The organism is Magnetococcales bacterium (assembly GCA_015228935.1).
In the GTDB taxonomy this organism is placed as follows: Bacteria; Pseudomonadota; Magnetococcia; order Magnetococcales; family DC0425bin3; genus HA3dbin3.
Genome location: JADGCO010000012.1, coordinates 1 through 44,659, shown reverse-complemented (window position 1 = coordinate 44,659; position 44,659 = coordinate 1). Strand labels below are relative to the sequence as shown.

The window sequence follows — 44,659 nt, the reverse complement described above, 5'->3', positions numbered from 1 at the left end:
GCGGCTCGCACGCCGATCATGCCAGCCACGATGCCGGCGGACAAAAAACCGATCATGCCGGGCATGATGCCGGTGGCTCGCACGCCGATCATGCCAGCCACGATGCCGGCGGACAAAAAACCGATCATGCCGGACACGGTGGCAGCCATGGCATGGGACACAACCACCCCGGGATGCCATTCTCCTATATTTTGCCGATCCTGTTGTTCATCCCCATCGTGCTGATCTGGGCCATCTGGTCGCGGCTTCCCGCCGAACCCCATCCGTTCAGCATCCCTTTGACCCGTTTTCCGATCATCCGTCAGGTCGTTCAATTCCTGAATGCCTCTCCCCAGCCCCTGGCCATGATCAAACTGGTCACATTGGCTCTCTATCTGTTGGCCATCTTTGCCGGCATCTGGGGTACGGCCACGGCAGAACACAACTTTGCCACGGTCCTGGTCTGGGGTTTATGGTGGCCACTCGTGATCATTTCCGTCTTTTTTGTCGGGTCTGCCTGGTGCGCAATCTGTCCCTGGGAGACCCTGGCCAAGCTCGTTGTTTTCCGGCGTCTATGGCGTCGCCCGGCCAATGAACAAACCGTGCAACGCAAAGTGCCCATGCGTTATCGCAATGTCTATCCGGCCATGGTGTTGTTCATGGGTCTGACCTGGCTGGAGTTGGGCATTGGTGTCACCACGATTCCCTGGGCCACCGCCGGCATGGCCACCATCATGTTCATCCTGGCCACCCTGAGCCTGATCTTTTTCGAACGGAAGGCCTTTTGCCGCTATTTTTGCCCGGTTGGGCGGACCATTGGCTATTACAGCCGGTTGGCTCCCATCGAAATCCGTCCGGTCGATGATACGGTTTGTGGCAGTTGTACCACCCTGGAGTGTTACAACGGTACCAAGGAGATCGAACCCTGTCCGACTCACTTGACCCTGGGCCGGTTTGGGCAAAACACCTTCTGTATCTCCTGTGGGTCCTGTGTCATCTCCTGTCCGCACGACAACGTCACCTGGCGGCTGCGCAGCATGGCCAGTGAAGCCAAAACCGTGGCCCGCGCCCATTGGGATGGTTCCTGGTTCATGCTCGGCCTGCTGGCGATCACCATTTTCCATGGCCTCACCATGATGTCGTTCTGGGGTGGTTGGGTCGATGCGGTCAAGGGCCTCCTGGGGGAAAGCGATCCACCCTATATCACCTTTACCATTCTCATGCTGCTCAGTTTTTCCCTGCCTGCCCTGGCTTTTGCCCTGGCCATTTGGGGGGTGCGCATCCTGGCTCCCAATGCGGCCCCGTATCGGCAACTTTTTTCCCAACTTGCCTTCAGTTCGCTGCCATTATCCTTCGCCTATCATCTGGCCCACAATCTGGACCATTTTTCCCGCGAAGCTCCTGATCTTTGGCGGGTCTTGAAAAACCCCCTGGGCAGCGGCACCATACCCTTCACCGCTGCGGAACGACATGCCATGATGCAAAATCCGCTGATTGCGGATTCTCTCCTGTTCAGCACCCAGATGTTATTGATGGCATTTGGTTTTTGGCTTGGGGTCGAGATTGTCCGGCATCGCGCCCGGGGTGCCCTCAGGGATGGCGGCAATCTGGAAGGCTGGAAACTGCTCCCCGTCTACCTCTTCGTGGCTGGCATCACGCTTTTCAATCTCTGGCTCATGGGTCAGGATATGGTCATGCGCATGTAGTCGATCAACCGTGCTAATTCGACGTGCCAAAATTTTTCGATGTACCGGCGAGTGACCAAGCCAGAAAAAATGGACGTTTCAAATCAGGTCGGTTGGTCCAGTAGCCTGTTTCAGATCGATCCAATACAAATCTGGGGGAGGAGTTAACTCCCCCAGACCGGGCCCCCGCTTTGATCACGCCACTTGAGTCTCGTGTTGGATCTAGAACATTATGCCCTTCGGGCAAAAAAGTCAAAAACACTTGGACTCCGCCCCAAACCCCGCTGGGAAGGGTGAACCCCTTCCCAGACCCGTCCCATTGACTAAAAAACCGCAAACACCACGACCGAGACCTTGTTTTTCCGATACGTGGACCACATGACCCGCCGCCAGGGTACCTGAGATGTTACGATTCGGATTGCTTGAGGGAAAACCTATTTGTTGTAAAACTATTGAGTATCAACAGGCCATAGCAATCCCGCGAGAGCGTCAATGGGCCTTAGAAAAACGGTGCCAGATTATCGAATTTAGTCTCCTCCACCCAGACCGAGGTGTTCTGACTGGGGCATTGAAACTCAGCCCAGCCGTACTCATTGGTCACGATAGTATGCTGGAGACTCTGGGTCAAGTCGCGATAGCGAACGTGGGGCCTGTAAGTGGGAAGCCATTTCTGGCCGTAATCCCCGTTGGAGAGTACGACGGCCATGCTGTTGTCGTATCCCTGGTCACCGGTAAAGGCCCAGCCGATAGTCGCGGGATGGTCAAACCGGTCGTACCGACTGCCGAAGGTACAATGCCGACGTGCGAGCATATAGCGTTGAATCATGGCCCCATGACGCAACATATCCACGTCAGCGACCATGGGGTAGCCTTCGTCCCGCAGAAGAATCAGGGCATAGGCCTGGGAAATGAACCAATCCCCCACATAGCCACCACGTTGTTCCTTACCGTGTACCGGGGGCTGATCGTCGTGACTGTGTACGAAGGGGACGGACAGTACCGGATTACTTCTGGTTAATGTGTTATCGAAAATCGATCCCATGTCGAAGCGGTGGGGAAGCTCCTTCTTCTGTGAAGCCTCGACCAGTTTCCATTGCAACGGAAAATCGAAAAGGGAAATCTGACCCTGGGTCTGTTCAATGTACCACTTCAACCCCCCCAAGTCACCCTTGAACTCTCCGACCGCAAACAGGTTTCTCCGTGCGGACCGGCGCATGCTGGTCAGAAAATTCAGGATCCCATGCGTACTGATGTGCTTGACAGCATCGAAACGGTACCCATCGCTGTGGATTTCATATTTGAACCACTGTCCGAAATGATCAAGCTTGATGATGAGGTCACCGCACTGAAAGTCAAGATCGCATCCCATCAGCGAATCCTGGCTGGTATCCGTATCAAACTTCTTGCCCCTCAGGATCCAGCAATCATGGTCGTTGGGATGATAGGCATCGAAATGCTCATGGTTTAGTTGCAACCAGGGAAAATCGGTGGGAACATCAGCCTTAAACCATGTGCTATCGGAATTCAGGGGTTCGCTTCTGTTGTCACACTTGACGTGCATGCACGCGATGTCCTTCTCATAATCACCCCCCATCAGATGGTTGAATACCTGATCATGATAAACGGAGATGCCCCGGTCCCTCAGAGTCAGGGCGGCGCTCTGCAACTCCTGCTTGGGGCCGTACTTAGTGCAATCCAAGCTGTACCAGTTCTTGATGCCGTATCCTACATCCTGCTCCCCCCCCGACCCTTCGCTGGCAGGCGGCAACCAGACTGCGGTAAACCCCTGTTCCCAGATCCGATTGGCATCCCTTTGCAGACGTTGATAGAGGCACTTCCCTTCCCTATCCAGCTTGGGGGTATGCCAGTTCCATGGCTGCAAGATCGTTCCGCGAATAACCATACCAGTCTCCTTATTTGAACCCTTCCCAGACCCATCCCATTGACCAAAAAATCGCAAACGCCACGACCAAAACTTTGTTTTTCCGATACGCTCAAAAGACGACAACGCTCTCTATACGGGATAAAACGATGCGCTGACCTGGCATTATTAAAGAAAATTTACCACAATCAGTCAACATATTTTTCACTTGTCATGATAACAAGCAATCGACCGCGCTTCTTGCAAAATAGATAAAAATACTATAAATTATCGTGCAATATTAAAATATATCCAGTTTCACATTACAACTTTCCCCTTGGTACCCGTTCACAAATGGCGAATTTCTGAATACAGTCCCTTCCGAAGATGCGGTTTCATCCGGTGTGTGGAATCATCGAGTACTGGAGAAAGTCAATGATGACCCTGAGATGAGCCAACTGCTGATCGACAGCACGATCATCAGAGCGCACCAAAAATCTGCCGGGTATAAAAAATTGGGCAAACAGGCAATTGGCAGGTCAAGAAGGAAACAACTGACGACCAAGATTCACGCTACAGCAGATGCACTGGGCAAACCGTTGGCAGGTTTAAGTGGTTCTCTCGGAGGGGACACTCTGCAAGGGACGAAACAGACCAAAAGAGCTGGTATAGCCGTGCAGGAAGGTCATCCCGGCCACCGGGCCAATCTCGCCGTTGCCAAAAAAACCGCCCAGGGGAATGTCAGCGTAATATTGGCGAAACAGATCCGTGTCATGATTGGGGCGACCAAACATGGTGCTGCCGCGTCCCAGGCAGGAAAAAATCACCCCTCCCGCAGGTGGTGTGGGTTGTGCCTGGTGATATTCCTTCAGCAGCCGGATCAATTCATCGCGTGAACTGCGGGCGTCGCGTACATGAAACTGGACCACCTGGTACGGTTCCAGAATGCTGCCAACCGTCAAAGCACCGGTATCCGGATTCAACCCCATCAGATTGCGAATCAAAAAATCACCCGGACGATAGGTTACTTTTGTTGGGGGCATGGCCAGACCGAGAAAAAGGGCACCATGTGCCAAATGCTGGTCTTTTTCGGCGGCTTCCTTGATCAATTCCGACAATATTTCATCCGGTCGGCGGCCATCCAGTTCCAGCAGAACATTGTCGCGCTGGCGGGTGACAAACATGGGATTGCCGATGGGGCGGCACCCCTGGGCCACGATGGTATCCAGTTGAATATTGCCCTGCATGGCAATTCCGATCAGTCCGGTATGATCCAGAACCCCGTTTGACCAGAGCAGATTGCCCCCCGGGCCTGAACCGCCCGAGACAATGCCGCCGATTTTGGCGGCACCGGGATAGATGATGTCCATCTGACGCAGGCAGTGGTCGGCACCGAAGGAGAACGGATCGGCGAGCAGGATGAATTGCACGGGTTGATCGGCATGGGCACCGGTCAACTGTTGCCAGTTTTGTTCATCCCAACCAAGGGCACCCAGATCCGGGTATTCCATGTGGAACACCTGCAACTGCACATCCGGCAACAAGGCAGCGGTGATCGAGACCGCCGGACGATACTCCACTTCCTGCCCATCCCCGATGACGCCGTTGGCTGAACAACCCAACCAGTGGCGGGGATTCAAGCCGCTTTGCAACAACTCCGGAACACTTCTGGCAGCGGACTGATAAAGGGAAGAGACAAAAACCAGGGCCAGGTCCGGGGTTTCCTGACCCAACTGTTCCTGAATATCCAGCGTCGCCAGACGAAAGGCCTCTGTCAGGGAGGAACCCTCTCTGACACTTGATCCCCATTTCATGTGCTTGCCTTTATCGTGTCATCGGCTGGCAGAATCAGCAGAGTCATCAAAAGTGAACCTCAGGATTTGCTGCCGGGCCATTCGTTGGCCACCGCAGCCTTGCGAATGATCACTTCGCCAACGGCTTCATCCAGATCCGATACCGGATAAAGGGTTGCCGCAGAAGAAAAAGAGGGCTCCATGCTTCTGGGAAAGCCTTTATTGTCGGAGCGGCTGTTGGTGGCGCGATATTGAGAGGCACGTCCCGGGCGTTTGCGGACGGATATGTCACCCGCCAGATCCTGGCCATTCCGATACCCCTTCCAGAGCAGTATCAGAAGGGAGACGATACCCAGGGTCCACCAGGGGGTGTTGCCATAGCCGTGCAGCCGTTCCATCCAGGCCTGGAAACGGGTGTTCCTCTCCGTTGCATCTGCATCGGCAACAATTTCTGGCCGTGAAGAAGATTCCGACAAAACAGCTTTCTGGGAAATCAGTGGCAGCGACTCTCCAGACCGCCTGGTTGTGGTCGATGCCGCCGTTGTTGCTGTTGCCGTATTGCCTGCCGTCCGACGGACAGAGAGTGCTTGTTCGAGATTTTTGATCCGCTGTTCCATCTCCTCCAAACGTTGCTGTTGGAGGGTATTGGAGGCGATTTCTTCTACCGGCGTGACAGGGCGACCAACGGTATCTTCCAGTTGGGCGATACGTTTTTCCAGAGTTTTCATCTCTTCGAGGTTTGGTTGCCCTTTTTCCGAGGTATCCCCTCGCATCTGGCGCAGTGGGACCGGGTCACCGGTTGCAACAGGGACGTTTGTCACAATGGCCGGGACGGGAGCAACCGGCACACTGTTTTTGAGAACAGAAGTCGCGTTGATTCCCTTGACGCCCTCGACGGAATTGCCCACCCGGGGTCGGGACACGGAGGTATTTTCGACAACTTCTATGACGGGCACCGGGGCATGCAAGGCGGGTTTCTGCGTCTCTGCCGCTCTCTGGGTGTGAAGTGCAGAAGCCAGCGTTTCGCCTGGTCCCAGGGTACGTGCCAAAGCTTTTGGCGTTTCAACTGGCAACGGAGCCGGTTTTGCGGCCATCGGCATTTCGTTGGGCACCGGAGCCGGTTTTGCAGCCATCGGCATTTCGTTGGGCACCGGAGCCGGTTTTGCAGCCTTCGGCATTTCGTTGGGCACCGGAGCCGGTTTTGCAGTCTTCGGTATTTCGTTGGGCACCGGAGCCGGTTTTGCGGCCATCGGCGTTTCGTTGGGCACCGGGACAGATTTTGCAACCTTTGGCATTTCGTTGGGTGCCGGAACAGGTTTTGCGGCCATCAGCGTTTCGTTGGGCACCTGGGAGGTGCGCGGGAGAGGTTTCAACTTTTCCGTAGGCACCGGAGATGGAAGGTGTAGAGAAGGTTTCGGTGTCTCGGCTGGCACCGGGGCACGCGCCGTGGTATTGCCTGTTACGGCTGGGACAATCGGTGCGGTTGCAGGCGCGGGTGCGGTTGAGGGTGCGGTTGATTTGGCCTGGGTCAGCCAATCGACGGAAAATTGTGGAAAACGGGTCTGTTGATCAGAGGCGACCGTCAATACCAGATCAAAATTTTCCCGGGGCGTGGGAGCTGCACTGGTCACCACGGCCCGATACTCTTTTCCTGATCCCTTCAAGGTAACCTTGAAGCCGGTCGAAGCCTCAAGATAACGCAAACCAAGCAGGCGATAATCCGATCTGGATCCCATGTGCAGATCGGTCATCTTTTCTCCAGGTTCGGGAAAGACGGCAAACTGCGCCATGAAGGGTTTGCCGGGTTCACTTTGGACATCCAGGGTTCCCACCCGGAAAGCCCAGGCCATTCCCGGCGAGAGAAGCAACAGGCCACAAGCCCAGCAGAGCATTGTTTGCCAGCGAAGCGAAAAGGGACGATGGTTGCGTTTGATGGTCTTGGTATCCATGAGAGTCGTCCATGCCGTTAAGGAAATCCTGACCTCGTCTGTGTCCGGGCTTGGCCCCTGTTCAGGTGGCTGCCATATCGGGTCCAGGGTTGCCGGACGGACAAGGGTGCATAGAGTAGCTCTTATCTCTTTCTGGATCCATGGTTCGTTTGCGCACCGAAATTTTTCCTGAAAACCTCTCCCGGAGAGAGCTTTTATGAAAAATCCGGGGTAAAACGTCCATGAAAATTCCGTGTGATCGCCCATGAAAAAACCCGGGACCAGAAGTCCCGGGTTTTGGGTGCAAGGTACGAATCTTCAGGTCAGAACCTGAAGAAAATCGTCAGGCAAACCTTTTCAAGACATCGGCGGGGATGACTTGTTGATGCAAGGCAGCATCCTGCCAACTGCCACCCCATGCCAGAACGAACAACTGCGAATAGTACAGCACCGGTATGTTGAAATGGGTGCCGAACATTTTGTTGACCTTGCCCTGGTAGACTTCCACATTCAACTGACAGACCGGGCAGGGGGTGATGATGACCTCGGCACCGTTGTCCACGGCGGATTGCAGAATGTCCTTGATCAGGGCACAGGCTTTTTCATTTTCCGAAAAAGCCAGGGCACCACCGCAGCAGGCCACTTTTTTGGGGAAGGGTACTGCCGTGGCCCCGGTGAGATCGATCATCTTGTCGAGATACTGGGGATTTTCGAAATTGTCGCCGGCGATGCCGAAGGGCCGATTGGTCTGGCAACCGACATATCCGGCCACCTTCAAACCCTTGAGAGGTTTTTTCACTTTTGATTTCAACGTATCCCAGCCAATGTCCTCAATGAGGACCTCGACGATATGCCGACTTTTGATATGACCATCGTAGGTCAGACCGGCTTCGGCAAGAACGGTATCGAGATCGGCCTTGACTTGGGGTTCTTCTTCGATGCGTTCCTGGGTCTCCCGGAGGGCCAGCCAGCAGGCTGCGCAGGTGGCCACCAATTCCTTGCCGGGTTGTTGCTTCTGGGCGAGGGCAAAGTTGCGGGCGGTCAGGGCCATACGCGGCAGTTGTCCACCCCCGGCATAGCCGATGGAGGCACTGCAACAGTTCCAGTCATCGATCTCCTTGAGATGGATGTCCAGAATTTTGCACATGTTATGGACCGAGTTTTCCATATTGGCCGCCGAGGCCATTTTTTCCGAGCTGCATCCCGGGTAAAAGGCATATTCCTTCATTTTGCAGCCTCCCTCTTGCTCTCCAGTTCAAAGGCCTTGTCCAGCATTTTCTTGAGGCCGTCGTAGCCTTTGATTTTCCCCCGGAACGGAACCGGATTGAGTCGCTTTGATTTCAGCATGCCCAGGGCCACGGCCTGCATTTCCATGACGTTTTTGATGCCCTGACCGATGCCATCGATGAAGTAGAGATGCATGGAGAGGCCGGCCTCGCCGACCCGTCCGGTTTTGACGACGTTGTTCCAGAATACCCTGGTGGCAAACCGATGGGTGGTCTGGTTGGGATCGGCCTGTTGTTTCTCCACGGCATAACGGGCCAGACCATGGACGACATGGGTGATGGGAAGACCCCGGGGGCAACGGGCGATACAGTTGTAACAGGAGGTACACATCCACATGGAACTGCTTTTCAGGACTTCTGCCTCCTTGCCGGCCCGGACCATCTGAAAGATTTGTCTTGGGCCGAACTCCCAGTGGGGTCCCAGGGGACAGGAACCGGAGCAGACGCCACACTGCATGCACATCTTGATCCAGTGCCCCATCTCGGCGTTTTTGTACACCTCCCGGGCAAACGACAGGTTATAAGCCATATTTTCGATCTCCTGCCAGAATATTACGCAACCTTGTGGTCCGGGACTGGAATCAGAATTCCTTGAAGGGGTTGGGTCCCAGTTTCACCAGGTTATCGACGAAATTGTTGATCAGTCCCGGCAGCGTGCCTGCATCCATGATGTTGACCTCCAGCATGCGCACCCGTTCCGATTCCAGTTTGAGTTTTTGCAGGGTTTCGGAAACCTTGCTCAGGCGGATTTCTGCCAGGGCCGAGCCGCGGACGTTGTGGCATTGATAGTCGTCGCCATGGCGGCAACCCATCAACAGCACCCCATCCCAACCACTGGACATGGCATCTGCAATCCAGACCAGGTTCATGGATCCCATGCAGCGCAGGGGAATGATGCGCACATAGGAACTCCAGGAAGAGCGATTGCGGGCGGCCATATCCAGAGCCGGATAGGCGTCGTTTTCGCAGCAGAACACCAGGATCCGGGGTTTTTCTTCGTCCTCTTCGGGAATATCGCAGGCCTTGAGCATGGAGCCGATCATGTCCACCGAATAGTTGGCGAAGGAGATGATTTTTTGCGGGCAGGCTCCCATGCAGGTGCTGCAACGCCGGCAACGGGTCGGATTGAACAGGGGATTGCCTTTTTCATCCTCGTTGATGGCACCGAACGGACACTCTTCCGTGCAGCGTTTGCACTGGGTACACCCCTCGATGCGGAACGACGGGTAGGAGAGGTCGCCTGCCCGGGGATGGACTGCGGCACCTCGTGCCACGGATTCGACGGCCTGGATGGCTTTCAGGGCGGCACCGGTGGCATCGGTGACGCTGGCGGCAATCCCCATGGGACGCCGGACCGGACCGGCAGCATAGATACCGGTACGCCGGGTTTCATAGGGGAAGCAGATGAAATGCGAATCCGGGTATCCCCATTTCAGGCCGGGCAGGCTGGGTCCCTGGCGATATTGCAGATTCAGGACAAAGCCGCTTGTATCCTGATCCTTGCCCATCGGGGAGGGGACATTGGGATCCTGGGTGTCGATGTTGGGGACCATGCCGTTGGCCAGGACCAGGAGATCCACTTCCAGGTTTTCCTGGCTGCGCAGGAGTTTGTCTTTCAGGTCGAGGGAGAGGCCGTTGCTTCCCTTGGAGATTTTTTGAATGTCGCCCTTGATGAAGACGGTGCCGGCATCCTGGGCACCGCGATAAAAATCTTCCATTTGTCCGGGGGTCCGGATTTCCTGATAGACGACGTAGGCGGAGCCGTCCGGATATTGTTCCTGGACGTAACGGGCCTGTTTCATGGAGTAGACACAGCAGGCCCCGGAGCAATACTCGAGGTGGTCCTTGTCGCGTTGTCCGGCGCAGAGGGAGAAGGCGACCCGTTTGGCGGGTTGGCCGTCCGACTTGCGGACGATTTTTCCGGCCTTGGCCATGGCCTCGAATTCCAGGCTGGTGATGACATCGGGCGAGGTACCGTAGCCAAGGTGGCCGAGCTTGCCGGGATCGTAGAGGTTGTAACCGGTGGTGACGACGATGGCACCGACGCGGATGGTCTCATCCTTGCCATTGCTGCCCAGGGTGACATCGAAGAGGCCTGGGGCACCGGCGGTCATTTTGACGGTGGTGTTGTTGTGAATTTTGATCCGGGAGTTGCCTTGCACGGTCCCGATCAAATCCTGGATGGGATTGGGTTGGGGATCGCGGTAGGGGGGTTTGCTGGCGGAGACCTTGTGCATGTCGGCCACCTTGCCGCCCAGTTGGGCAGTTTTTTCCACCAGGATCACCTGGTAGCCGGCGGTGGCGATTTCCCGGGCGGCGGTCAGGCCGGAGATGCCGCCTCCCACCACAAGAATATCCTTGGAAAATCCAGGATCCTGGAACGGAACCGGGACGTTCATTTTCTTGATTTTGACGCACCCCATGCGGAGATTGTCTTCGGCCAGCATTTGCCGGTCTTCTTCGGCGGTTTCGTCGCCTTCGGCGACCGATGTGGCCCACACCACGAGTTCACGGAGGCTGACCCGATCCATGAGTGGGGCACCCAGGCGGAAGGCTTCCACCTGTTCTCTGGGGGAGCAGGCGGCGATGACCAGGGCATTGACCCCTTCACCGGCCATATCCTTGCGGATGGTTTCCAGACCCTCGGCACCGCACAGGAATTCATGATTTTTGACAACGGGTATCTTCTGTTCCTTCTGGACGACTTTTTTCAGGGCATCGATGTCGAGGGCCTCACCAATCCCGCAGCCGGTGCAGATGTAACAGCCGATCTTTGTATCTTCCATCGTCACTTATCCTTTCGCTTGGGCCAGACTCTGGATCGCTTTCATGGCGGCCGCCGTGGCGGACTGAACCGATCCGGCCACGTCCAACGGACCAGAGGCGCAACCGACCGAAATGATTCCACCCCCGGCGTTGACCACGAACCCATAATCATCCACGGGAACATTTTCTGCCGGAACCGGTTGTCCGGCGCTGTTGGGTTCCATGCCCGTGGCGAGTACCACCATGTCGAAGCTTTCCCGGTAGCGTACCCCGGTCAGGGTGTCTTCGCCGATGACGATGGGATTGCCGGTGGCGGCATCTTCTTCGATACGGGCTGGTTTGGATTTGACCCAGCGTATGTTCTGGTCGGCTTCGACCTTCTTCAGGAAGGCTTCATAACGATCCATGGCCCGCAGATCGATATAGAATATGGTCACCTTGGCGTCGGGATATTGGCTCCGGACATAGGTGGCCTGTTTCATGGAGGCGAGACAGCAGATGCGGGAGCAGAAAGGGAGATAGTTGTGATCCCGGGAACCCGCACATTGAATGAAGGCAATATTGGTGGGTTCTTTGCCATCGGATGGTCGCTGGATTTTTCCCTGGGTGGGTCCAAACGGGGCGGCCATGCGTTCGAGACGCATGTTGGTGGTGACGTTGGCGTATTGGCCAAACCCATAGGGGCGGATTTTTTCTGCGGCATAGGGGGTCCAGCCGGTGGCCCAGATGATGGAACCCACGTTGACATCCACATTCTTGGCGGCCATGTCCGGTTCGATGGCTCCTGTCTTGCAGACCTCGACCAGCTTGCGGGCGGCATCGGTTTTGGCAAACTCCGCATCCATGACGTAGCGATTGGGGAAGGCCATTTCATGGCCGCCATGGATGGCCTTGGTGGTACCCAGGCCAAAGTTGAAGGGATTGGGAATTTCGGTGGTACAGGCCTTGGCGCAGTCGCCGCACCCTGTACATTTATGGTTGACGAAGCGGGGATTCTGCCGGAGGCGAACGGTATACTTACCGGTCGTTCCCTCGATTTTTTCCACCTCCGTCATGGTATGAAAGGTGATCCGGGGATTGTTCCGGAGCCTTTGATAGTTGATTTCCAAACCGCAGTTGGGACTGCACAATTTTGGAAAATACTTGCTGTGCTGCGCCACGCGGCCACCGAGGTAGGGACTTTTTTCCACGAGAATGACATCGTGTCCCACTTCGGCAGCCTCCAGGGCGGCGGTCAGACCGCTCATGCCGCCGCCGACGACCAGAATTGTTTGGCTTGCGGCGTTGCCACTCGTCATGTTTCACCTCCGAGGGGATTATGGAAAGGCTGCTTCCGATCCGGATCCATCAACATTAAAATATACATAACAAAATTTTATCCCTGATACAACGGGCTGATCAACCATTCGCTTATATTCGCATATCCTTAAATGGGGAGTGTAGGGATCTTGAACAAAACCTTCAATAAGAAATCGGCATTTTTATACGGCCACGATCATCGTTGCGGCCACGGGAAGACGACACCTGTCCGGCCCGTCCGCAACAGATTGGAAACATGTATGAAATTGCACAGGTTCCAAAATCATTTGGACAGATCGGTCCAAACGATGATCAAGGCCTTTTATGCAGGCGGGGTATTTGGGGGTCGGATGATTTTCCCCTCGCGGCGGGCGATTTCAATGATGGGGATGCCATCATCCTCGATCCACTGGCGCGAACCGACCGCAATGGGTTCGATGCGGCTGTCTGTGGTCGTGGCCGTGTGCCAGAGCAGGTTTATGTCTGACCGGAGGCGTTTTTGGTCAAACTGGGGCGAAACCACCACCAGATCGATATCGCTCCACTTATGGGGCGTTCCACGGGCATGCGAACCGAAGAGAACGCCAAACTCCACGGGCAACCCCCGGCGAATCAGTTCGGTCAGGTAGTGTTCTACGGAAGTACCAATTGCTGAATCAACCATTGAAGCACCTCGTGTGCCTTTTTTGTGTAAACGACGCACGCCTGCACTCTACCACGGTTTGGGGCGGCAGGGGAATCAATTGACTGTCGGGTTGCCATACGTGACTTTTATACTTGCAACCCGATGAAAAAAAATGGACAATTCTGCCATAGGATTGCAGGTTCGATTCCCCAATCCGGTGCCCAGTTGTCCTGTCGGGTATCGTGCAGGTTGCAGCCATCATGTTGGAATATATCAAAATCCATCCGCAAAATCCCCAGCGCCGTCTGTTGCAACAGGCCGTGCGCATTGTGGATGAGGGAGGGATCATGGTCTATCCCACAGACACCAACTACGGTTTGGGGTGTGGCATATTCAATCGCCGGGGCATAGAGCGGATCATGCAGTTCAAGCGGTTGCCGGCCACACATCAATTTTCCATCCTGTGTGCCGATCTGTCCGACATTTCCCGCTATGCCCGCGTGGACAACAAGACCTATCGCCTGCTCAAGCGTTTTCTGCCCGGTCCATACACCTTCATCCTGGAGGCCTCCCGGGAAACTCCCAAGACCATCCTTCCCAAGCGCAAGACCATCGGCTTGCGCATTCCCAATCACCCCATCTGTCTGGGTTTGTTGCAGGAGTTTGGGCAGCCGTTGCTCTCGACTTCGATGCGTCTGCCGGAGGGAGACAAAATTCTGGCCGACCCGGAAGAGATCCGCCCCCACGTCGAACATGTCGTCGATTTACTTGTGGATGGCGGCATCAGTGCCGATATTCACTCGACCATGGTGGATTTGTCGGGTGACGTTCCCAAGGTGCTGCGGGTGGGTGCCGGTGATCCGGCCCCTTTTCAGTGATTTATCTTTTTAAATCCTCCCGTTGCCGGGTGGGGTTTTCCGACCGGGGGAATTAAATCCTCCCGTTGCCGGGTGGGGTTTTCCGACCGGGGGAAGGAGAGTTCCGCCCGACTCCTGCCGGATCCCCAATATCGGTCTGCACAACATAGCCGTCAATCAAATCCTGATCTTTTTGCATCTGGTTCAAGACTGCCTGGGCCGCATTTTCCTGCTGGAATGGACCGGCGTAAACCAGAATGGCCGTTCGGTTCCCATTCCGGGATGTGCGCTGATAAACCGGCGTCCCGGACTGTTCAGCACGTTGCACGACCCGTTCTGCCAGCTTGGGAACCGAAAATGAACCCAGAAATACCGAATAGCTGCCTTCCGTGGCTGCCCCGGGCTTGGGAGCTTCTTCCGGCAGTGGTGGCGGTGGTGACAGGTGCTGTGGACGATTGGGTTTGTTTTTCTCCCTGTTGGGCAGGAACCATTTTTTCAAATCCTGGTCGAGAGTCCGCCTGGGGGCCGTTCCATCGGGATTGACTCCTCCGGTTTCGGGCAAATCCCCCTCACCAGCCTGGGGAGTCACCGGAGTGGTATCAGGACCTGGTGCCAAAATCACACCATTATCGTCATCGACAGAAAACGGTTTTTCGCCGTTTTTGCTCTTGTCGCCGTTTTTGCTCTTGTCGTCGTTTTTGGACTTGTCGCCGTTTTTGCTCTTGTCGCCGCTTTTGGTCTTGTCACCGTTTTTTGGCAACTCTGTTTTGCCACCCTGATTTCCGGCATCATCACCCCCGGAAATTTTTTCCCAGGTATTCTCACTCTTCGGGGGATCTCGCCAGGAAGGGATTGACTCCCCGGCTTCCGGCCAAGCAGAATCATCTGTTTTTGAAGGTTGTTTTTCCCCGGAAGAAGCGGGGAAAGCCTTGTCGGGATCCGCCGTCGATTCTGTTGGATGTGTTGTTGTCTTGGGAAACCACTCTTCAAATTGTTCCACCACCTCGCCCGAAGGCCGGCTCTCGGGCGTGACAGGTTTCTCCAGAGTGACTTCCGGGGAAGGTTTTCTGGCCGGAGAAGCCACCGGCATTTTGATATCCAGTTGTTTTTCAGGAATTTCCGGCTTGGCTCCAGGCAAGCCCTTCGCCACTTCCGGCAACTCCGATTCTGCGGGCGCAGGAGGAGTTTGTTTGGGAATTTCTTGCGCCTCTTTTTTGGATTTGGGTTTGGCCTTGGACTTGGCCTTAGGCTCTGTCTTCCCGGAAACGGATGACTGTCCCTGTTCCTGGGAATCACTTTCCGACCCATCCGGGCCGGAAAACTCTGTCCTGGACAGGGAGTCTTGATCCTTCTCCTTGATGACCTTGACCTCCATGCCCAATTTACTCAGCAGGCGGCTTGCGGCGGATTGTGCCTCCGAACTGGTGGCAAACGGACCACAAAGAACCCGGTAGAACAATCGACCATTGACCACGGATTGTTTTTCAAAGTTGGGGAATCCAGCCTGTTCCAGACGATAGCGCAGTTTGTCAACATTGCCCCGACTGCCAAACGCCCCCAGGAGAACGGCATATCCGCCGTGCATGCCGGTTGTTGATTTTTCTGGCGGGGAACGCTTTTCCGGCCTGGCGGGAGGCAGATTCCGCCCGGTTGGGACGGTTTCCTTGCCAGGTTCCCGAAGACGAGGCTCGGACCGGAAAGGTTTTTCTTCTTTGATGAGGCTTTTGTCATCCTGGGATGGCTGTCCCGATGCCACATCGGCATGAATGGCCGGCGAAGAGGAGGTTGACGCCGCAACAACCTGGTTGGATGACACATCCAGGTATTCACGCAAACGTCCCACGGCAGCCATGAGTCGATAGCTGTTGGCCAGGAGATTATACTGTTCGGTGCGCAGGGCGGCCCGGGCGGCCATGAGTTCATTTTCGGAATTCAAGACATCCAACAAGGGCCGCTGTCCCCTTTGATACTGGTCATGGTAGGCTGCGGTCACTTTTTTGCTGATATTCTGGTGTCTTTCCAGATGGCTGACCCGGTTCTGGGAGACGAGATACCCCTTCCAGGCCATGCGGACACTTTCATCCACCTGGCGTCTGGCAACTTCCAATCGCTCCCGGGCCTGTCCTGTCCGTCGCACGGCCTCTTCCTTGCGGGAGTTGTCGCTGCCGCCTCGAAAAATATTATAATCCAGCTTCAACAAGGCAGCGACCGCCTTGGCGTAGCCGCTGACGCCTCCCACATTGTCATTGGCGTTGGCACTCATTTCCAGATTGACCTTGGGCCAATACCCGGACTTGGCGGCTTCCTGTTGCGCTGTGGCCGCGTCCAGATCCTGAGTCGCCGCCAGAATGGCCGGATGGTGCGCCATGGCATCTCTGAGCAGCTCGTCCAGAGACTTGGGCATCCGATCCAACTGTGGCAGAGGTTGCACCAGGTTGACAGGCACTTCTCCGACAATGTGATAATAACGGGTCAGGGAATTTTCCAGGGTTCCTTCCAGGGCGGACATATTGGCATCGGCCAGGGCAAGACGGGATTCGGTTTGCTGAATGTCTGCCTCGGAGCCGACACCGGTGCCGAACCGGGTACGAATTTGTTGCAGAATTTTTTTATGCAGAGCGACATTGTCGCTGGAGAGGTGCAAGAGTTCGCGTTGTTTCATGACTTCCAGGTAGGCTTCGGCGGCGGCGATGGCCACGCCCTCGGCGACCTGGTCATAGCCAAAGCCGGCAGCGGCAGCCCGCGAAACGGACGCCGCAACACCCGATTGGGTGGCCCGACCATCAAACAACATCTGGTTGAGAGTGATCCCTGATTCGCCGCGATTCAGACCTGTCCCCTGCTCCCCTGCCCGGCGATTGACCGGGCTGTCGGAGTATTCATGCCCCAAAGCGGTGTTGACATCCACCGACGGCAGGTAACCGGACCGCGCCGTTTCCACGGCCTGCTCCACGGCGCGCTGATTTTCCATGGCCGCTCTGGCTTCCGGGTTGGTCATGACCGCTCTTGAAACGGCTTCGGGCAAATTCAAGGCAGCTCCGGGTTGTGCCGTGGCCAAAGTCGCCGCCAACCCCAGGAGAGTCCATCCGTGCCAATATTTGCTTCGCATGTTCATGGGAATCAAGGCTCCCGGCTTACAGCAGTTGAACTACTTATACCCCGATCAACTACTGCAATCTCTATGCCTTGTTCCCGTCATTCAGGGATGGCCCTGTCGGGGTTCTACCCCGGCAGAGGCGAAGTGCATCAATGGACACGGTGTAATTTACTGGTTTCGATCACCCCTGATGCCTCTTCGTACTGCTCATGAACCTCTTCGACGATGGCATTGACTGCGGTGACATCGGTACCCAGATATCTGGCAATGACTTCCGTGGTCCAGAATGCTTCACCGGAATCGCTGTAACCGGTTGCCGGAGGCATGGGGCCGTAGACGGCCTCCATGGAGCGGCGCAGCATGGATTGCACCATGGGGTCACGGCATTTCAACAGGTAACTCCAGGCGGCATCATAGCCAGGGTCTTCCGGTCCGGCTTCCATGATCAACAAGGCATCGGCAATCAGGGGATCTTGAAACGTGGCTCGCATGACCAATTCCTTCATGAAGTGTCCAGCAACGAAACCCGGCAGAGACAAAAAAAGCCTCGCCGGAAGGGTTTGGTTACAGACTCCGCAAGTTTCGTTCCTTTTTTCCTGATTTTATAACATATTGAAATTTTGACAGATTAAATTTACGAGTTCCATATTGGGACCGCATCAACCCGGAAAAAAATGCCGCAACAGGCAACCCTTTCCCTCTTACTGGTGCGGATGTCATAATTTTGGCGACTGCGTTGTTCAAACCTGCGGGGCTGGATAGTGGCGTTGAATTTTGACTCCGATGCCATCTTTGCCCACATGCAGAACCGTGCAGGGAAGATCGGTGAAGCGACCGTAGAAGAGTTCCACTTCGATGCGACACGCTTCACCGGAGGTGGGAATGATGTCACTCTGCTCGGGAACGAACAGGTACCCCCCCATTCCAATATCCTTTGTAATACCGGCGATACGCCGGCCATCAGGAAAGATCAGTGTGGCAGGTTCGTTGGTGGGCAATCTTTCGAATTGGCGTTTTTCCCCGGAATTGCTCATGGACCCTCCTGGAAAGAGGCGAGAGAAGCAGTGGCGCGTAAAAAAAGGCCGACCCTGTCCTACAACCGGACGAGGTCGGCCAACAGGTACCAGATCATGGATCAGAACAAAGACGGCAAGGGGTAACCGAAGATCAGAGGACCTCGATGAGTGTCGCCGCACCCATGCCGCCGCCGACGCAGAGGGTCGCCAAACCTTTTTTGAGTTTCCGTCTTTGCATTTCGTAGATCAGGGTGACGATGATCCGGGCACCGGAGGAGCCGACGGGATGACCGAGCGCGATACCGCCACCATTGACGTTGACGATATCCGGATTCAGGCCCAGATCATTATTGACGGCACAGGCCTGGGCGGCGAAGGCTTCGTTGGCTTCGATCAGTTGCAGATCCTCGACTTTCCAGCCAGCTTTTTGCAGAACCTTGCGCGTTGCGAAGATGGGGCCGGCACCCATGATGGAGGGATCGAGACCGGCGACGGCATAGGCAACGATGCGTGCCAGGGGTTTGAGACCGAGTTCTTTGGCCTTGGATTGGGACATCAGGATCATCCCGGAGGCACCGTCGTTGATGCCTGAGGAGTTGCCGGCGGTCACGGAACCATTCTTGTCGAAAGCCGGGCGCAATTTGGCCAATGATTCCGGGGTCGTGCCGATCTTGAGGAATTCATCCTGTTCGAAGACGATGGGATCCTTCTTTTTCTGGGGGATCACCACGGGGATGATTTCGTCTTTGAAACGTCCGGCTTTTTGGGCGGCTTCGGCGCGTTGCTGGGAACGGAGGGCCAGTTTATCCTGGTCATCGCGGCTGATTTTCCATTGTTTGGCGACATTTTCAGCCGTATTGCCCATGGGATAATTGCCGAAGACATCGGTCAGGGCATCGCGGAACAGGGAATCTTTCATGGTCCACTCACCCATTTTCACCCCTTCACGATTGTTGCCCAGGGTGTGGGGTGCGCGGGTCATGCTTTCCTGACCACCGGCGATGATGGTATGGGCATCGCCCAGGCGAATGGCCTGGGTGGCCAGATGGACAGCGGTCATGCCGCTGGCACAGAGGCGATTGACTGTGAAAGCCGGGACATCGACCGGGATACCGGCGGCAATGGCTGCTTGGCGCGCCGTATTGGGTCCGCAGTCGGCAGTGAGGATCTGGCCCATGATCACTTCATCAATCTGATCCGGTTTCAGACCGCTGCGTTGGAGCAGACCCTTGATCACCGCAGTACCCAGTTCGTGGGCCGGCACGGAGGACAGGCTACCCATGAAATTTCCGATGGCGGTGCGGCCCGCAGCGACGACAACGACTTCTTCCATCATGAACTCTCCCTCAATTTTTAAAGGTTTTTGAGCAACAGAGAATGGTCAACTCCTGCCATCAGTTCCCAGACCCGTATTGTGGGTGCATGCTGTGGCGAAAGTCAAATTATGTATCTTCCAGTTTCGCTTGTCCAACCTTCACGACGCAACCATGCAAAAAATTCATCCTGTTCCCTGCAAGAGGTACCCTGTCACGGCCATCAATATGACCGGCCTGGCTGCCTGACCCGCACCTCAACATTGATATACAAAATTCTGAATTTTTAAAGAAATCGTATTCTTTGCCAAAGTCATGCAAACGAAATTTTTCAGAAGACGATATACCTCAAATAATTGTCAAGCTGGTTTGTCTGGTGCATGCAGATCAATTATTTTTTGCCACTCATCATTTCGATAATCGAAATTGAAAGGGGAACCATGTCGTTCGATGTTCAACCCTCAGATCAACCACTGACATCATTGTGAACCAGGTCGTCATGACGCCATTAGACCAATTTATCCTTTTATGTCAATAAGAAAAAATTATAAACCAATAATCAATAACAAAAAGCTTATGAAAGCCTGCTTTTTGCCGATACAATAGCTGGGACAAGAGGGAAATGGAAAAGGCCTGGACGCACAAGGGTGGGCAGGAGATGACATGACCGGCAGGTCATCTCCTGATAAACCCGGACGCACCAGACCGCCCGGCCCCTCCTGGGAGATCGACGCCACAGGAGGTCCGGTTCTTACGACCTGACAGGCAGAGCTTCAACAACCGTTCCGAACAAGGAGAATCCAAAACCAGCGCTCAATCGAGATCGATCAGAATCTGTCTGACCACTCCACAGATTCTTGCCCGGCGTCCTTCGAGATTGAGGACCGGGTAGCGCGGATTGATGGGATTCAAGAACCGGTTGCCACCATCCATGACAAGTTGTTTGAAGGTGGCTTCATGTTCGTTGTCCAAACGTACCACTACGTAGGATTTATTGATGGCCTCTTTTTCAGGATCCACGACGATAATGGCACCTTCGGGAACTTTGGGTTCCATGCTGTCTCCCACAACCCGGAGGGCAAAGGTCGATCGCCCTACCTTGCGTGTGGTATCGATCCAGCGGTCGGCATCGCTTGGCGATTGGAAGTTGTTCACAATGTCGATCCAGATTCCCGCCTGCACCCACGAAATGAGTGGAACACGGGTCAAGGTGGCAGGACCGGGTGCCAGGTTTTCCATGGAGGTTTCCAGGACGGTACGTCCGAACTGGAGCCATTCCGGGGAAACCTGGAGGATTTCGGCCACGGAGAGAATATTCCGTTTGGCGATTCCGGTGCGACCCGATTCCCATTGGATGACGGATTGTGGCTTCACGCCAATACGGCGCGCCAACTCTGACTTGTTCAGGCCGGCTTTTTCCCGTGCCCAGATCAATCTTTTTTGCAATGTATCCATGACTGAAAGTGTATCCGAAGCGTCCGGTTAAGACCAACAAATTTTTTTCTTGACTGTATGAAAGTGATTCGCTAGATTTATTTACCGTGAAAACAAAAAATATCTTAAATGTAAGAGTTTGTTTAATATTTTTCGATTCAAGAACAATCTTGCCGGCATGAACCCCTTTCGACAGGCACATCATTCCCCTGGAACCCTGTCTTTTACAGGAGATTAAACAAGACTCTGTAACGTAATATAATGAAATATAAAGATTATTTATGAATTAATCCTTATTATTGTAAGAATTGATCAGTTTGTAATAATTAACTTACTCAACCGGCAAAATCCGGTGTGACCACGCCGGAGAGAAAGGAATAATATTGGCTCGATATCGCGTTCCTTTGTCAATGACCATGAAAGCATATGTTCAATCCGAAAAATCCAGATATGCAATTTCTGCTTGCAACAAGGGGGTAATAAAAAAATGCCGCCCCCGCAGAAAATCAGGCGTAACAAATTGTGTAGTATATGAAATTATTGATTTAATCTTAAAACGCGCCTGAAATCTCCCAATCCGGACAGGTAAACCGAATGTTTGTTATTTCAACCGAACTATAAGAAACACCATACAGTTTGGGATATCGACCCACGCAACCTGAAATCCTTTTTAACAAAACAACAAACTTTGGGCAGTTCAGTCGCCGACCCAATCACACATGACAATGATACGATCATGAAGCAATATGACACCACTTTCACTTTAATTTTCCTTCTGAACGGCATGGAACCTGAAAAAATCGGGTTCAAACATTGCGCAGATTCACCACAACCATGCCATCAAACAGAAAGTAAAACAATTCAGACCACGAAAAATCAGGGGGGAAACCATGAAAACATTCATTCATGAATAAATAAATCGAATCAATAAGATGCCTGACAATAATTCCCGATATCCCAATTGGATTGGGTAGCATCAACGTGTCTTAACGTGGGCTGACTGGATCATACGGCAACAAAACGTTCAGAGTAGGGAGGCAGCTTTACCATGGCCATTTTGCGCAAAAAATCTTGTTACATCCTGGAAACAGGAAAGAATGAAACCAGAAAGGAGGAAATTTCCATCAATCCAAAGGCAGCCCTGCGGTTGCTGTCGTTGCAGTCGATGGGTATCGATCCATCCAATGAGGCAACGACAGGCTGGATCTGGCGCTGGTCCGACGTGGCCCATGCCCTGGCCAGAGTGGAAAATCGGACTGCCAGTCTGTTGTTGCGGGTCAAATTCGGTGGACAGGAACGATTCCAGAGAGACCTGGCCTGGTGGGCCGGCGCAGAAGCCAGGGAGTTTTTCGCCACCATGGACTGGCAGTATCGTTCACCCGCAACCGTGCAAAAACTGGCCGAAATGGCCGTCGAAGAACGTCTCGCCACACGCCTGTGCAAGGAGTGCAAAGGTGTCAGCAACCAGGTCATCTCCATCTGGTCTGAAGCCGAACCGGAAGAAATGGTCTGCCCGGAATGTCGCGGTTCCGGTCTGGGACGGCCTCCCAGCAGTCGCCAACGTGCCCGCCAAATGGGAATCAGCCAGGCACAATGGCGCTACCGCTGGGGATTCCGTTTCCATGCCTTCGTCGAACACCTGGAAAGATTGGAACACGCCGCCCTGCAAACCATCTTTCAGGCCATGTCCGAAATCGAGTGAAATAATTCACTCTTCCCGGAACAGAATCACTTTGTTCCCGGGAAGAGTGAATCGACCGTTTCCAAATCCTCTTTCCCTGGATATCATACCGCCGTCAGCGTGCAGATGGCGAATCAGCAACACCAGAACCCCTCGGAAAGTGCCGCAATGGATCCGGCAATCATTTTTTTCATGCCTGGGAGTGGGTACCAGTCAATGCCGAAAGGAGTGGATATGGGCAAAAAAGATCTCAAAAACAATGAACCAAACATGAACAACGATGGCGATGACGATTCAACCAAGGATCTCAGCAAACGTTTGAAAAAGCTTGAAAAAAGAATGGATGAAAGCATCCAGCAACTCGCCGAGCGCAACGAAGCGCTTTATCGGAAGGTGATTCTGGGCTTTGAACAATTGTCAGACCGCAATGCCGCCCTCAATCGCAAGGTATCCGAGCAAGTGTCGCAGATCGCTCATCGGAACAGTGCCCTGGCCAAAAAAGTGGCCGCAGGCCTGGAGCAGCTCTCCGACCGCCAGGCCGCTCTGGGACGCAAAATGGCCGAAGAAATCAAGCAACTTGCTGAAAGAAACGACGCCTTGCGACACAAGGCTCTCAAAAAAAAGAAATAAAAAAATATTCAACAATGTCTGAATCCATGGCAGGGTCCCCGGTTGACTTTCATTCCCGGGGATGCCTGTTTTTTTGCCCTGATATATTTCGTATTGTATTTATTCATTTTCTTGATATTTTTCACCTTGGGAAAAGGTCCCAATCTGCGTAGACCCCGGGTTTGAAATGCCCAAAATCCAGTGTCAACGATCCCTGTCCATAAAAAAATTCGTGTTGAATTTTTTTAAATTTTGGGACACAGTTGAGACATGGTTCAGTTTATACCCGTATAAAGTTGAACATCCTCTCGGAACGCAGAATCGCGTGGCTCTGCGAGTGGGTTCGAGGAGCATCGTCATGGCCGGATCAGGATTCGTAACATCATTGATGTTGTTGGCCTTTTCGTGTCTCTCGTGGATTGATGTCGCCTGGGCTGACGATCCACCCCTGCCAAAAATTGTCGTCAGCGTGGTCGGTCCCCGCAATCTTTCCTACCTGCCTTTCGACTTGATCCCAAAAATCGGTGCAGATCGCGAAGAAGGGATATCCGTCGAATTGCAACACGCCGGTGGGGGAGGTGTCGTCCTCAAACAATTGCTCTCCCGCAACAGTGAGTTTGCCGCTGTCGGCTTCACCGCACTCATGTCCATGAAGACCAAGGATCACAACAGCAAGGTGGTGGCTGTGGCTGCCGTGGCAGACACTCCTTTGTTTGTCTTGATCGTCAGGTCAGAATTGCAGAATCAGGTTAAACGGATCGCGGATCTCAAAGGTCGCGTGGTTGGTGTCCATTCCAGTTCGGTCAATGCCAAAACTGCGGCGCATCAACTCCTTGAACTCATGCTCCGCTCCGATGGACTGGAAACGGATGATGTGCGTATCATTTCTTCCGGGCAGAGTTGGGAAGAACGCACCAACATGCTCAAATACGCTCGCATGGATGCCGTCATATCCGAAGAGCCTTTTGCCTCCAGCATGTTGGCCGCCGGCAAGGTCTTTTTTCTGGCTTCTCTGGCCGACGAAAAGACGACCGGTCTCATCCCGGGTGCCCATTTCCTGCATACATCTCTGACCACCCGGTCCGATGTCATTGCCAATGAACCAGACAAGGTCAAACGCATGGTCAGGGCATTGGGTCGCTCCCTGACCTGGATTGCCTCACATACCCCTGATGAGCTGGTTGCCCAACTTCAAATCCTGGATCCCCGGGAGCGGGACATGCTCCGGCTTTGTCTGCAAAAGTATCCACGCCTGTTCAGTAAAGACGGTCAATTCAAGAAGGAACAGATTGATGATACCAGGAAATTTTTTTCAAATGCGAATCCTCATGAACCCCTGGTAAACATTGAAAACCTGATTGATGGACGTTGGGTAGGTATCAAGGATGCCCGGTAATGGTGCCCATGCGCAACCGCAGCCGCAATAAACTGTTACATCAACTCACGTCTCGAGTCCTGATTGTCATCTTTGCTGTCGTGGTCGTCATAGGTGCCCTGGTTTTCGGATTCCAGCATGCCGCCTTGGACAAATCCGCTTACGCCTTCATGGATTCATTGCAGAACTTCTACGCAGAAAAAATGGTCCTTCTGGACCAGGAGTGGCAGGAACGAGTCACTCGGATCCATGCCCGCATTGAAGTGGCCAATTATTTTTCGTCGCCAGAGGATGGCTGGGACAAATTTCAAATGGCCCTGAGCCTGAATGACCAGGTGTTCTCGCCAATGGTCCTGGTTTTGGGAAAGAACCACAATGTTCTTTTCCAACTCTCGTCAAACAATCTGAAATTCCAGGATGGCTTTGATGCCACGAACAGTTCTGGCTGGTTCCTCGATCCGGAAAAAAGTCACCTGTTCCGATGGTACCAAAGACCCCTCTGGCTCGGCAAACAGGGCAAGGGAAAACTGGTACTGTTTGTCGCCGTGGATAATGCCACGCTGTTTCGCAACGCCATGCCCAAGACTGACCTGTTCCTGATGTATGACCAACGGATCGTTGCATCTTCCCATGGCCAGGTCAATGTACGTCCGGAATCAATCGGCATCAGACATTATTGGCGTGGTGGATTCCGCTACGATCAAGTCACCCTTAATTGGGGGAACGGAAATGAACGCCCTCCCCTCCTGTTGATCCGGCACCAGAGCGCTCCGTTGTTCTCTGTTTGGGAAATTCTGGGAGTCGGTGTTCTGATTTTCATGGCCATCACGCTGCTCTTCTGGTTGACGCTGGGATCCTGGGCGGTACGTCTGGCGCACCGGATCGGGACTCTTGGCTTAATCTCAGAAGAGTTCTCCAATACCTGTGCCATTTCCCAAACCATGCGGGAGCACTTCCGCCTGACGCAAGGCAGCGTCTGGGATGAAATCAGCGATGTGGCTACTTCCATGGAAAATCTCACCGAAACGGTGGTCAATCGCAACCAGGACCTGGAAAAGCAAGCCAGGGAACTCAAAGAAAGCGAAGAAAACACCCAGGCATTGATGCACTCCCTGCGCGACACGGTTCTGGTCTTCGATGCCCGGGGAAATATTCATTTTTGCAATCAGGTCGGAGAAACCATGTTTGGCCTGCCCAGACATGAATTGTTGAAACGCCCCGTCGCCTCGCTGTTCGTCGATAAAAAAAGCAAATCTTCCACCCGGAAAAATCACCTGGCATTCCTGAATTATGATCCAAATTCAGCCCGTACCGGCATCCTGGAAGGTACGGCCAAAGGGGCAGATGGCAAAGAGATCCCGGTATCCATTTCTCTCTCCCATTGGACCCGGAATCATACCAATTATTTTACCGTCATTGTCCGTGACATTTCCGAACACAAACTGCTGGAGGCTCGTGACTTGCGGGCCTATGTCAACCGGGTTGCCATCAGCGCCCTCTTGGAAATCGGCATCGAAGCCCTGACATTGCATCGCAAGCTGGAAGTGGCCCTGGAAATCATTCTCACGGTGCCCTGGGTGGCCGTGCAGTACAAGGGCTCCATCTTCCTGACCACCGATAGTGACGAATTGGAAATGGTGGTCCACAAAGGTTTGAACAATTTTCTCCTGAACGCCTGTCGCCGCATCCCGTTCGGTTTTTGCATGTGCGGCAAGGCGGCTCTCAGCAGACAGATTGAATTCTCTTCCTGTTTGGACGCCCGGCATGATGTCACCTTCGAAGGAATTCATGAACATGGGCATTATTGTGTCCCCATCCTGTTGCGGGACAGGCTCCTGGGTGTTCTCAACCTGTATGTCGATCATCACCATCAACACGACCCGGAAGAAGAAGCCTTTCTGACCACCATTGCCAATACCCTGGCCGGTTTGATCGAGCGTGGGCAGGTGGAGGACCGGATACAGCACATGGCCAGCCATGACGCATTGACCGGTTTACCCAACCGGATGCTGTTCAGGGAGTTGCTGGAACAGGAAATTCGCCATGCTTCCCGCCATCAAAAAAGATTGGCCACCGGCTTTTTCGATCTGGACCATTTCAAAGCCGTCAATGACACCCTTGGTCACGAGGCGGGTGATTTGTTGCTGAAGGCCGTCGCCTCCCGGGTCAAGGAGCAGTTGCGTGATTCCGACACCCTGGCCCGGCTGGGAGGCGATGAATTTACCCTGATCCTTCCAGCCATAGGCGATGTTGACAGCGTGCTGCTCGTGGCCAATAAAATCATTCTCGCTCTGAGCGCCCCTTTCGATATCCAGGGCAAACCGTGTCATATCGGGGTCAGCATCGGCGTCAGTCTTTTTCCCGATCACGGGCAAACCGTCGATGCCCTTCTGCAAAAGGCCGACCATGCCATGTACATTGTCAAAAAAAGCGGCCGCAACAATATTGTCATCTACGATCCAAGCATGGAGCCATGACATCAACAGGTGCGGATGGCCATGGATGTTTACTCGACGGCTATCCACTTTCATTGCAAAGTCATGATAATCGACCAATCGGCTTCAAAAATGAAAAACAATATTTTCATCAGGCGATATTGGCGGGGAATGCGGCTGGACTTCAAGGTTGGTCTGATCGCGTTGCTGTTGTTTGTGATCATTTCAACAATTTCACATTGGAATTCCCGCACAAATGTCAAACATGCCTTGTGGGAGCGGGAAGATGGTTATGCCCAATCCCTGACCAACACGGCAGCCGTTTTTGCCGCCGATCCTTTGTCGAAAAAAAATTTTCAAATCTTGAGGGAGTACGCAAACAATCTGCTCAAAAGCCAGAACCAGATTGTTGTCGTTCGTTTGCTGACCAAATCCAACCAACTGGAGTTTGAGATCAAAAAAAATTCCGTACCCGATCCCGACTCTGCGCACATCCGGTATTTTTTTTCCAAAATATTCTCGCCAATCAATTCCCTGGAACCCTTGGGAAGTGTCATTCTGGGCTTTTCCACCCTTGACTCGCAACGCTCGATCACTTCGGAATTGCATTTCCTGCTCCTGGACACGGTGATTTCGTTTCTGGTCCTGCTGTTGACCCTGGTCTGGGTTCTCAAACACATGGTCTGGAATCCCGTGCGGTCTTTGGAAAAGCAGGCAACATCCCTGGGCAAGGGTCATTTGACCACACCCATCTCCCTGGAAAGCGAGGATGAATTGGGAAGATTGGCCGCATCCCTCGACCTGATGCGCATCCATCTCAAAGAGTCCCACGACGTGCTTTCGGAACGCAGCGAAACCCTGGAAAAATTATCGCGTACCCTGGAAAACAAGGTCCTGGAAAGGACCCAGGCATTGACGGACAGTTACGCACTTCTCGAACAGGAGTTGGCTCGTCGCCAGGAAGCCGACATCAAGCTCCGGGCGATGCATCATCAAACCGATTTGATTCTGTCAACCGCCGGCGAGGGAATTTTCGGGGTCGATCAGGAGGGGTTGATCACCTTCATCAATCCCGCCGCCGGACGCATGCTGGGCTGGACTCCGGACGAGCTGCTGGGAAAAAGAAGCCACGCCTTGATCCACCATACCCGACAGGACGGTTCACCCTACCCGGACCATGATTGCCGAGTCTGTTCGTCGATCAAGGAGAAAGTGACCCGAAGGGTGTCGAATGAGGTTTTCTGGCGCAAGGATGGAACCCATTTTGCGGTGGAGTACGCCTGTTCTCCCATCCTGGACGACATGGAAATCAAGGGCGGTGTGGTGGTCTTCCGCGACATCACGGACCGCAAGGCAGAAGAAGACCGGGAGTTGCACAGTCAGATTTCCCGTATTGCCATCAGCGCCTTGCTGGAAACCGGACTTGAAGACCTCACGCTCGAACACCAACTTGAAGTGGCTTTGGATATCATCCTTGCCGTTTCCTGGCTCTCCATCGTTGCCAAAGGCTCCATCTTCCTCACCGACCCGGATACGGGAGAGCTGGTCCTGCTGGCCCAGAGAAATCTTTCCACACCGTTATTGACATCCTGCGCCCGGATTCCGATTGGATACTGTCTGTGTGGTCGTGCGGCGGAAAGCCGGCAAATTGTCTTTTCCAGCCAGATAGATGAACGTCACGATGTCACCTTTGACGGCATCAAACCCCATGGTCACTATTGTATTCCCATCCTTTCCCGGGAACGTCTGCTGGGAGTCTTGAACCTGTATCTCCCGGATGGTCATCCCCGCAACCCCGAGGAGGATGCCTTTCTGACCACGATTGCCAACACCCTGGCCGGCATCATCGAACGGCGTCAGATTGAAAAACAGCTCAGGGATGCCGAAGAAAAGTTACGCCAGAAAGCCCACCACGACACACTGACCGGCCTGCCGAACAGGCTGCTCTTTCAGGAACTCCTGCAACGTTCCCTGGCGCAGGTGCGCCGTGAAGGAAGATCCCTGGCGGTCCTCTTCATGGACCTGGACCACTTTAAAAAAATCAACGATAATCTGGGTCACGAGGCCGGCGACCTGCTGCTCGTGGAAGTGGCCAAACGCATTTGTGCCTGCATGCGGGAAGGAGACACCGTGGCGCGCCTGGGTGGCGATGAATTCACCCTGATCCTGCAAGAACCATCGCGTCGGGACGATATCGTGCGTATCGTGCAACGCATCATCGAGCAGATACGCAAGCCGTTCCTGATCAAGGATCAGGAGTGCCATGTCGGAGCCAGTGTCGGTATCGCGCTGCACCCGGAACATGGCCGGGATCCTGTCACTCTGCTGAAAAAGGCCGACCAGGCCATGTATCTAACCAAAAATCGCCAGCGCAACGGGTATACCTTCTACGAACCCGACGCGGCAGAAGTGGTTGAGGTGGAATGACTGCCAGCGCCGTATTTTTTACCCAGGCACTCCTGGTCATTGGCCTGCCCTATCTGGTATGGCGCATTCCTGGTGTTCACGGCATGGTTCCTCTGGTCGTGCTGCAAATTCTCCTTGGAGTGACCCTGGGGCCATCTGTCCTGGGCCATGTAGCACCGGAGACATGGTCGGTCCTGTTTGCCAACAACTCCATCCAGAGTCTGACCGGACCGGCCTGGCTTGCCATTGTCCTGTTCACCTTTCTGACCGGCCTGCACCTGGATCCGACCGAACTGAAATCGCTGGGGCGTCGTTTTGCCATCGTGAGCCTGCTGAGTTTCCTGGTGCCCAGCATCGTCGGCGGCTTCACCGGGGCTTTCATTGCCGGGCGCTTTCCGGAAAGTGTGGGTCCCAATGCCACACCCCTGCACTTTGCCATTGCCATCGGCTTGAGCAGCGGCGTGACAGCCCTGCCTGTCCTGGGTGCCATTCTGCGGGAAACCGGCCTCAGGGAACACCGCCTGGGACGCATCACCCTGGGCATGGCCGCCACCAATGACGCCATTCTCTGGGCCATTCTGGCCATATTTCTGGCCGGGGCCACCCGGGGTGGTGACAGTGGGTTGACCGGTTCATTCTGGGTCCCGCTGGCCATCGTTCCCTACATGCTGATCATGGTATTCGTGGTCGGGCCGCTTTTGCGCCGCATCCTCGTTCAGGACAGCATTCTGGGTGATGCCGGTCTGATCACGGTATGCATCTCGGTCTTTGGCTCGGCCCTCGCCACGGAGTGGATCGGCCTCCATGTCGCCCTGGGGGGATTCATGATGGGCGTGATCATTCCCCGCGCCTATAAACAAACCCTGATCGACCGTCTGGAACCCATCACCGTGGTCGTGTTGCTCCCCTTCTTCTTCACCTTGACGGGCATGCGTACCTCATTCGATGTCACCTCGGACCATCTGGCCACCATCACCTTGATCGTGACCCTGGTCAGCATGGCGGGAAAGTTCATTGGCACCACCTTTCCGGCACGCTGGACCGGCGAGAGTTGGCCAGCCTCCATCAAACTGGGGGTCCTCATGCAAACCAAGGGCATGATGGAGGTCCTGATCCTCTCCATCTTTCGTGAAGCCGGCATCATCTCCGATTCCTGTTTTTCGGCCATGATGTTCATGGCGATCATCACTACGTTTCTCACCCTGCCCATGCTGCGTGGCATCATGCGCCTGGCTCCCGGCTCCCGGGAAATCGACATGCCGGCCAACGCCCCTCCTGTGCCTGTGTCGGATCGATAATCCCGGGTCTTTCAGGCATCCCGGAACATCTTCTTCCACGTTTTTCGACCGTATCCACAAGCACGCCTTTCAAGACCCAGGTTCTGCCCGGCACGTGCTTATTGAATCCCCCTGGCAACACTCAGCCCGGCATGTGCTTATTGACTCACCCTGGCACCTGTTCTGCCCGACATGTGTATATTGACTTCCCCTGCACCGGCTCTGCCTGGCACGTGCTTATTGGTTCTCCTGCTCCTCCCGAAACGCCTTCCATGACTCTGCCGGCAGGTTTTGTTTGTTCTGATTGCATGCCGGACATGCCGGGACGCAATTGCTGCGCGTGGAAAACCCGCCCCGAATCAGGGGCACGACATGATCCATGGTCAGCTCCCGGGGTGGGGTGCGTTGGCCACAATAGGCACATTTGCCCTGACCCGTGAGATTTTTCCACCATTGGGAACGTTTCAATATCTTGGCTTTGCGGCGCTCTCTTGCGACCTGTTCCGGGTCAACGGGTATGAACAAACAATCAGGGGAGGAAACACCCTTGCCTTCCGGATTTTCATTGCCATTTTTCATATGATTTTCGTTTCTATTCAGAACCATTGCAAAAAAAAATTGATAAGAAAGACTCTGTTGGGGCTCCGCCCCAAACCCCGCCAAGAGGAAGGGCAGAGCCGCTTCCTCCTGGACTTCCATCCCAGTTTTTCAAACGTTTTTTAGTGGGGGGACTGAATCGTTACGAATTTTTCAATCCGGCGGCAAAAGGAGCGATATCCAGGGCAGGCTGGCCACCCGCCACCAGGGTGGTGATCACATCGGCGGTCACGGGCGTCAGCAGAATCCCATTGCGATAGTGACCGGTCGCATGATACAGGCCTTGCACTGGACCGCCCCCCAGAATCGGCAAGCCATCCCCGGTCGCCGGTCGCAGGCCGGACCAGGTATCCAGGATACGGGCCACCCCTAAATCCGGTACCATCTCGATGGCCATGCTGGTGATACGTTGCAGCCCGGCCACAGTTACGGCCTTGTCAAAGCCCCGATCTTCGAGGGTAGACCCCATCAGGATACGACCATCGGCCCGCGGCACGATGTATCCTTTGTAACCGTAAACCACATGGCGAAACAGAGGGGGACGGGTTTCGACCTGGACAATCTGACCGGCCATGGGTTTGACGGTGGTGCGCAAGGGGGGAATGCCCGCCAGATGCGCACTCCAGGCACCCCCGGCCACGACCACCCGGGTTGCCGGAATCTGTTCCGTATCACTCACGATGGCAACAACCTGTTGTTGTTCGATACGCACCCCGCGCACACCGACCCCACCCTGAAAACGTCCACCCAAACGGGCAACTGTGGCAGCCAGGGCGCGAGACAGGGCGACCGGATCCACCTGGTGATCGTCTGGATAATAATTGGCTCCGATCAAATGTGGCGTCAGGGCCGGTTCCAGGGAGCGGGCTGCTTCCCGATCCAGGAGTTCCACACGCAAACCTTGATCCAACATCCATTGGGCACGTCCGACGGCCAGGCGACCTTCGCCCGGATCCAGGGCCACCTCCAGGACTCCGGAGGCCTCGTAACCGACGGAGATGCGTGAAATCTCTTCAACCTCCCGGACAAATTCGGGAAACCGTTGGCGACTGGCCAGGCAAAGATCCAGAAACGGGCCGGTACCGGAAACCTCGGATTGGGCACCGAGAATGCCGGCTGCTGCTGCCGAGGATTCGGCTCCGGGAAGGGATTTTTCCAACAGTGTGACCGGAAAGCCGGCCTGGAGCAGGCGCATGGCACAGGCACAGCCGATGACCCCCGCTCCGATGATCCAGACTTGTTCCACGCTTCACTCCGCAAGATTCAGGCGTACACAGACAACATCCACTTTGCGCTTGTCATCATACCCCTGCCATTTGGTTGGGGGCACCTGTTCATGAGGAACAGGCGAGAAACCGTTGCGACAAAAAAAATCCACCACGCCGGGGCGGCGGGCGCAGGCAAAGAGATAGCGCAACCCCAGGCGTCGGGCATCCCGTTTGGCCCTGGCTACGAGCTGCACGCCCACCCCTTCGCCTTTGAAGCGGGTCATGGCATACAGAGAGACAATCTCTCCGGCACGCATCTCCTGGTAGGGTTCATACAGCAAGCCACAAATCCCGGCCAGGTGATTGCCGCCGATAAAGGCCCCATAGCCGCTGAAGAGGACATCGGCCAATTCGGCATCGGAGCGTTGCAGGAGATAGCCTTCTCGTTCGCCGCGCCGGATGATGGCTTCCACGCGCGGAAAGTCATTCAGGACCAGGGGGCGGACCCGGCAATAGTGGCGCCAGGAGAAAAAGGTCCCGCTTCCCTGGTACGTGAACAGTTCCTGGTCGATATCGGCCAACCGACACAGACTGACTTCGGCGACGCCTCCGGTCAGCAAGGCATGGATGCGCCCCAGAATGTCATGCCCCGCGTGCGCCAGGCGGACCAGAAACCGGTGGTTGACGTAACTCATGATCCGGCCTTGGGAATCGGTAATTCCGCCGCTGTGGTGTGGCAGGACGAGCCGTGAAACCCGAAAACGGGTGGTCAGGGTGACCACCTGATCCCAGAATGGTGCGCCGCCAGCGCACCCCACGCCGGTCAGGACCAGGGATTCCTCTCCCCGACACAGGGATCTCAGGCTGACGGAGAGGTTGGATTGTTCCCGGGTATGTTGATTGTCCGTCGGAATCAGTTCATCCAGGCCGGAGAGGATTTCCGGAATTTCCTGGTAGAGGATCCAGGCCCGCGCCCCGGCGGAGAGCAACTCTTCGAGAACCCGACGAAAACGTCCCATGGCCACCGGCTCGACATGGCTCTCCGCCGACAGGGCAAAGGTCAAGGTGGTCCCGTGAAAGGCGGAGAGAAAAAAGGATTTTTCTGTAAATTCATCGCCCATGACGTATCCGGAAAGAAAAAAACCCGAGACCGGAAGGTTCGGGTTTTTCAAGTTTTTGCGTGGACCAGGACAAACGAACGATCAGTCGGTCACCGGGCTGACATTCGCGGCTTGCAGCCCTTTGAGGCCGCGGACCACTTCGAAGCTCACCCGTTGTCCCTCCTCCAGGCTGCGAAACCCGCTGGCCTGAATGGCCGAAAAATGGACAAAGACATCTTCCCCGCCTTCATCGGGAGCGATAAAACCGAACCCTTTGGCATTATTGAACCATTTGACCGAACCCCGAACTGCTTGCGACATCCTCATGACTCCCAGGCAACACATTGACAATAAAACCGGTGCTTATGGAGGAGTTGCCGAAACGGCACTGCCGGCCCCTAAAAAACCGGTAAAGCCTGCAAGATAGGCATGGTTCCGTCACAAGGCAAGAAAAAAATGACAAACCGTTGGACCTGCCCAGATTCTTTGGTGTATCCTGGGTTCGCTATATCAATATAGTAGGGAGAGGCAGCCATACATGATCGCCGACATCACGTTCGATACTCTGGCCTTCGTAAAGGAGTTGGAGACGGCCGGGATACCCCCCAATCAGGCCGAAGCCCAGGCCAGGGCACTTTCCAGAGTCATTCAGCAGGTAGAAAAATCCCGGCATGAAGAACAGAAAGAGTTGGCCACCAGGGGGGATGTTCTTCGCATGGGAAATCAAATTGAACTGGCAAAAGTGGAATTGCGCAAGGACATTGGAACTTCCAAGGTGGAAACCATCAAATGGGTGATCGCCACCGGCTTTATCATTCTCAGCGGCGTTGCAGCCATCAATCGATTCGTCCCACCACCGGTACCAGTTCATTTTCACACCCAGACCCAGGAGATGCGCACCCCCGCTCCTGCGACACAACCCGGAAAATGAGGATCCGGGCGAGGAGGAATACATGATCGCCGATGTCGCGTTCGATACCCTGGCCTTCGTGAAGGAATTGGAGACGGCCGGGGTACCACCCAATCAGGCCGAAGCCCAGGCCAGGGCGATTTCCAGAGTCATTCAACAGGTGGAAAAATCCCGGCATGAGGAACAGAAAAAGTTGGCCACCACGGGGGATGTTCTTCGCATGGAAAATCGGATGGAAAATAAAATTGAGATGATCAAAGTGGAATTGCGTAAGGAGATCGAACTGAGCAAAGCCGAATTACGCAAGGAAATTGAAACCTCCAAGGTGGAAACCATCAAATGGGTGATCGCCACCGGCTTCATCATTCTCAGCGGCGTCGCAGCCATCAATCGATTCGTCCCACCGCCGGTGCCAGTCCATTTTCACACCCAGACCCAGGAGATGCGTACTCCCGCTCCTGTGGCACAACCCGGGAAGTGACGCGGTGATTGTGCAAGGTCCGATCAACCGAACGAATATGATTTATTGAGGCAATTGATTGGGATGGCAATTTACGGCCTATTTTCACGCAATGCGTCAACGCCCGGATCGTGCGAATATTGCCATGGACTGGATTCTTCAAACAGCATCGGCACCAGAGTATCCAAAACGGCAAGCTGATGGACGTTATCGGCATTGGCGCTGTATCCATGAGGCAGAAAAACGCTGGTTACGAGTCATTCTCCTGGACGATGAAAAGACCATTCATAATGCCTTCTTTGACAGGGGATTTACACCTTGAAAATCCGCTATTTTCCTGATACTGACACGCTTTATATCCAGTTTTGTGAGCGCACAGCCGTGGAGTCGCGGGATATCGACGAGAATACACTGATCGAATTCAGCGAAGAGGGACAACTTTGCGCGATGACAGTCGAGCATGCGCGGGAACGAGCGGATTTACCCCACTTTTCTTTCGAGCAGGTTGCTGCATGAACATCCTGCCACAAAGCACGTCGAACGAAATCTACCCCAGCAGCGTCTTCAAAGCAGGCAGCAGCACGGTCACGGCAACGACCACGGCCAGCATCCATTTTATCAGGATCAACTCCCCTTGCAATCCTGTTTCTTGCTCACGCAACTCTCCCTTGAGCTTGGCTTCCTGTTCACGAAACTTCCCCTTGATCTGGGTCTTGAACTCGCGCATGGCGCTTTTAAGCATCACGATATCCCCCTTGGTGGTCAAATTTTTCAGTTGAGCTTCCTGGATTTCTTGGAAAGCCTCGGAAAAAAGCCTCGGCCTGCTAAAATTCTGCGTCAAGAATCCAATTTTTTCGAGGTATCGAACCATTCGACGTGAAAAAACCGGCCATAATCACGATCACGACTGATGAGTCCATACCCACACACCGACGCATGCGCTCCAATAATAAAGTCTGCAAGCATGCGGGATTTGTTGCTAACCTGTTCTCGATATTGACGAAAAACCCGCCCGGTCAAAAATGCAGCCATCCAATCCTTCATTTACGTCAGTCCCGCAAAAATGCCATGATTTCATCGGTACTCAGAGAACTCTTGATCTGACCGCGCAAGGCGCACAGACGACTCTGCCGATCTTGTGAATTTTTGATCAAAACGAGTTCTCCATTCCGATCCACAAATTCAACCTCGGTATGTGGCAACAATCCAAAACGCTCCCGCAGGGCCTGGGGAATGGTCACCTGACCACGTCCATTGATGCGCATGGCTGCTCTCCCAGAGTCAAAGGCCAACGAGTTTTTTTGATATTTTTGATGGCGAATCATGGTATTGAAGCCCCATGCTCCCCAAAAAAGAAACGGCCCTCGAAGGGCCGTTTCCATTTCCAGCAAACCTCCAGTAAAAACAAATTACTGGTTCATTTTCCAGACTGCGGTCAGATCTTCCTCGGCACTTTCTTCGGAGGCTTGGGTGGCACCCGCTGACTTCTGACTGGACCAGTCTTTGCTGCCACGGAAGTAGCCACCGTTGTATTCGACGACACCGTCGATCAGGGCATCGGTGGTAGAACCCAGCTTCGGCGTCACGTTGGTCAGGAACATGAGGTTACCGACCAGGTTGTTGTATTCAGCGCTGTTGGCTGAACCATTGTAGACGAAGGAGAGTGTCAGGAGGTGAGGCACACCGGACTGGTCGAGATAGCGATATTCCGTCGCTCTGGCAGAGGATGTTTCGCCAGTTCCACGACCTTGCCCCTGGGGCAGACGGATACCGAAGCGGATCATTTCATTTGACAGAGTTGACCCACCCATGAACGTTGTATCAGCCTGTTTCACTTTACCCGTCGGGGTATCGAAGCTGTCACCAATGACGACGCCGGTCCGCTCGTAGTACTGATTGTAGGCCTGTGCCCACTGGCCAATGAACTTGTTGGCAATCTTTCTGTACTCTGCGTTGCGCTGGAGGTCTTTGCCGACGGCCACGGCACCGACGATCAGGGCGATGATCGCCAGGACGATGGCCAACTCCACCATGGAGAAGCCCTGTTCTTTTTTGCTATTGATTTTGTTCGACATCTAACAAACCTCCTCTTTGATTCATCAAGACGATGGACACCCGGGACCAGAAATCTTCCCAGTAAAAAAACAAAACCCCGGCAGAACTTTCAATATGGCCAACACGACCCACGCACATCCTGGTGGCCAAAACTCCATATGAAATTTCTGGATTTTCTGAAAAGCCCCAGAGAAAGCTTCCAAGGCCTTGCGTCAACCCCGGCATCCTGCAAGTAGGTACGCACATTTCGGGATGTCGAACGACTGGTCAACGGTAACAGCAAGATCCACCAAACAAGCAGGTCTAGTGACCTGTTCTCACATCCTACCACAGGTCTATTCATGAATGCATCAAAAATTGGAGTCCATACCAGGGCAATCGGATATATAATTATTATATTTGTAAAATCAATATGTTAAATTTTAGAAATTGCCGGCATAATGCTCATGACATATTGAAATCACAGAAACTGATACAAAAAATGCGCCTGTCCTGGTGTCTACAGGGAATACCAAAAAAGAAACGGCCCACCAAGGGCCGTTTCCATTTCCAGCAAACCTCCAGTAAACACAAATTACTGGTTCATTTTCCAGATTGCTGTCAGATCTTGCTCGGCACTTTCTTCGGAGGAGTAGGTCGTCGTGGCAGACTTCTGACTGGACCAGTCTGCGCTGCCACGGAAGTAGCCACCGTTGTATTCGACGACACCGTCGATCAGGGCATCGGTGGTGGAACCCAGTTTCGGCGTCACGTTGGTCAGGTACATGAGGTTACCGACCAGGTTGTTGTAATCAGCGCTGTTGGCTGAACCATTGTAGACGAAGGAGAGTGTCAGGAGGTGAGGCACACCGGACTGGTCGAGATAGCGATATTCCGTCGCTCTGGCAGAGGATGTTTCGCCAGTTCCACGACCTTGCCCCTGGGGCAGACGGATACCGAAGCGGATCATTTCATTTGACAGAGTTGACCCACCCATGAACGTTGTATCAGCCTGTTTCACTTTACCCGTCGGGGTATCGAAGCTGTCACCGATGACGACGCCGGTCCGCTCATAGTACTGATTGTAGGCCTGTGCCCACTGGCCGATAAACTTGTTGGCAATCTTTCTGTACTCTGCGTTGCGCTGGAGGTCTTTGCCGACGGCTACGGCACCGACGATCAGGGCGATGATCGCCAGAACGATGGCCAACTCCACCATGGAGAAGCCCTGTTCTTTTTGGTTTCTATTATTGTTCAACATGTTAGCCATCTCTCCTCTTCTGATGAATTGCTCAAGATCTGGACGAACCGGGACCAGGATATTCCTGGCTCAAAACCGAAAAAACTCAAACAAAATTTCCCGTTTGGTTATCTTAACCCATTTGGGTTCATTTGCAAGACCATATTTGCCCATATCATTAAATTTTCGGCCCGAATGATGCGGACCGGACAAGCCAGCGATAAACGCAGGGAACAGGGCAAGTCAAGCAAATTATATACCAAAATAATTCACACCAGTTCGGTTCGACATACCACAGCGTCTGCTCGACAAATCAGTGTTCCTGTTTTGGTATCAAACATGCTTGACACCCCCCGCATTCTGTTCATCAGCGCCACCCGGCGATTTTTCATGCAAACCCTGGATACCCGGAAGCCCGAACATGGAATCACCACCCCGATACAAGCCGTGCCTGCCACCCATGCAGCAACCAGCATATCGATAATATTTTCCTGGAAAAAACCACCTGCAATCGCGTACATTAAAGAAAGTCCGACCTGGATTGGCTTGGCTCGACTTGAAAACCTGCACTCTGGAGTAAATAGGAATGGTCAATCGAATTATCCTGCTCTTGCTATCCGTTCTAGGAGCCGTTGCCCTGCCTCACAGCTTCAATCTGGCGTTCGGATCGTACAATGAACTCGTCCTGGCCAATAATAAAATGAAAGCTGCTCAGGAATACAGGGCATCCATGGAAACAATTCAAAACCAGGTCAAAACCTTCAACGCCTTCTCCAAAGAAGTTGGCAACTTTATCAGCGAAGCCAAAAACAGACAAACGTCGGAAAACGACTGGTTCTCCTTCAAGATAGAAAACATCACAAAAATGTTGCAGGCAAACGATTTCCGTTTGATCATCGCCAACATCATGCACGGAGGAGATTATTATTTCAGCCCGGAACACATTGAAATAATCACTGAGACCTCTCCTGAATATCTTGCGAAGGCCAAACTGGAATCTCCGACCATGTCAGAAAAAAAGGATGCCTTTGGCAGCAAAGTGATTCTGAATATCAAAGGAGAATATCTGGTTGCGAAAAAACGTCAATAAAATCCCGGAAACCTGAGAAAAATCACAAAACTTCCCGGATTGTCACACCCTTAACAAACAAAGCCTCAGGTGGGCACAATTTATGAAAAAAAATTCAATCGGCCTGGTTTCAGTCGTGATTCTCGTGGTCTCATTTTTCGGGGTCGGTCTGTATCACGGGTATGAATTCGTGTACGGAGTAGAGGCCAATCAAGAGTCAAAAATTGCATCCATCTCGGATGAAATCAACAGGGAAAAACCAAAAATTCCGCCCATTGATGCAGTCATGCGATCCAAAATCAGCCAGTTGCACCCCAGACTCAACCAGTTGCACAATCCAAAGCAGGCCGTAACCGGTGACATCAACATGCAAATGGTCGGGTTTTCCTCGCAGGCACTGGAACAATCCGAACGCATCCTGAGCCAAGCCAAAGAAGATTATCAGGCAAGAATCATCTCCATGGCCTATGTTGCCGGTGAAAATCGCTTTGCCGTCATTGATGGACGCCTGTATCGGGAAGGTGACGATTTTGGCGATACTGGTGCCAAAATCCGGACCATTCGCCAGGACAAGGTTTTGATTGCCGGACGTGATGTTCGTCAATGGCTTGACGTACATAACCCGGTCGCCGTCGCCAAAAAAGCCCCCGTCCAACCGACTCAGGTAGCGGCGGCACCCCCCGTGGCCGCAGCCCCGCATCAAGCCCCACCGGCAGCCAAGGACAAGGTCAGCTCCATCGAAGAAGGCGTCCAGGCCCTCAAAGGGTACAGCGACATGATGAAAGCCCTGCAAGGCCAATAATCACGCGCAGAAGAGGGGTCGCAACACCTGGAGAGATGTCGCGCAGCTCCCGGAAAAAGGTTGCAACGTCTGAATCAACCGAATCAGTCAAACAAGGGAACAACGGCTGACCGAGAACGGCAAATTCTCACGGTCCGGGTGTTCCCTTTTCCTTGTCTGCGGCATTGGGTGTTTGCTGCGCCTTCAACCACTCGCGGGCCAGTTCCCGACCTTTGAGGCGCTGTTCCTGATTCAAGGTTTTGCCGACCATCTCCAGATTGCGCAGGGCATCTTTGTCATCCTTGAGAGAGGCCAGACTGTACCAGGCAAACGATTTGACAACATCCTTCGGAACCCCACGGCCCTCCTCGTACATCCAACCCAGACTGTTCTGGGCACGAACTTCCCCCTGCATGGCAGCCTTCAGATACCATTTGGCGGCTGTGGTCAAATTTTTCTCGACCCCACGCCCCTCTTCGTACATCCAACCCAGACTGGTTTGCGCAGATGCCAAGCCGTGTTCGGCGGCTTTTTGATACCAATGGACAGCCTTGGCCAGATTGACCGGGGTCCCCTCGCCTTTTTCATACATGGTGCCCAGTTGGTTCTGGGACTGGGCATCCTCTTTTTCGGCAGATCTGGTAAACCAGACAATGGCTTCGGGCAGATCACGCGAAACGCCCATACCCATTTTTTTCTGCATGGCATACCGGGTTTGTGCCTGGACATGGCCTTTCTGTGCGGCCAGGTAATACCATTTGGCGGCGGTTTCCGGGTCGGGTGACACGCCGTCACCCTTCAGATATTTTTCACCGAGGAGATATTGGGCCCGCACAGACCCTCCTTCGGCAGCCTTGGTGAACCAGTTCATGGACTGGATATGGTCAACAGGCAACCCCTGACCGAGTGCATAAATTTCGGCGATGCGCGCTTGGGACTCCACATCTCCCTTGTGGGCTGCTTCCAGGAAGAATTGGGCAGCATCGTTCATGTTGCGTTCGCTGCCCACACCATCCCACAACCGATTGGCCAGACGAATCTGCGCATCCATGCTGCCAAGAGCCGCCGCTTTCCGATAATACTGGTTGGCCTTTCCCTGATCAGCCTGGGTTCCACGACCCGTCTCAAACAGGATAGCCGTCTGAAGCTGGGCTTCTCCAATACCTTGATCTGCAGCCTTGAGAAACAGAATAAAGGCCTTGCGTTCATCCTCGGGAGTTCCCTTGCGGGAGATCGTATCAAGGGCCACTTCATATTGCGCCTGGGGCTGTCCCCCTTCGGCCGCTTTTTGGAACCAGACCTTGGCTTCCTGGGGATTGGCGGTTGTTCCAATGCCTTTCCGAAGAAACTGGGCATACTGATACTGACCTGATACAGAACCGGATCGTGCCGACTTTTCAATCCAGGCAACAGCCTCCTTGACATCCTTGGGCACACCGGTACCCGAAAAATAGGCATTGCCCAGCATATATTGGGCATCTGCCCAGCCTTTGTCAGCCGATTTGCGCAGCCAATCCATGCTGATGGACGGATTTTTTGGAACACCGGCCCCTTCTTCGTACATTTTTGCCAACTGGAACATGGCCTCGGCATTTCCGGCCATCGCTGAGGAACGTGCCTGTTCCACCTTGGTGGCCAGTTCTTCCTGGGCGGAGATGATCCGGGGGCCACTTTCGCGCGTCAAAGCCCAGAATGTGGATCCAGCCCCCAGCAACACAATACCCGCCAGGAGACCAAAAATGGCCCTGGTTTTGGTCGGCATTTTGGCCAGATCGAATCCCAGGAGTTCCGCAGCACTCTGTTCATCCCCTTCCGCCTGACTCACTTTGACCGTGGCCAGCCATGACTGGATCGATTTGGGACGATCCGTTTCTACCACCTTGAGGGCCAGATCGATGGCTTCGAGCAACGATTCCGAATAACGTCCCTTGCCAACTTCCACTGCGGCAACAAGCGGATCCGGTTGATTGCGCATGATGGCGCTGCTGCGCTGAGGTGCCCCGACAGGCTTGCGCCCGCTGATGGAGCGATACATCACGGCACCCATCGCGTAAATGTCGGTCCATGGACCCTGACGGCTGGCATCTTCGAAATATTGTTCCATGGGGGCATAATTGGGCGTCAGCATGGCCGTCATGTGCCCGCCTCCCCCCCCTTCTTCGGTTTTCCGGGCCGAACCAAAATCGAGCAGCACCGGCGAACCATCCTTGTGGCGAATAAAAATATTGTCCGGCTTGATATCCCGATGGATGATGTTGGCTTCGTGCAGGACATTCAGTCCCTTGAGCAGGGGAATGACCACGGTCAACAGCTCTTTTTCTTCCAGAATTTTCTTTTCTTTCAATACCGCCGACAGGGATTGGCCGTCTTCATACTCCATGGCCATGTAGGCGGTATTGTTTTCTTCGAAAAAGGTGGCCACACGCACGAGACTGGGATGTTTGAATTTGGCCAGGGTACGGGCTTCATCCAAGAACCGGTTGCGACCTTTGACGAACAGCTCTTCGTGCTGCGGCGATTTGGGTTGAATCGTTTTATCCGACCGGCGCACGGCCAACTGGGTCGGCAAAAATTCCTTGACGGCGACATAATTGTCCAGACGGGTATCATGTGCCTTGTAGGTCAGACCGAAACCACCCTGCCCCAGAACCTTTTCGATCTTGTACCACATGAGCATGTGGCCGACCGGCAAGGCATCGCCATTTTCCGGTATGACGGGTGCCTGGGATTTCTGATCACTCCGGTTCGTGTCATCGGTGGTGGAACCCGTGCGGCTCGAACTGCGATAATCAACGCCACCCGTCGCGGAAACCGAGGTGCGGGTTGCTCCCCCAATACCGGATACGGCCTGGACAGTTGCACCGTCGTTGTCTTCTTCCTGAGGCACGGCCCGCACTGTGGCACCATCCTCCTCCATGGCAGCCAGACCGGACGCAGGGGTGATCCGGGTTGCTCCCCCATCATCCTCATCATCCTCCGCAACCCGACCAAGTGCCGGACTGATTTGGGTCGCACCCGCATCCTCCGCATCCTCCGCAACCCGACCAAGTGCCGGACTGATTTGGGTCGCCCCTGCATCCTCCGCATCATCCGCAACCCGACCAGGTGCCGGACTGATTTGGGTCGCACCCGCATCTTCCTCGCCGTCGGCAACCGGACCAGGCAAAGTGCCAGGCCGGAGCGCAGGGCTGAGTTGGGTCGCCTCCGACTCCTCCGAATCAACCGCTTTGGGATCAGGTTTCATGAGGGTTGCATCCTCCTCTTCGCGGGCAATGCCCCGCATCCGTTATCACAATTTTATCAGGCTTGTTCCCGAAAGCATTCCTGAGCAGGCAAATGCCCCCAATCTCAATCTCAACGTGTAAATTTGCCACAAGCCGGCGTGCAACGTCATGGAAAAAATCTTCCTGACCACTCTATTTCCCATTTCCAGACTGCTGCCAGTCGTCTGGAAATCCACTTCCGGAAATAAATACCCGGAATTCATTCGGATCATATCCGCAAATCCAGTCAATCCACATCTTTAATGTAACGAAATGGTAAAAAATGTCACATACGAGAACTTTTTGCTATAAACCGTTACCACACCAAGGGGACGTGTGTGAGAGAACCTGGAATCGACAAGGGGTCAGGACATGAACGAAACCTGGAATCAACAACAGATCAGGACATGAACGAAACCTGGAATCGACGGCAGGCCAGGAAAGGAGAAGTCCAGATGCTGCAAAAGGAGTCGTCAATTCAAGTCCTGGTTTTGGGAATCGGTAATGTCAACCAGGGCGACGCTGGCGCAGGCGTGCGCACGGTGGAAATTCTGCAACGCAATTTTCAGATTCCTCCCGGCGTGCAGATCAGCGACGGAGCTTCCATGGAACAGGATCTGGACGGAGCCATTTCCCAGGCCAAACATGTCATCCTGGTCAATGCCTTCAATGCCGGTGCTGAGCCGGGCAGTCTCCTGAAACTGGTTGGCAGGGAGATTCCTGACTTCATCAACCATCAAAATGCCCTCAACCCGGATGGTTTGCCCAGCATTCTGTCACAGCCTTGCATCACCGAAAAACGGCCTGAAACCATGACCCTCTACGGAATCGAACCCACTGAACTGGCCATGGGCCTGGAGCTGTCCGGCGAGGTCGCTCCCCAGACTGAGCGACTGGCATGTCATCTGGCTGAAGAGCTGGAACGGCTCGGTTTCTCCGTTCCTCCCCGCGGATTGCTTTCTGCTGGATGAATGATTCTCTGCCTGCACAGATGCTGAAGCGGGTTCTGTATCAGGATGCTTGGCTGCTGGTCCTGGACAAGCCGGCTGGTATTGCCGTACATGGCGGACCGGGAAATGGTCTGCATATCGGGGCCTGTCGTGAAAAACTTGGCTCTGATCCGCGACGATTGCCGGAATTGGCCCATCGGCTTGACCGACTGACCAGTGGCTGTCTGGTCTTTGGGCGGCACCGGCAGGCTTTGCGGCGTCTGGGTAAATTGTTTGCGGCGGGTCTGGTGGAAAAATGCTATTGGGCCATTGTGCTTGGTAAACC

39 protein-coding genes and 1 pseudogene are annotated in these 44,659 nt (G+C 54.0%); 17 read left to right on the top strand and 23 right to left on the bottom strand.

Annotation, left to right across the window (positions count from 1 at the left end; genetic code table 11):
- On the top strand, positions 1-1,685 hold a 1,685-nt coding region (locus HQL65_05310; GenBank protein ID MBF0135638.1), incomplete at its 5' end, for a 4Fe-4S binding protein.
- Positions 1,686-2,163: 478 nt separating this feature from the next.
- On the opposite strand, the gene HQL65_05305 is transcribed toward HQL65_05310, so the two are convergent.
- The gene (locus HQL65_05305) at positions 2,164-3,567 is read right to left on the bottom strand and encodes a hypothetical protein (GenBank protein ID MBF0135637.1); all 1,404 of its coding nucleotides are present in this window, start codon (positions 3,565-3,567) and stop codon (positions 2,164-2,166) included.
- Positions 3,568-3,986: 419 nt separating this feature from the next.
- On the opposite strand from HQL65_05305, the pseudogene HQL65_05300 reads away from it, so the two are divergent.
- Positions 3,987-4,124, top strand: a pseudogene (locus tag HQL65_05300) (IS5/IS1182 family transposase).
- Positions 4,125-4,133: 9 nt separating this feature from the next.
- On the opposite strand, the gene HQL65_05295 reads toward HQL65_05300, so the two are convergent.
- The 7 genes from HQL65_05295 to HQL65_05265 form a co-directional block, all read right to left on the bottom strand.
- Positions 4,134-5,339 (bottom strand): FIST C-terminal domain-containing protein, encoded by a 1,206-nt coding sequence (locus HQL65_05295; GenBank protein ID MBF0135636.1) that lies wholly within the window; start codon positions 5,337-5,339, stop codon positions 4,134-4,136.
- A 59-nt stretch (positions 5,340-5,398) separates the two neighbouring features.
- A complete protein-coding gene (locus HQL65_05290; protein MBF0135635.1) occupies positions 5,399-7,267 on the bottom strand; it encodes a hypothetical protein in 1,869 nt (622 codons plus the stop codon).
- Between the two features lie 322 nt (positions 7,268-7,589).
- A complete protein-coding gene (locus HQL65_05285) occupies positions 7,590-8,474 on the bottom strand; it encodes a CoB--CoM heterodisulfide reductase iron-sulfur subunit B family protein (protein MBF0135634.1) in 885 nt (294 codons plus the stop codon).
- On the bottom strand, positions 8,471-9,061 hold the full coding sequence (locus tag HQL65_05280) for a 4Fe-4S dicluster domain-containing protein (protein ID MBF0135633.1): 591 nt from the start codon (positions 9,059-9,061) through the stop codon (positions 8,471-8,473). The genes HQL65_05285 and HQL65_05280 overlap by 4 nt, the downstream gene beginning before the upstream one ends.
- 52 nt (positions 9,062-9,113) lie before the next feature.
- The gene (locus HQL65_05275; GenBank protein MBF0135632.1) at positions 9,114-11,318 is read right to left on the bottom strand and encodes an FAD-dependent oxidoreductase; all 2,205 of its coding nucleotides are present in this window, start codon (positions 11,316-11,318) and stop codon (positions 9,114-9,116) included.
- Positions 11,319-11,324: 6 nt separating this feature from the next.
- Positions 11,325-12,596, bottom strand: coding sequence for a CoB--CoM heterodisulfide reductase iron-sulfur subunit A family protein (locus HQL65_05270; protein ID MBF0135631.1), 1,272 nt, complete (start codon positions 12,594-12,596; stop codon positions 11,325-11,327).
- A 323-nt stretch (positions 12,597-12,919) separates the two neighbouring features.
- The gene (locus HQL65_05265) at positions 12,920-13,261 is read right to left on the bottom strand and encodes a nucleotidyltransferase domain-containing protein (protein MBF0135630.1); all 342 of its coding nucleotides are present in this window, start codon (positions 13,259-13,261) and stop codon (positions 12,920-12,922) included.
- A 221-nt stretch (positions 13,262-13,482) separates the two neighbouring features.
- Between HQL65_05265 and HQL65_05260 the strand changes: the two genes are divergently transcribed.
- Entirely contained in the window at positions 13,483-14,100 is a 618-nt protein-coding gene (locus HQL65_05260; GenBank protein ID MBF0135629.1) for a threonylcarbamoyl-AMP synthase, read from the top strand.
- Positions 14,101-14,152: 52 nt separating this feature from the next.
- Here HQL65_05260 and HQL65_05255 read toward each other — a convergent pair whose 3' ends face one another.
- From HQL65_05255 to HQL65_05235, 5 genes are all read right to left on the bottom strand, one after another.
- On the bottom strand, positions 14,153-17,194 hold the full coding sequence (locus tag HQL65_05255; GenBank protein ID MBF0135628.1) for a TolC family outer membrane protein: 3,042 nt from the start codon (positions 17,192-17,194) through the stop codon (positions 14,153-14,155).
- 131 nt (positions 17,195-17,325) lie between these two features.
- Entirely contained in the window at positions 17,326-17,667 is a 342-nt protein-coding gene (locus HQL65_05250) for a hypothetical protein (protein MBF0135627.1), read from the bottom strand.
- A 249-nt stretch (positions 17,668-17,916) separates the two neighbouring features.
- Entirely contained in the window at positions 17,917-18,210 is a 294-nt protein-coding gene (locus HQL65_05245; GenBank protein MBF0135626.1) for a PilZ domain-containing protein, read from the bottom strand.
- A gap of 133 nt (positions 18,211-18,343) precedes the next feature.
- Complete coding sequence (locus HQL65_05240; GenBank protein MBF0135625.1) at positions 18,344-19,525, bottom strand: acetyl-CoA C-acetyltransferase; 1,182 nt, start codon at positions 19,523-19,525, stop codon at positions 18,344-18,346.
- 793 nt (positions 19,526-20,318) lie between these two features.
- Complete coding sequence (locus HQL65_05235; GenBank protein MBF0135624.1) at positions 20,319-20,960, bottom strand: helix-turn-helix domain-containing protein; 642 nt, start codon at positions 20,958-20,960, stop codon at positions 20,319-20,321.
- Positions 20,961-21,537: 577 nt separating this feature from the next.
- On the opposite strand from HQL65_05235, the gene HQL65_05230 reads away from it, so the two are divergent.
- The 7 genes from HQL65_05230 (at position 21,538) to HQL65_05200 (ending at position 30,743) form a co-directional block, all read left to right on the top strand.
- On the top strand, positions 21,538-21,849 hold the full coding sequence (locus HQL65_05230) for a hypothetical protein (protein ID MBF0135623.1): 312 nt from the start codon (positions 21,538-21,540) through the stop codon (positions 21,847-21,849).
- 138 nt (positions 21,850-21,987) lie between these two features.
- Complete coding sequence (locus tag HQL65_05225) at positions 21,988-22,641, top strand: hypothetical protein (protein MBF0135622.1); 654 nt, start codon at positions 21,988-21,990, stop codon at positions 22,639-22,641.
- Positions 22,642-22,854: 213 nt separating this feature from the next.
- Entirely contained in the window at positions 22,855-23,250 is a 396-nt protein-coding gene (locus tag HQL65_05220) for a hypothetical protein (GenBank protein ID MBF0135621.1), read from the top strand.
- Positions 23,251-23,587: 337 nt separating this feature from the next.
- Positions 23,588-24,625, top strand: coding sequence for an ABC transporter substrate-binding protein (locus tag HQL65_05215; protein MBF0135620.1), 1,038 nt, complete (start codon positions 23,588-23,590; stop codon positions 24,623-24,625).
- Positions 24,625-27,081: a diguanylate cyclase gene (locus HQL65_05210; GenBank protein ID MBF0135619.1), complete on the top strand. Its 2,457-nt coding sequence runs from the start codon at positions 24,625-24,627 to the stop codon at positions 27,079-27,081. Before HQL65_05215 ends, HQL65_05210 begins: the two co-directional genes overlap by 1 nt.
- Before the next feature lie 90 nt (positions 27,082-27,171).
- Positions 27,172-29,466, top strand: coding sequence for a diguanylate cyclase (locus HQL65_05205; protein ID MBF0135618.1), 2,295 nt, complete (start codon positions 27,172-27,174; stop codon positions 29,464-29,466).
- On the top strand, positions 29,463-30,743 hold the full coding sequence (locus HQL65_05200) for a cation:proton antiporter (protein ID MBF0135617.1): 1,281 nt from the start codon (positions 29,463-29,465) through the stop codon (positions 30,741-30,743). The genes HQL65_05205 and HQL65_05200 overlap by 4 nt, the downstream gene beginning before the upstream one ends.
- A gap of 216 nt (positions 30,744-30,959) precedes the next feature.
- Here HQL65_05200 and HQL65_05195 read toward each other — a convergent pair whose 3' ends face one another.
- The 4 genes from HQL65_05195 to HQL65_05180 all read right to left on the bottom strand — a co-directional run bounded on the left by HQL65_05195 (position 30,960) and on the right by HQL65_05180 (position 33,948).
- The gene (locus tag HQL65_05195; GenBank protein MBF0135616.1) at positions 30,960-31,301 is read right to left on the bottom strand and encodes an HNH endonuclease; all 342 of its coding nucleotides are present in this window, start codon (positions 31,299-31,301) and stop codon (positions 30,960-30,962) included.
- A gap of 160 nt (positions 31,302-31,461) precedes the next feature.
- Positions 31,462-32,514 (bottom strand): glycine oxidase ThiO, encoded by a 1,053-nt coding sequence (gene thiO, locus HQL65_05190; protein ID MBF0135615.1) that lies wholly within the window; start codon positions 32,512-32,514, stop codon positions 31,462-31,464.
- Positions 32,515-32,568: 54 nt separating this feature from the next.
- A complete protein-coding gene (locus HQL65_05185) occupies positions 32,569-33,648 on the bottom strand; it encodes a hypothetical protein (protein ID MBF0135614.1) in 1,080 nt (359 codons plus the stop codon).
- A gap of 81 nt (positions 33,649-33,729) precedes the next feature.
- On the bottom strand, positions 33,730-33,948 hold the full coding sequence (locus HQL65_05180) for a cold-shock protein (protein MBF0135613.1): 219 nt from the start codon (positions 33,946-33,948) through the stop codon (positions 33,730-33,732).
- Positions 33,949-34,165: 217 nt separating this feature from the next.
- Between HQL65_05180 and HQL65_05175 the strand changes: the two genes are divergently transcribed.
- The 3 genes from HQL65_05175 to HQL65_05165 all read left to right on the top strand — a co-directional run bounded on the left by HQL65_05175 (position 34,166) and on the right by HQL65_05165 (position 35,513).
- The gene (locus HQL65_05175) at positions 34,166-34,558 is read left to right on the top strand and encodes a DUF1640 domain-containing protein (GenBank protein MBF0135612.1); all 393 of its coding nucleotides are present in this window, start codon (positions 34,166-34,168) and stop codon (positions 34,556-34,558) included.
- 22 nt (positions 34,559-34,580) lie between these two features.
- Positions 34,581-35,018 (top strand): DUF1640 domain-containing protein, encoded by a 438-nt coding sequence (locus HQL65_05170; GenBank protein ID MBF0135611.1) that lies wholly within the window; start codon positions 34,581-34,583, stop codon positions 35,016-35,018.
- 297 nt (positions 35,019-35,315) lie between these two features.
- The gene (locus HQL65_05165) at positions 35,316-35,513 is read left to right on the top strand and encodes a DUF2283 domain-containing protein (GenBank protein MBF0135610.1); all 198 of its coding nucleotides are present in this window, start codon (positions 35,316-35,318) and stop codon (positions 35,511-35,513) included.
- 31 nt (positions 35,514-35,544) lie between these two features.
- On the opposite strand, the gene HQL65_05160 is transcribed toward HQL65_05165, so the two are convergent.
- From HQL65_05160 to HQL65_05140, 5 genes are all read right to left on the bottom strand, one after another.
- Complete coding sequence (locus tag HQL65_05160) at positions 35,545-35,742, bottom strand: hypothetical protein (protein MBF0135609.1); 198 nt, start codon at positions 35,740-35,742, stop codon at positions 35,545-35,547.
- Positions 35,743-35,834: 92 nt separating this feature from the next.
- Positions 35,835-36,041, bottom strand: coding sequence for a hypothetical protein (locus HQL65_05155; protein MBF0135608.1), 207 nt, complete (start codon positions 36,039-36,041; stop codon positions 35,835-35,837).
- A 5-nt stretch (positions 36,042-36,046) separates the two neighbouring features.
- Positions 36,047-36,262, bottom strand: a complete 216-nt coding sequence (locus HQL65_05150) for an AbrB/MazE/SpoVT family DNA-binding domain-containing protein (protein MBF0135607.1) — start codon at positions 36,260-36,262, stop codon at positions 36,047-36,049.
- Positions 36,263-36,406: 144 nt separating this feature from the next.
- Complete coding sequence (locus tag HQL65_05145) at positions 36,407-37,072, bottom strand: prepilin-type N-terminal cleavage/methylation domain-containing protein (protein MBF0135606.1); 666 nt, start codon at positions 37,070-37,072, stop codon at positions 36,407-36,409.
- A 554-nt stretch (positions 37,073-37,626) separates the two neighbouring features.
- Positions 37,627-38,292 (bottom strand): prepilin-type N-terminal cleavage/methylation domain-containing protein, encoded by a 666-nt coding sequence (locus HQL65_05140; protein ID MBF0135605.1) that lies wholly within the window; start codon positions 38,290-38,292, stop codon positions 37,627-37,629.
- Positions 38,293-38,857: 565 nt separating this feature from the next.
- Here HQL65_05140 and HQL65_05135 point away from each other — a divergent pair.
- Together HQL65_05135 and HQL65_05130 are read left to right on the top strand one after the other, a co-directional pair.
- Positions 38,858-39,361 carry a hypothetical protein gene (locus HQL65_05135; protein ID MBF0135604.1) on the top strand — a complete coding sequence of 168 codons (504 nt, stop codon included), beginning with the start codon at positions 38,858-38,860 and terminating at the stop codon, positions 39,359-39,361.
- Between the two features lie 82 nt (positions 39,362-39,443).
- A complete protein-coding gene (locus HQL65_05130; protein MBF0135603.1) occupies positions 39,444-40,142 on the top strand; it encodes a hypothetical protein in 699 nt (232 codons plus the stop codon).
- A 127-nt stretch (positions 40,143-40,269) separates the two neighbouring features.
- On the opposite strand, the gene HQL65_05125 is transcribed toward HQL65_05130, so the two are convergent.
- Entirely contained in the window at positions 40,270-43,365 is a 3,096-nt protein-coding gene (locus tag HQL65_05125) for an SEL1-like repeat protein (protein ID MBF0135602.1), read from the bottom strand.
- A gap of 357 nt (positions 43,366-43,722) precedes the next feature.
- Here HQL65_05125 and HQL65_05120 point away from each other — a divergent pair, with 357 nt between their 5' ends.
- Both HQL65_05120 and HQL65_05115 read left to right on the top strand, forming a co-directional pair.
- Positions 43,723-44,355, top strand: coding sequence for a hydrogenase maturation protease (locus HQL65_05120; protein MBF0135601.1), 633 nt, complete (start codon positions 43,723-43,725; stop codon positions 44,353-44,355).
- A partial coding sequence (locus tag HQL65_05115) for an RNA pseudouridine synthase (protein ID MBF0135600.1) occupies positions 44,352-44,659 on the top strand: 308 nt, incomplete at its 3' end. The genes HQL65_05120 and HQL65_05115, both read left to right, overlap by 4 nt.

Excerpts from the sequence above, each read along its gene's own strand:
- HQL65_05225 (MBF0135622.1), top strand. The coding sequence starts at position 21,988 with ATGGCCATTTTGCGCAAAAAATCTTGTTACATCCTGGAAACAGGAAAG.
- HQL65_05150 (MBF0135607.1), bottom strand. The coding sequence starts at position 36,262 with ATGCGCATCAATGGACGTGGTCAGGTGACCATTCCCCAGGCCCTGCGG.
- HQL65_05210 (MBF0135619.1), top strand. The coding sequence starts at position 24,625 with ATGGTGCCCATGCGCAACCGCAGCCGCAATAAACTGTTACATCAACTC.
- HQL65_05250 (MBF0135627.1), bottom strand. The coding sequence starts at position 17,667 with ATGCGAGCCACGTTTCAAGATCCCCTGATTGCCGATGCCTTGTTGATC.
- HQL65_05275 (MBF0135632.1), bottom strand. The coding sequence starts at position 11,318 with ATGGAAGATACAAAGATCGGCTGTTACATCTGCACCGGCTGCGGGATT.
- HQL65_05240 (MBF0135625.1), bottom strand. The coding sequence starts at position 19,525 with ATGGAAGAAGTCGTTGTCGTCGCTGCGGGCCGCACCGCCATCGGAAAT.
- HQL65_05260 (MBF0135629.1), top strand. The coding sequence starts at position 13,483 with ATGTTGGAATATATCAAAATCCATCCGCAAAATCCCCAGCGCCGTCTG.
- HQL65_05125 (MBF0135602.1), bottom strand. The coding sequence starts at position 43,365 with ATGAAACCTGATCCCAAAGCGGTTGATTCGGAGGAGTCGGAGGCGACC.
- HQL65_05245 (MBF0135626.1), bottom strand. The coding sequence starts at position 18,210 with ATGAGCAATTCCGGGGAAAAACGCCAATTCGAAAGATTGCCCACCAAC.
- HQL65_05305 (MBF0135637.1), bottom strand. The coding sequence starts at position 3,567 with ATGGTTATTCGCGGAACGATCTTGCAGCCATGGAACTGGCATACCCCC.
- HQL65_05255 (MBF0135628.1), bottom strand. The coding sequence starts at position 17,194 with ATGAACATGCGAAGCAAATATTGGCACGGATGGACTCTCCTGGGGTTG.
- HQL65_05175 (MBF0135612.1), top strand. The coding sequence starts at position 34,166 with ATGATCGCCGACATCACGTTCGATACTCTGGCCTTCGTAAAGGAGTTG.
- HQL65_05295 (MBF0135636.1), bottom strand. The coding sequence starts at position 5,339 with ATGAAATGGGGATCAAGTGTCAGAGAGGGTTCCTCCCTGACAGAGGCC.
- HQL65_05145 (MBF0135606.1), bottom strand. The coding sequence starts at position 37,072 with ATGTCGAACAAAATCAATAGCAAAAAAGAACAGGGCTTCTCCATGGTG.
- HQL65_05170 (MBF0135611.1), top strand. The coding sequence starts at position 34,581 with ATGATCGCCGATGTCGCGTTCGATACCCTGGCCTTCGTGAAGGAATTG.
- HQL65_05135 (MBF0135604.1), top strand. The coding sequence starts at position 38,858 with ATGGTCAATCGAATTATCCTGCTCTTGCTATCCGTTCTAGGAGCCGTT.
- HQL65_05290 (MBF0135635.1), bottom strand. The coding sequence starts at position 7,267 with ATGGATACCAAGACCATCAAACGCAACCATCGTCCCTTTTCGCTTCGC.
- HQL65_05195 (MBF0135616.1), bottom strand. The coding sequence starts at position 31,301 with ATGAAAAATGGCAATGAAAATCCGGAAGGCAAGGGTGTTTCCTCCCCT.
- HQL65_05265 (MBF0135630.1), bottom strand. The coding sequence starts at position 13,261 with ATGGTTGATTCAGCAATTGGTACTTCCGTAGAACACTACCTGACCGAA.
- HQL65_05215 (MBF0135620.1), top strand. The coding sequence starts at position 23,588 with ATGGCCGGATCAGGATTCGTAACATCATTGATGTTGTTGGCCTTTTCG.
- HQL65_05155 (MBF0135608.1), bottom strand. The coding sequence starts at position 36,041 with ATGAAGGATTGGATGGCTGCATTTTTGACCGGGCGGGTTTTTCGTCAA.
- HQL65_05200 (MBF0135617.1), top strand. The coding sequence starts at position 29,463 with ATGACTGCCAGCGCCGTATTTTTTACCCAGGCACTCCTGGTCATTGGC.
- HQL65_05235 (MBF0135624.1), bottom strand. The coding sequence starts at position 20,960 with ATGGATACATTGCAAAAAAGATTGATCTGGGCACGGGAAAAAGCCGGC.
- HQL65_05285 (MBF0135634.1), bottom strand. The coding sequence starts at position 8,474 with ATGAAGGAATATGCCTTTTACCCGGGATGCAGCTCGGAAAAAATGGCC.
- HQL65_05280 (MBF0135633.1), bottom strand. The coding sequence starts at position 9,061 with ATGGCTTATAACCTGTCGTTTGCCCGGGAGGTGTACAAAAACGCCGAG.
- HQL65_05130 (MBF0135603.1), top strand. The coding sequence starts at position 39,444 with ATGAAAAAAAATTCAATCGGCCTGGTTTCAGTCGTGATTCTCGTGGTC.
- thiO (MBF0135615.1), bottom strand. The coding sequence starts at position 32,514 with ATGCGCCTGCTCCAGGCCGGCTTTCCGGTCACACTGTTGGAAAAATCC.
- HQL65_05205 (MBF0135618.1), top strand. The coding sequence starts at position 27,172 with ATGAAAAACAATATTTTCATCAGGCGATATTGGCGGGGAATGCGGCTG.
- HQL65_05270 (MBF0135631.1), bottom strand. The coding sequence starts at position 12,596 with ATGACGAGTGGCAACGCCGCAAGCCAAACAATTCTGGTCGTCGGCGGC.
- HQL65_05180 (MBF0135613.1), bottom strand. The coding sequence starts at position 33,948 with ATGTCGCAAGCAGTTCGGGGTTCGGTCAAATGGTTCAATAATGCCAAA.
- HQL65_05140 (MBF0135605.1), bottom strand. The coding sequence starts at position 38,292 with ATGTTGAACAATAATAGAAACCAAAAAGAACAGGGCTTCTCCATGGTG.
- HQL65_05220 (MBF0135621.1), top strand. The coding sequence starts at position 22,855 with ATGGGCAAAAAAGATCTCAAAAACAATGAACCAAACATGAACAACGAT.
- HQL65_05185 (MBF0135614.1), bottom strand. The coding sequence starts at position 33,648 with ATGGGCGATGAATTTACAGAAAAATCCTTTTTTCTCTCCGCCTTTCAC.